At 68.7% G+C, this 42,798-nt stretch carries 66 protein-coding genes and 1 pseudogene (1 of these 67 running past the window's edge); 9 read left to right on the forward strand and 58 right to left on the reverse strand.

The window, feature by feature from the left end; genetic code table 11:
* The 46 genes and pseudogenes from OHA11_RS47725 to OHA11_RS47950 form a co-directional block, all read right to left on the reverse strand.
* Positions 1-181, reverse strand: the 5' portion of a protein-coding gene (locus tag OHA11_RS47725) for a hypothetical protein (protein ID WP_266508925.1). 314 nt of this gene lie to the left of the window's left edge; only the first 181 of its 495 coding nucleotides appear in the window; its start codon is at positions 179-181; the stop codon falls past the left edge of the window.
* The gene (locus OHA11_RS47730) at positions 181-633 is read right to left on the reverse strand and encodes a hypothetical protein (protein ID WP_266508926.1); all 453 of its coding nucleotides are present in this window, start codon (positions 631-633) and stop codon (positions 181-183) included. Before OHA11_RS47730 ends, OHA11_RS47725 begins: the two co-directional genes overlap by 1 nt.
* A gap of 250 nt (positions 634-883) precedes the next feature.
* A complete protein-coding gene (locus OHA11_RS47735; RefSeq protein WP_266508927.1) occupies positions 884-1,096 on the reverse strand; it encodes a hypothetical protein in 213 nt (70 codons plus the stop codon).
* Positions 1,097-1,184: 88 nt separating this feature from the next.
* Positions 1,185-1,697, reverse strand: coding sequence for a helix-turn-helix domain-containing protein (locus tag OHA11_RS47740; RefSeq protein ID WP_266508928.1), 513 nt, complete (start codon positions 1,695-1,697; stop codon positions 1,185-1,187).
* On the reverse strand, positions 1,694-2,035 hold the full coding sequence (locus OHA11_RS47745; protein ID WP_266508930.1) for a hypothetical protein: 342 nt from the start codon (positions 2,033-2,035) through the stop codon (positions 1,694-1,696). The genes OHA11_RS47740 and OHA11_RS47745 overlap by 4 nt, the downstream gene beginning before the upstream one ends.
* A complete protein-coding gene (locus OHA11_RS47750) occupies positions 2,032-2,388 on the reverse strand; it encodes a hypothetical protein (RefSeq protein WP_266508931.1) in 357 nt (118 codons plus the stop codon). Before OHA11_RS47750 ends, OHA11_RS47745 begins: the two co-directional genes overlap by 4 nt.
* 2 nt (positions 2,389-2,390) lie before the next feature.
* Positions 2,391-2,807 (reverse strand): hypothetical protein, encoded by a 417-nt coding sequence (locus OHA11_RS47755; protein WP_266508933.1) that lies wholly within the window; start codon positions 2,805-2,807, stop codon positions 2,391-2,393.
* Positions 2,808-2,818: 11 nt separating this feature from the next.
* Positions 2,819-3,370, reverse strand: a complete 552-nt coding sequence (locus tag OHA11_RS47760) for a hypothetical protein (protein ID WP_266508935.1) — start codon at positions 3,368-3,370, stop codon at positions 2,819-2,821.
* Between the two features lie 13 nt (positions 3,371-3,383).
* The gene (locus OHA11_RS47765; protein WP_266508937.1) at positions 3,384-3,704 is read right to left on the reverse strand and encodes a hypothetical protein; all 321 of its coding nucleotides are present in this window, start codon (positions 3,702-3,704) and stop codon (positions 3,384-3,386) included.
* Between the two features lie 62 nt (positions 3,705-3,766).
* A complete protein-coding gene (locus OHA11_RS47770; protein WP_266508939.1) occupies positions 3,767-4,258 on the reverse strand; it encodes a hypothetical protein in 492 nt (163 codons plus the stop codon).
* Positions 4,255-4,431, reverse strand: coding sequence for a hypothetical protein (locus OHA11_RS47775; RefSeq protein WP_266508941.1), 177 nt, complete (start codon positions 4,429-4,431; stop codon positions 4,255-4,257). The genes OHA11_RS47770 and OHA11_RS47775 overlap by 4 nt, the downstream gene beginning before the upstream one ends.
* An 8-nt stretch (positions 4,432-4,439) precedes the next feature.
* The gene (locus tag OHA11_RS47780) at positions 4,440-4,799 is read right to left on the reverse strand and encodes a hypothetical protein (protein ID WP_266508944.1); all 360 of its coding nucleotides are present in this window, start codon (positions 4,797-4,799) and stop codon (positions 4,440-4,442) included.
* A gap of 186 nt (positions 4,800-4,985) precedes the next feature.
* Positions 4,986-5,204 carry a hypothetical protein gene (locus tag OHA11_RS47785; RefSeq protein WP_266508947.1) on the reverse strand — a complete coding sequence of 73 codons (219 nt, stop codon included), beginning with the start codon at positions 5,202-5,204 and terminating at the stop codon, positions 4,986-4,988.
* Between the two features lie 78 nt (positions 5,205-5,282).
* Complete coding sequence (locus OHA11_RS47790; RefSeq protein WP_266508949.1) at positions 5,283-5,630, reverse strand: ParB/Srx family N-terminal domain-containing protein; 348 nt, start codon at positions 5,628-5,630, stop codon at positions 5,283-5,285.
* Between the two features lie 288 nt (positions 5,631-5,918).
* Positions 5,919-6,419, reverse strand: coding sequence for a single-stranded DNA-binding protein (locus OHA11_RS47795; RefSeq protein WP_266508951.1), 501 nt, complete (start codon positions 6,417-6,419; stop codon positions 5,919-5,921).
* Positions 6,416-7,342 carry a hypothetical protein gene (locus OHA11_RS47800; RefSeq protein WP_266508953.1) on the reverse strand — a complete coding sequence of 309 codons (927 nt, stop codon included), beginning with the start codon at positions 7,340-7,342 and terminating at the stop codon, positions 6,416-6,418. Before OHA11_RS47800 ends, OHA11_RS47795 begins: the two co-directional genes overlap by 4 nt.
* Before the next feature lie 209 nt (positions 7,343-7,551).
* Positions 7,552-7,809 (reverse strand): annotated as a pseudogene (locus OHA11_RS47805) (WhiB family transcriptional regulator); the annotation flags it as partial.
* A complete protein-coding gene (locus OHA11_RS47810) occupies positions 7,806-8,414 on the reverse strand; it encodes a hypothetical protein (protein ID WP_266508954.1) in 609 nt (202 codons plus the stop codon). The gene OHA11_RS47810 and the pseudogene OHA11_RS47805, both read right to left, overlap by 4 nt.
* A gap of 214 nt (positions 8,415-8,628) precedes the next feature.
* Positions 8,629-9,294, reverse strand: coding sequence for a hypothetical protein (locus OHA11_RS47815; RefSeq protein WP_266508955.1), 666 nt, complete (start codon positions 9,292-9,294; stop codon positions 8,629-8,631).
* A complete protein-coding gene (locus OHA11_RS47820; RefSeq protein ID WP_266508958.1) occupies positions 9,287-9,616 on the reverse strand; it encodes a hypothetical protein in 330 nt (109 codons plus the stop codon). Before OHA11_RS47820 ends, OHA11_RS47815 begins: the two co-directional genes overlap by 8 nt.
* Positions 9,609-10,355: a hypothetical protein gene (locus OHA11_RS47825; RefSeq protein ID WP_266508961.1), complete on the reverse strand. Its 747-nt coding sequence runs from the start codon at positions 10,353-10,355 to the stop codon at positions 9,609-9,611. The genes OHA11_RS47820 and OHA11_RS47825 overlap by 8 nt, the downstream gene beginning before the upstream one ends.
* Positions 10,356-10,469: 114 nt before the next feature.
* On the reverse strand, positions 10,470-11,159 hold the full coding sequence (locus OHA11_RS47830) for a hypothetical protein (RefSeq protein ID WP_266508964.1): 690 nt from the start codon (positions 11,157-11,159) through the stop codon (positions 10,470-10,472).
* Positions 11,156-11,455: a hypothetical protein gene (locus tag OHA11_RS47835; RefSeq protein WP_266508966.1), complete on the reverse strand. Its 300-nt coding sequence runs from the start codon at positions 11,453-11,455 to the stop codon at positions 11,156-11,158. Before OHA11_RS47835 ends, OHA11_RS47830 begins: the two co-directional genes overlap by 4 nt.
* Entirely contained in the window at positions 11,455-11,697 is a 243-nt protein-coding gene (locus OHA11_RS47840) for a hypothetical protein (protein ID WP_266508967.1), read from the reverse strand. The genes OHA11_RS47835 and OHA11_RS47840 overlap by 1 nt, the downstream gene beginning before the upstream one ends.
* 18 nt (positions 11,698-11,715) lie before the next feature.
* On the reverse strand, positions 11,716-12,147 hold the full coding sequence (locus OHA11_RS47845; RefSeq protein ID WP_266508970.1) for a hypothetical protein: 432 nt from the start codon (positions 12,145-12,147) through the stop codon (positions 11,716-11,718).
* A 75-nt stretch (positions 12,148-12,222) separates the two neighbouring features.
* Positions 12,223-12,423, reverse strand: coding sequence for a hypothetical protein (locus OHA11_RS47850; RefSeq protein ID WP_266508973.1), 201 nt, complete (start codon positions 12,421-12,423; stop codon positions 12,223-12,225).
* Between the two features lie 10 nt (positions 12,424-12,433).
* Entirely contained in the window at positions 12,434-12,766 is a 333-nt protein-coding gene (locus OHA11_RS47855; RefSeq protein ID WP_266508975.1) for a hypothetical protein, read from the reverse strand.
* Positions 12,767-12,943: 177 nt separating this feature from the next.
* Positions 12,944-13,180: a hypothetical protein gene (locus OHA11_RS47860; protein WP_266508977.1), complete on the reverse strand. Its 237-nt coding sequence runs from the start codon at positions 13,178-13,180 to the stop codon at positions 12,944-12,946.
* 123 nt (positions 13,181-13,303) lie between these two features.
* The gene (locus tag OHA11_RS47865; RefSeq protein ID WP_266508986.1) at positions 13,304-13,864 is read right to left on the reverse strand and encodes a hypothetical protein; all 561 of its coding nucleotides are present in this window, start codon (positions 13,862-13,864) and stop codon (positions 13,304-13,306) included.
* A 231-nt stretch (positions 13,865-14,095) separates the two neighbouring features.
* Positions 14,096-14,500 carry a hypothetical protein gene (locus OHA11_RS47870; protein WP_266508989.1) on the reverse strand — a complete coding sequence of 135 codons (405 nt, stop codon included), beginning with the start codon at positions 14,498-14,500 and terminating at the stop codon, positions 14,096-14,098.
* 749 nt (positions 14,501-15,249) lie between these two features.
* A complete protein-coding gene (locus tag OHA11_RS47875; RefSeq protein WP_266508992.1) occupies positions 15,250-16,428 on the reverse strand; it encodes a ParB/RepB/Spo0J family partition protein in 1,179 nt (392 codons plus the stop codon).
* Complete coding sequence (locus tag OHA11_RS47880; protein WP_266508995.1) at positions 16,425-17,162, reverse strand: ParA family protein; 738 nt, start codon at positions 17,160-17,162, stop codon at positions 16,425-16,427. The genes OHA11_RS47875 and OHA11_RS47880 overlap by 4 nt, the downstream gene beginning before the upstream one ends.
* A 168-nt stretch (positions 17,163-17,330) precedes the next feature.
* A complete protein-coding gene (locus OHA11_RS47885) occupies positions 17,331-17,459 on the reverse strand; it encodes a hypothetical protein (RefSeq protein ID WP_266508998.1) in 129 nt (42 codons plus the stop codon).
* Entirely contained in the window at positions 17,456-17,704 is a 249-nt protein-coding gene (locus tag OHA11_RS47890) for a hypothetical protein (protein ID WP_266509001.1), read from the reverse strand. The genes OHA11_RS47885 and OHA11_RS47890 overlap by 4 nt, the downstream gene beginning before the upstream one ends.
* Positions 17,705-17,785: 81 nt before the next feature.
* Positions 17,786-18,175 (reverse strand): hypothetical protein, encoded by a 390-nt coding sequence (locus OHA11_RS47895; RefSeq protein WP_266509003.1) that lies wholly within the window; start codon positions 18,173-18,175, stop codon positions 17,786-17,788.
* The gene (locus tag OHA11_RS47900) at positions 18,172-19,233 is read right to left on the reverse strand and encodes a hypothetical protein (RefSeq protein ID WP_266509006.1); all 1,062 of its coding nucleotides are present in this window, start codon (positions 19,231-19,233) and stop codon (positions 18,172-18,174) included. Before OHA11_RS47900 ends, OHA11_RS47895 begins: the two co-directional genes overlap by 4 nt.
* A gap of 74 nt (positions 19,234-19,307) precedes the next feature.
* Entirely contained in the window at positions 19,308-20,090 is a 783-nt protein-coding gene (locus OHA11_RS47905; protein ID WP_266509009.1) for a DciA family protein, read from the reverse strand.
* On the reverse strand, positions 20,087-21,169 hold the full coding sequence (locus OHA11_RS47910) for a hypothetical protein (RefSeq protein WP_266509012.1): 1,083 nt from the start codon (positions 21,167-21,169) through the stop codon (positions 20,087-20,089). Before OHA11_RS47910 ends, OHA11_RS47905 begins: the two co-directional genes overlap by 4 nt.
* Before the next feature lie 435 nt (positions 21,170-21,604).
* Complete coding sequence (locus OHA11_RS47915) at positions 21,605-22,813, reverse strand: DNA adenine methylase (RefSeq protein ID WP_266509015.1); 1,209 nt, start codon at positions 22,811-22,813, stop codon at positions 21,605-21,607.
* A 352-nt stretch (positions 22,814-23,165) separates the two neighbouring features.
* The gene (locus OHA11_RS47920; protein ID WP_266509017.1) at positions 23,166-23,600 is read right to left on the reverse strand and encodes a hypothetical protein; all 435 of its coding nucleotides are present in this window, start codon (positions 23,598-23,600) and stop codon (positions 23,166-23,168) included.
* The gene (locus OHA11_RS47925; protein ID WP_266509019.1) at positions 23,597-24,592 is read right to left on the reverse strand and encodes a WhiB family transcriptional regulator; all 996 of its coding nucleotides are present in this window, start codon (positions 24,590-24,592) and stop codon (positions 23,597-23,599) included. The genes OHA11_RS47920 and OHA11_RS47925 overlap by 4 nt, the downstream gene beginning before the upstream one ends.
* The gene (locus OHA11_RS47930; RefSeq protein ID WP_266509022.1) at positions 24,589-24,768 is read right to left on the reverse strand and encodes a hypothetical protein; all 180 of its coding nucleotides are present in this window, start codon (positions 24,766-24,768) and stop codon (positions 24,589-24,591) included. Before OHA11_RS47930 ends, OHA11_RS47925 begins: the two co-directional genes overlap by 4 nt.
* Before the next feature lie 204 nt (positions 24,769-24,972).
* Positions 24,973-25,311, reverse strand: a complete 339-nt coding sequence (locus OHA11_RS47935; protein ID WP_266509025.1) for a hypothetical protein — start codon at positions 25,309-25,311, stop codon at positions 24,973-24,975.
* 84 nt (positions 25,312-25,395) lie between these two features.
* Positions 25,396-27,135 carry a DNA cytosine methyltransferase gene (locus OHA11_RS47940; RefSeq protein ID WP_266509028.1) on the reverse strand — a complete coding sequence of 580 codons (1,740 nt, stop codon included), beginning with the start codon at positions 27,133-27,135 and terminating at the stop codon, positions 25,396-25,398.
* Positions 27,135-28,130: an AAA family ATPase gene (locus OHA11_RS47945; RefSeq protein ID WP_266509031.1), complete on the reverse strand. Its 996-nt coding sequence runs from the start codon at positions 28,128-28,130 to the stop codon at positions 27,135-27,137. The genes OHA11_RS47940 and OHA11_RS47945 overlap by 1 nt, the downstream gene beginning before the upstream one ends.
* 83 nt (positions 28,131-28,213) lie before the next feature.
* Positions 28,214-28,717, reverse strand: a complete 504-nt coding sequence (locus tag OHA11_RS47950; protein ID WP_266509034.1) for a hypothetical protein — start codon at positions 28,715-28,717, stop codon at positions 28,214-28,216.
* Between the two features lie 217 nt (positions 28,718-28,934).
* Between OHA11_RS47950 and OHA11_RS47955 the strand changes: the two genes are divergently transcribed.
* The 6 genes from OHA11_RS47955 (at position 28,935) to OHA11_RS47980 (ending at position 32,952) form a co-directional block, all read left to right on the forward strand.
* Positions 28,935-29,273, forward strand: a complete 339-nt coding sequence (locus OHA11_RS47955; protein ID WP_266509037.1) for a hypothetical protein — start codon at positions 28,935-28,937, stop codon at positions 29,271-29,273.
* A gap of 710 nt (positions 29,274-29,983) precedes the next feature.
* Positions 29,984-30,622 (forward strand): hypothetical protein, encoded by a 639-nt coding sequence (locus OHA11_RS47960; RefSeq protein ID WP_266509040.1) that lies wholly within the window; start codon positions 29,984-29,986, stop codon positions 30,620-30,622.
* A 71-nt stretch (positions 30,623-30,693) separates the two neighbouring features.
* Positions 30,694-30,915, forward strand: coding sequence for a DUF6011 domain-containing protein (locus OHA11_RS47965; RefSeq protein WP_266509042.1), 222 nt, complete (start codon positions 30,694-30,696; stop codon positions 30,913-30,915).
* Between the two features lie 10 nt (positions 30,916-30,925).
* On the forward strand, positions 30,926-31,417 hold the full coding sequence (locus tag OHA11_RS47970) for a hypothetical protein (RefSeq protein WP_266509045.1): 492 nt from the start codon (positions 30,926-30,928) through the stop codon (positions 31,415-31,417).
* Between the two features lie 269 nt (positions 31,418-31,686).
* Positions 31,687-32,547: a hypothetical protein gene (locus OHA11_RS47975; RefSeq protein ID WP_266509047.1), complete on the forward strand. Its 861-nt coding sequence runs from the start codon at positions 31,687-31,689 to the stop codon at positions 32,545-32,547.
* Positions 32,548-32,592: 45 nt separating this feature from the next.
* Positions 32,593-32,952: a hypothetical protein gene (locus OHA11_RS47980; protein WP_266509050.1), complete on the forward strand. Its 360-nt coding sequence runs from the start codon at positions 32,593-32,595 to the stop codon at positions 32,950-32,952.
* Between the two features lie 6 nt (positions 32,953-32,958).
* Here the strand turns inward: OHA11_RS47980 and OHA11_RS47985 are convergent, their stop codons facing one another.
* The 4 genes from OHA11_RS47985 to OHA11_RS48000 form a co-directional block, all read right to left on the reverse strand.
* On the reverse strand, positions 32,959-33,786 hold the full coding sequence (locus tag OHA11_RS47985; RefSeq protein WP_266509053.1) for a recombinase family protein: 828 nt from the start codon (positions 33,784-33,786) through the stop codon (positions 32,959-32,961).
* Entirely contained in the window at positions 33,783-34,022 is a 240-nt protein-coding gene (locus OHA11_RS47990) for a hypothetical protein (RefSeq protein ID WP_266509056.1), read from the reverse strand. The genes OHA11_RS47985 and OHA11_RS47990 overlap by 4 nt, the downstream gene beginning before the upstream one ends.
* 85 nt (positions 34,023-34,107) lie before the next feature.
* On the reverse strand, positions 34,108-34,704 hold the full coding sequence (locus OHA11_RS47995; protein ID WP_266509059.1) for a hypothetical protein: 597 nt from the start codon (positions 34,702-34,704) through the stop codon (positions 34,108-34,110).
* Positions 34,705-34,777: 73 nt separating this feature from the next.
* Positions 34,778-34,966 carry a hypothetical protein gene (locus OHA11_RS48000; RefSeq protein WP_266509062.1) on the reverse strand — a complete coding sequence of 63 codons (189 nt, stop codon included), beginning with the start codon at positions 34,964-34,966 and terminating at the stop codon, positions 34,778-34,780.
* 411 nt (positions 34,967-35,377) lie between these two features.
* On the opposite strand from OHA11_RS48000, the gene OHA11_RS48005 reads away from it, so the two are divergent.
* Genes OHA11_RS48005 through OHA11_RS48015 form a run of 3 tightly spaced genes read left to right on the forward strand, consistent with a single transcriptional unit; the run spans position 35,378 to position 36,217 of the window.
* On the forward strand, positions 35,378-35,557 hold the full coding sequence (locus OHA11_RS48005; protein ID WP_266509065.1) for a hypothetical protein: 180 nt from the start codon (positions 35,378-35,380) through the stop codon (positions 35,555-35,557).
* 2 nt (positions 35,558-35,559) lie between these two features.
* On the forward strand, positions 35,560-35,781 hold the full coding sequence (locus OHA11_RS48010) for a hypothetical protein (RefSeq protein WP_266509068.1): 222 nt from the start codon (positions 35,560-35,562) through the stop codon (positions 35,779-35,781).
* 28 nt (positions 35,782-35,809) lie between these two features.
* Positions 35,810-36,217, forward strand: coding sequence for a hypothetical protein (locus OHA11_RS48015; RefSeq protein ID WP_266509071.1), 408 nt, complete (start codon positions 35,810-35,812; stop codon positions 36,215-36,217).
* 247 nt (positions 36,218-36,464) lie between these two features.
* Here OHA11_RS48015 and OHA11_RS48455 read toward each other — a convergent pair whose 3' ends face one another.
* The 8 genes from OHA11_RS48455 to OHA11_RS48055 all read right to left on the reverse strand — a co-directional run.
* Positions 36,465-37,814 carry a hypothetical protein gene (locus OHA11_RS48455; protein WP_323186808.1) on the reverse strand — a complete coding sequence of 450 codons (1,350 nt, stop codon included), beginning with the start codon at positions 37,812-37,814 and terminating at the stop codon, positions 36,465-36,467.
* A gap of 11 nt (positions 37,815-37,825) precedes the next feature.
* Positions 37,826-38,563 carry a hypothetical protein gene (locus tag OHA11_RS48025; RefSeq protein WP_266509074.1) on the reverse strand — a complete coding sequence of 246 codons (738 nt, stop codon included), beginning with the start codon at positions 38,561-38,563 and terminating at the stop codon, positions 37,826-37,828.
* Entirely contained in the window at positions 38,560-38,874 is a 315-nt protein-coding gene (locus tag OHA11_RS48030) for a hypothetical protein (protein ID WP_266509077.1), read from the reverse strand. The genes OHA11_RS48025 and OHA11_RS48030 overlap by 4 nt, the downstream gene beginning before the upstream one ends.
* A gap of 37 nt (positions 38,875-38,911) precedes the next feature.
* On the reverse strand, positions 38,912-39,298 hold the full coding sequence (locus tag OHA11_RS48035; protein WP_266509079.1) for a hypothetical protein: 387 nt from the start codon (positions 39,296-39,298) through the stop codon (positions 38,912-38,914).
* Between the two features lie 40 nt (positions 39,299-39,338).
* Positions 39,339-40,175 carry a peptidoglycan-binding protein gene (locus OHA11_RS48040; protein ID WP_266509094.1) on the reverse strand — a complete coding sequence of 279 codons (837 nt, stop codon included), beginning with the start codon at positions 40,173-40,175 and terminating at the stop codon, positions 39,339-39,341.
* 458 nt (positions 40,176-40,633) lie between these two features.
* Complete coding sequence (locus OHA11_RS48045) at positions 40,634-41,455, reverse strand: hypothetical protein (protein ID WP_266509082.1); 822 nt, start codon at positions 41,453-41,455, stop codon at positions 40,634-40,636.
* Between the two features lie 156 nt (positions 41,456-41,611).
* Positions 41,612-41,854, reverse strand: coding sequence for a hypothetical protein (locus OHA11_RS48050; RefSeq protein WP_266509085.1), 243 nt, complete (start codon positions 41,852-41,854; stop codon positions 41,612-41,614).
* A 12-nt stretch (positions 41,855-41,866) separates the two neighbouring features.
* The coding region (locus OHA11_RS48055) for a hypothetical protein (RefSeq protein WP_266509088.1) at positions 41,867-42,798 on the reverse strand (932 nt) is incomplete at its 5' end.

A 42,798-nucleotide genomic window follows, 5' to 3' on the forward strand; every position in this document is an offset into this window, starting at 1 on the left:
GCTCCGGAGGGCTGTAGTCCTTCCAGTCGTAGCGCACCCACAGCAGCATCCAGCCGCGCATCGACAACACCCGCCGCACCGGCTCGTACGGCTTTGACCGGGCCAGCGTCACCTTGACCGCCTCCGGGTTCTGCCGCTCCCACACGCACAGCCGGACGCCCGGCCACACAGGGATACGCATCAGGCGCCTCCCGCTACGACGGCGGCTGCCACGGCGATCCAGCCCTTGTGCCACGCCTGATCCATCAGCGGTCCCGCGCCCGGATCCTTGGCCAGCCAGGGCTCGTGCCCGGCCCAGCGCGCGAACCGGACCAACCTGGTTGACGGCCCCTCCTCCTGCCACCGGCCACCAGACCGGTCCGCGACGTAGTGCGTGACCGCAGACACCGCCAGCCCAGCGGTCGCGCGCCGCCAGTCCAGCCCAAGCCTGAGGCGCCGGTTCACGGCCGCCACAGCGAGGGCCTGCGTCGCCGTGTAGGAGGCGACGTGCCTGGCGCACGCCACCCTGCCCTCGCGTCCGTGGCCGCCCTTCGCGACCGCATCCTTGTCCTGCTGGACCCAGTAGTCCGCGACCTCGTGCGAGGCCGTCAACGCCGCGTACACCGCGGCGAACTGCGCTGAACGGCTGGTCATGCTGCTCCTCATGGTTGGGTTGACGTGCTGGTTTGCAGATCGTGCAAACGGCCTTGACGCGGCCATCGGGACTGCTTCGGCTCCCAGGTGTCGGGGCCGGGGATGGTGCGTACGGGCCGGCCGTGATGGCGGGTGGGCCAGATACGGCCGACGGTCTTGCGGGGGCATACGGGTCGGCCGTGCTGGTACAGGCGTCCGCGCGGGGTGAGGGCGACACGACGACCGCAGGACGGGCAGGTCAGACGGATCGTCACGGTGCGACCCCCTTGCGATGCCGGGCCGGCGGCCGGGCGACGGGTCTGGCCCGTCTGAACTCCACGAGGCGTTCCAGCACGTCGGCTATCAGGCTGCACGCGACGCAGGAGGCGATGAACACCCAGTACGGCATCTGCCATTGGCCGGTGGTCAGGTACCAGCCGAGTCCGGAGGCTGCTCCGAGAACGCCGGCGATCAGGTAGTACACGGGGCCTCCCAGGGGGCGGGATGTGACAGCGGGTTACGTGGTGCGGGTGTCGACCCCGCGAATCAGGCATAGTTCGATCAACGTTCAGTCACTGTGGGTATAGAAGGCCGTGCTTCCGGGCCGCATCCACAGCCGCCATCCGCCGCTGGAAGCCCCGCGACACATGCGTCACACCCAGCCGCCGATAGATCTCAGACAGGCGAGACGCCAGACCATCCCGGGGCATCCCGAGCCGTTCAGCGACCATCGACAGCGGCTCCCCGCCCGCAACCGCCCGCAAGGCCTTCACCTGCGCATCAGTCAGGGACGGACGGCGCTCCGGGAGCTGCCACTCGTCGGACAGCAGCAGGCTCATCTCCACGCCCAACGCAGCGCAGGCCAGGACGAACACGCGGAGCGTCCCGGCGCCTGCCTCCTCGAGCCGCTTTGCGGTGTTCAGTGCGAACCCGGCGCGTCGGGCGAGTTCCGTCTGGGACCAGCCGCGGGCTTGCCGTTCGGCACGGACACGGTCGCCGATGTCGGCCAGCAGGTCGTCCCAGTCCGGGCAAGGGACGGGCCCGCCACCCTGAGGCGACGGGCCCACCTGCACCGGGGCGGTCATCGAGCAGGCTCCGGCACCAGAGCAACCAGCTCAGCGGCAGCGTCCTGGTCCCCCGCCACCGCACGCACGTCCAGCGGCAGCGTCGACCACACGTCACCGAGCCACTCCATCGCCCACTCGTCGGGCCGGGCAGCCTCCATGGAGGCGTACACGGTGCGCAGGGCGTCGATGAGGGGCAGGGTCTGTGCTCCGGCGTAGGCGGCCACGTTCACCGTCAACTGGGCGACCAGGTCGGCAGCACCCTCGGCACTGCCGACACGGACCGGGGTCTCCTGGACGGTTTCGGCGATCGTGCGGGCCAGCGGGGCCAGGGACTTCAACTCGAGTGCGACGGTCACAGGTGGCCACCGTGCGTTCCGGCGCCGTCCAGCAACTCATGCAGCCACTTGTACTCGTGGCTGGTGGCCCACTCCCGTACGCGCTCCACCTGCTCCCGCAGCACGGCGATCTCATCCGCGGGGCTGCCCTTCTCGCCCTCTCGGGCCCAGCCGATGGGCTGCTCGTCGGCCGGCTTGCGCTCCACAGCCTCCGCGAGCTCCCGGGCGGCCAGGGCCAGCTGCTCCCGCCCGTACTCCTGCTCCGCGTCCGCATGTGGATTCTCGTCGCGCGCGTAGTGGGTGCCGAGGATGACGCGCAGTGCGGCCTTGATGACGTTGTCGTGCTGCTCGAAAGGCGGAATGTAGACGCCCATAATCAGGACTCCTTCGTGGTGCTGTCGTGCCGGGCGAGGGCGTCCAGTGCCTTCTGGTCTGGTGTCCCGCCGTGCTCCTGCGCCAGCCGGACCAGCTTCAGTCGCGTCTCCAGCGGGAGTTTCGGCTTCTTCTGCCACCAGCACGCCAGCGGGCCGGCGGCGTTCGCGAACGCGGTGGCGTGCTCCTCGTCGTCGAACGCGACAGGGATACGCAGTCCGGTACCGACGTGAGTGACGGACCAGCGGGAGTCGTCGACCTCGTACGGGCCGATCAGGACCGGGAAGACGACCAGGCCTTCGGTCTGCGTACGGATGGCGCCGATTCCCTGCCGGACACGCAGGGTGCCACCGTCCTCGAGGGGCAGGTTCATCGGAACGTCGACGTGCACGGTGGGCGTGGTGTCGTGTGTGGCGGTCATGCTGCGCCTCCTCAGGCGGGCAGGTAGTAGATGTGCAGGGCGTGGTCGTCGGTCTCCGCGGCGTCCCAAGAGACGGTCCACGGGATATCGGCGTCCTCGGGCTCCCACTCGAAGACCGCCCACCGGGCCTGCATCTTCGGCAGGTAGTCGCGGTCGATGCCCATGTCCTTGCAGAACGCGTGCAGGGCGACCGCGGCGCTCCTCTGGTCGTCGGTGAGGATGACGATGTCCTCGGACTCGCATTGCAGGACGGGCACGCCCTCCCAGTCGCCGCCGAAGTCGTCCGCGGTCGGCGTGAAGCGGCCCATCGGCAGATCCGGGACGGGAACGACCTGGTCCAGGTAGCGCAGCCCCTCGTAGTCGGTGGGAGTGCGCAGCCCGGACCGCCGCTCGCCGTCCAGGCGGATGCAGGCCAGCATCACGTCGGTCAGGCCGGGTTCGATGGCGGTGATGATGCCGGGGTGCCAGACGGTCTTGGAGTCGCTTTGCAGGTTGCTGTAGTAGGCGAACTCGACACGACGGCCGACGACCGCCTTCTCCGTCAGGATGCTGGTTTCGCTCATGCGCGATGACCTTTCAGATGTGGCGGGGGTTTTGGCCAAGCAGTGCGGCAAGGACGGGGATGAAGGTGAGGGTGATTCGGCCCAAGGTGAGGGCGAAGACGCGTACGGCGTCCGCTGTTTCCTCAACGGCGTCCATGGCGTGCATGCGGAACCCGTACCGACCAACCACAGTGGTGACGGTGAGGAAGGCGGCGAGGCCGAGGCCGGCCTGCCACACGAACCCGGCACCCGCGGTATGGAGGGGCAGGGACAGGCCGTACGCGGCCGCCACACCCAGCAGGGCGAGGAGCGTGCCACGGGCCTGCAACCACACGGTGCGCGCGTACTGGGCCATGACGGGGTCCTTCGTGGGGCGAGTGGAAGGGCCCGCACCCGGGCAGGTGCGGGCCCCTAGGTTCAGGACTTGAGCGGGGACTCGGTCCACTCGCCACCCGGCGTGTCACGGTGCAGCAGTACGGCCGGCACACGGCGGTTCGGGTACGTGTCGGCCAGCAGCCGGGCCACGAACTCGTCACGGTCCTGCTCGGTCGGCTCGTGGACGATGTAGCCGTCGGTGCAGCGCACACCCCACAGGCAGGCGTCCTTCTGCCGCTGGCGGGATTCGTCGATGTGGTCGTTGTGCAAGTCCACGGCACGTTCGCCGCCCACGGCGTCCCACCAGGAATCCACCTTCGGCCGGTGCTCGCCGTAGATGGCGCGCAGCCTGGCCGGAACGCCGGCGATGGCCTGCATGTCCGCGGACTCGAACTCCGGCGGCCAGTTCTCCACCGCGTAGCTGTACGAGCCTTCGTTGCGGACCTTCCACACCAGGGCCACGAGCTCCAGCCAGTCGTAGTCGGACAGGTCGGTCGGGTTGTGGATGCTGGTGGTGTCGGTGCTGTTGCTCACGGGTTCTGGTTCTCCTGCTCGGTGTTGGTGATGGTGGTGGTGTCCTGGGGAAGGTTGCGGATCATGCGCAGTGCGGCACGGCGGCCGGACCGCTGGAAGGAGGCCCAGCCCATACGGCGTGCGTTGCAGTCGGCGACGAACCGGCGGATCTGGTCGTCGGTCGGCTCCGGCATGCCGCCGGTCACTCGTCGACCGGGATCGGCACGAGGAGCACGGTGCGTCCGTCCGGGTCGCGGTAGCGGAACGGCAGGGCCGCGGTGACCGCGTACCAGAAGTCCTTGTTCGGGTCGGTCACGTCCAGGACGTCCCCCAGGGCGTGCCGTACGGCCTCCCGGGTCTCGTCCGAGCCGGGCGGGTTCACGCCGATCTCGTGGGCGATGGCGTCCATCTGCTCATCGCTGATCTCGTGGTCGCAGCCCAGCTGTACGGCCTTGGTGACGATGCGGGCGACTTTGCAGGCCCGGTTGTGGGCGATGCAGATGTCGGCGGGGGTGCCGGGCGGGAAGTGGTGGCGGGCGGTGGGAAGTCCGGAGTCGGTCATCGGTTCCTCCGTTCGGGTTCGTGGTGTGGTCCGCCGCCCCGCCCCCACCGAGTGGGGTGTGGGGGTCGGGGCGGCGGTTCATCGGCCAGCAGGGGGGTGCTGGCCGGGTTTGCCGCAACCAGGGGGCTGGTGCGGCGTACGGTCCCCACAGGGGGTACGGGGACCGCGGTCAGGAGGCAGGGCGGGTCACGCGTGCCCGCCGGGCTTGGGCTTGGGCGGCGTCAGGTCGGCCAGACCGAAACGGCGAGCGACCCTGGCCTCAGCGTCAGCAACGGTCTTGGCGTTCAGCCGAGCCACACCACGCAGGCCCTTCCGGGCCTCCTTGTTGCGCTGGTCAATCGCGCGAGCCTTCTGCTCGGGTGTCAGTACCGGGGGCTTCGGCTTCGGCATCTTCGAGACGGTCATCGGTCTGCTCCTACTGGTCGTAGTGGTCGGACGGGTCGTCGGCCGGGCCTTCGGGCCTGGTGCAGGCGGAACCTGCGGTCAGGCAGCGACGGGCCGATACGGGCCCCAGTCGCCGCGCAGCATCTGGTTGAACGGCCGGTCCTCCAGCTCAATGGGGAGGTCCGACCACACGAGCGTCGTGATGCCGAGGTCGACAGCCGCGGCCACCCGGTGGTGCCCGTCGACCAGCCACGGCTCGCCACGCAAGGTGCGGATCATGACGGGGAGGGCGATGCCGTCCCGGCGGATCTCCTCCAGCAGGCCGGCGTAGTGCTCGGACTGCCGCTTGTGGTCGAGGATGTCGCGGACGGTGTAGCAGTCGTCCGTCTCGTCGTCGTCCGGGGTCAACATGTCGAGGACGTCAGCAACGGCGATGGTCCCGAGCATCAGGTGTCTCCGTTCGCTTCGCTGGTCAGAGTCCGTAGTGGTCGGACGGGTCGTCGGGCTGCCCGTCTCCGTTGGAGCACCCCTCGTAGTGGATGCCGGCGGCGATGTCTTCGGGTCGTGCTCCGCAGTCGCAGGTCGGCATGGGTCTCCCAAGTGCGGGTTGCGGGTGGGTTGTTGTCGGTTCCACCAGACTACCCGTTCCGGCATGGCATTGCAATGCCTGTCACGGTTCCGGGAACGCCAAAGGGGCCCGACCCGAAAGCCAGACCCCTCACCGCGCGCACCACGCTAGAAGGGAGGTTCGTCACCACCCCACGCGCCACCCTGCGCCTGCTGCCCGCCCGGCGGCGCACCCCACGGATCCTCCCGTCCTTCGCGCGACGATTCGGCCCGCGCCTGCTGATACGCCTGCTTCCCCGCGCCCGAGCCGGCCTTCGACACCTTCGCCGTCGCACTCCGAAGACTCGGACCCACTTCCTCAACATCCAGCTCATACACGGTCCGCTTCACCTGCTCACGGTCCTCGTACGACCGCTGCTTCAACCGGCCCTGGATGATGACCCGCATCCCCTTCGCCAGGGACTCCGCAACATGCTCCGCCTGCTGCCGCCACACCGAGCACGTCAGGAACAGGCTCTCCCCGTCCTTCCACTCGCTGGTCGTCTTGTCGAACGTCCGCGGCGTCGACGCCACCCGGAACTTCGCCACCGCCGCACCCGCCGGGGTGAAGCGAAGCTCCGGGTCATCCACCAAATTGCCCACGATCGTGATGACGGTCTCGCCGCTCATGCCGCTTCTCCCATCTCGTTCTGCCTCAGGTCTCGCTCACGCGGCACGTACACGCGACGCCACACACGCTGGCCCTCCAGGGCGGCCTTCTCCTTGATGCGCTCCCACTGCCGCTCCGCAGCCGACGGCGTCATCTCCAGCCGGTCCGCGATCTCCACAGTGGTGTCGTTGGTCCACTCGAAAAGATGCTGAAGAACCTTCCGCCGATCAGCACGCCCAAGGGAAACGGACTCCCCCAACAGCCACCGGTCCGCCACGTTCCCGCCCTCCGTCACGACCGGACCCACCACATCGGCCACCGGACCAGCCTTCGGGTCGTCGATCGTGTCGTCGTCCCACGCCAACGGACCGTGGAACTCCTGCTTGACAGCGTTCCGCCGAACCCTGTCCGCCACATACTCCGGCACCCCGCGATCCTCAGGCATCTGCGTCCACAACCGGTCATAGAGGCCGGCCACCCGGCGGGCGAACCGCACCGAAACGACCGGACGGCGCAGACACGCCTTGAAGTTCTGCCGCAACAAGCCCACCTCTGCCGCCTGCTCAGGCTTCGACCAGCCCAGGGTCTCCAGCGCCTGCACACGACGCAGGGTCCCAGTCACGTCGATCAGCGCCGTATCCGGCAGATCATCCATCACCGGCCAGTACGCCAGGACAGCCTGAGCGGTCTCCCGGAGAACCTTCTGCCCGGGCGGCCTGCCGTTGGCCCCGTACATGAGGTTCTTCAACGCGCTGGGCGGCAGGTTCAGACGGCGCACCAGAGCGGGCTGCGACATGCCCGCTTCGCCCAGCGCACGGACGTGTGCGCGGACCGGGGCAGCGTCCACCAGCGGTGACTCCCACTGCCCTATCGCCATCAGGCGGCGGCGACGGTACTGCATGTGGGCCCGGGCGGATCGGTGCGGAACGGCTACGGAGCTCATGCCGACACCCCCTGCTCCTGCATGGCGAGGATGTTCCGCACGTTGTGGATGGTCTGCGCGTTGGTCCGCATCCGCCGGCCGATCTGCCACGCCGACAAGCCCTGCTCCTCCAGCGCCTGATACTCCGACAGGCGGCTCTCCAGGATCACCTCAACCGACGTACGGCCGTCCTCCGACGTCCGCTTCAGGCGGCGCCCGTGAATCCGCTCACGCTCCTGCTCCGTCAGTCCGCCCCACACGCCGGTGTCCTGCTGCGTCGCCAGCGCCCACGACAGGCACTCCTGAACGACCGGGCATCCGTCGCACACGCGCTTCGCCGCCTCGGCCTGCTGGCGGGCGTCCAGCCCGGAACCGACCGGGAAGAAGGACTCTGGGTCGGTCTCGCTGCAGGAGGCGTACGCCCGCCAATTGCTGCGGGGCGCGGCCCACGTTATGGGGCGGCAGATTTCGGTCGCGGTGGCGGTCATGAGGTGGCTCCGGGAAGGGTCGGCCAGGTCGCCTTGTCGAGGGCGGCCCGGTGGGTCTTGGGCATGTCGGTGATCGGTGCTCCGAGCCAGTCGCGGCCGGCGGCCATGAGGATGACGGCGTCGGCGGCGTTGTCGTCTCCGGCGGTGGGCCAGTCCGGGAAGCGGCGGGCGACGGAGTCGACGATGAGGTTCTTGGTGGCCTGTCCTTTGCCGGTGGCGTACTGCATGCGGTGGTTGACGGACATGAGGCCGATGGGGATTTCTCGGTAGTCGAGGTGGTTGTAGATCTGCCACCAGAGCCAGCCGCGTTCGTGGGCTCCTCCTCCGCTGCGGGAGGGGGCGGGGAGTTCGATGACGGCGAGGTCGGGGTTTCCGATGGCGTTGCAGATGTCCTTGACGAGGGTGCGCATGGCGGTGAGGCGTTCGGGGTGGGGCAGTTGGGTGATGCCGGGGTCTTTGGTGCGGGCTTTCTTGTAGCCGATGACTTCGCACCATCCGTTGCTGCTGGCGATGCCGGTTCCGGTGAGGCTGGTGTCGAGGCCGATGACGACGGGCGGTCCGAGACCGGATCGGTTCGGTGCGGTGTCGGGGGCGGTCATGGTCACTGGGTGAGCTCCTGGACGGGGATGGGGCCGTGTGGGCCGGGGCGTAGGTAGGTGGCTTGGCCGGGCGGGTGTCCGACATGGAGGAGGCGGCAGTATCGGCAGCGGTAGACCTGGAAGCGGGGGCCGCCTTGGCCGCGTATTTGGCGTGCGCGTCGTCGTGCTTTGCGGCGGCTGAGGAAGCGGGTTTTGCCGTGGCAGGCCCGCAGGTAGCCGTTCATGTCTTGCTGGTGACGGCGTCGTAGACGTCGCGGGCCCAGCGGGCGTCTCCGAGGGCGGTGTGCGCGGCTTCCTTGGCCGGGGGTTCCACGCCGACTGCGCGGGACAGGGTGTATGACGACCATGGGAGCGGGCCGGCGGCTTCGATGCCGACCTTCGCGGCGGCGAGTTGGACGATGTCGTAGGGCCGGTAGTGCCACTGGGCTGAGCCAGGTCCGAGGAGCTTGCGGAGGAACCGGTCGTCGAACCCTGGGTTGGAGCCGACCAGGACGGCGCCGCAGAGCACTGTTAGGACTGCCTCGATGACCTCCTTGCGGGTCATCGGCAGGATTAGTCCGTTCTCGTAGCCGGTCCATGCGGCTTCGGCGGGTACGGGTACGGCGAATCGCTCGAGGTAGCGGCCGATTTCCAGTGCTCGGGGGTCTGCGGTGGCGAGGTTGGGGCGGATTTGCCACGCGTATTCGGTGTCGGTGGGCTGGTTGTCGTCGAACTCGCGGAGGATGATGCCGATTTCCCATGCGTCGCCGATCTGCGCATCGAGGTGTGTGGTCTCGGTGTCGACGAAGGCGAGGGGCAACTGCATGGTGTTCCTTTGGTGGCGTACGTCGGCGTGGTGTTCGGCTGCGGCGAGGGCGGCGCTGTAGCCGGGCGTGTGGTCAGGCATCGGTGGCCTCAGTAGGGGCGGCGTCGAGCGTCTGCTGGGACGTCTTGGCCTTCACGTGCGGGCAGCGGGCCGCGAGGTCGATGTCGGAGCGGTAGCGGTCCCATCCCATGAGCTGGAGGCGGTAGCCCTGGCGCTGGTACTTGTCGCGTTCGCGCTTGAGCGGGAACTTCTCGTGCCACGCCTGCTCTTCGGTGGCGAACGCTTCGTCGCCGAATGCGGCGGTGAGTGCTCCGCAGGGGCAGCCGCACGGCGCCCACGTGATCCACGTGCAGTTCTTCAACGCGTGAAGTTCTCCGTCGATCTCGACCTTCAGTTCAGGCATGGTCGGGGTGCTCCTTCGCGGTGTCGGTGGCGCGCTGGGCGAGGCCTTCGGCGATGTCGTCGCGGGACAGGGGCTGGGTGTCGGTGGTGCTGTTGTCGGAGTGGGTGAGTTCGTCTCCGAGGGCGCGGGGGCGCTGGTTGGGCAGGGGGACGGGAATGGTTTGGGTGATGTCTTCGCCGAGGAGGTCGGGGCGGGCCCAGGTGGGGGTGTGGAGGATGCCCAGGCCGGCGAGTTCTTTCTTGGTGAGGGGCTCGATGGTGGTGAGGTCGGCGTGGAGTTGTTCGCAGCGGGCGGCTTCGACGCGTGCCGCGGTTGCGGTGGAGGGGCTGGTGAGTTTGAAGGCGTGGGTGGCGCCCATGGCGCAGGTGCCCTGCCAGGTGAGGGTTCGGGTGGTGTGGTCGTAGTGGAGGAGGGTGCCGTCGGTGAGGGGGCGGGTGGCGGTGTTGTTGCGGTGGTCGCGCCAGTCGCGGATGCGGTGGATGGGGATTCCGGCGAGGCGTGCGTGGTGGGTGGCGTAGATCTGGGCGTCGGTGACGAAGTCGCGGGTGCGGCGGTCGGTTTGGGGCTGGGTGGGGAGGGCTTTGACCAGGGACAGGCTGGGCGGCGTGGTCTTCTTCGCGGCGGGCTTACGGGGTGTGCGGGTGGCGGGTTTTTTGGCGGGCGGCTTCTTCGCGGCCGTCTTGGCCGGGGCCTTCGCCGGGGTGGTGGTGGCCGCTGCTTTGCGTGTTGTGGTGGTCATGGCCGTTCTCCGTCCTGCGGGTGTGCTGTGGCTGGGTGGTGCTCCGGTGTTGGTGTCGGGTGATGAGGTATGCGAAGGCGGTGAGGACGGCGGCGGCTATGCCGTCCGGCCAGGTCACCGCTCCCCCACCGCCAAGGCGTTGGCCACGGTGAGCTTGGTGGCGTTGGCGCGGAGGTTCTTCAGCCCGTTGGCGTCCTGCGGGGTGTACTGCGCCGCGTAGGTGAGGCTGGTGTAGCCGCCCCAGACTTCGCCGCGCATGAGCGGCGGGGGGCTGTTGGTCCAGGTGGTGGGGTGGGTGAGGCCGACGGAGTGCCCGAGTTCGTGGCTGATGACCTTGCGCCGGTAGATCTCGTTGGAGCCGGACAGCGTGTTGGTCTTCCAGCTGGTGGCGGCGAAGGTGGCGCGGGAGCCGTCGGCGGCACCGGTGGCGGTATGGCACTGGCTTGCGCCGGATCGGGTGACCGTGGAGGTGAGGCGCATGATGATGACGCGTCTGGTCGGGCAGGTGGTGGCGCCTTTGGTGATGGTGGTGGTGACGTAGAAGTTGACGCCGGTGTGCCGCTTCAGGTCGTAGGCGGTGCGCTTGGCGTGCTCGGTGAGCGCGGTACGGGACGCGCTGTCGTAGAAGACGATGGTCCAGGAGCTGCTGCTCAGGTACTTCATGCCGTTGCCGGTGGCGATCTTCCATCCGGTGCCGGAGTAGACGGGCCCGGTCGCGCCGTGCGCGTCGGACGGGGCCGCGACGACTGCGCCGACGGCGAGGGTGGCGGTGAACGCCAGGCTGGAGATGGTGCGGGTTCTCATCCGGGCTCCCCGGTGGTGGTGGACAGGTCGTTCAGCTGCTTCTTCAGGGCCTCGTTCTCGGCGCGGAGCTGGTCGTTGTCGGCGAGGAGCGTGGGGAAGGCGTCGCGGGCCACGCACATCCACAGGGCGATCGCTCCGGCCCAGTGCGGGAGGGTGGCGAGGAGCTGCCCGGACGCCTTGTGGGTGACGGTGTAGTGGTCGCCGTCGGGGGATTCGATGGGCTGCTGGACCCACGGTCCGGTGAGCCATTCGCCGAGGTCGTAGGTGCGTGCCTCGTAGTCGAGGTTCTTGTCCATCAGGCCACCCCCAGGCGGCCGGAGATGAGCTCCTGCTCGCGCTGCACGCCCTTCACGTAGGCGCTGTAGCCCTGCGCGTAGGGCAGGTTCGGGTGCAGGTCGGTGATGTATTCGGCCCGGACGTTCAGTTCTTGCAGGGTGAGCAGACCGTGGTCGTCGTAGGCGTCGGCGCGTCCGGCGAACCGGTCCAGGTCTTCGGCGGAGAAGCCACCGGTGGCCGGGGCGATGGTCATGGTCGTCATGGGAGGGGTCCGTTCTGGTCAGGCAGCGGGGCGCTGGTGGGGGAAGCCGTTGATGGCGGCCTGGTCGGCGGCGCGGATGAGGCGGCCGACGATCTCGTTCAGGGACGGCGGGGTCTTCTGGCCGATGCCGGGGGCGGCGGTCCAGTTGAAGACGTGCTCGATGACGTCGGGCCGGCCGTCGGTGTCGGGGACCTCGTAGTCGGTGATGGACGCCGACAGGGCGCGGAGTGCGCGCATGGTGGGCTCGCTGGCCTCGATGAGGTCCATGGAGGTCTTCTGGTCGGTGAAGAACACCGCGGGGGCGGGCCGGTCTTCGGCGACGACGTACGCGAGGGCGCAGATGTCGAAGCGGTCGGTCACGCCGTGCTCGGCGAACTGCTCGCCGGTGTGTAGGCCGTTGCATGTGATGAAGGTGGCCATCTTGCGGAGGATGCGGTGAGTGCTGAGCATCGGGTCTCCCCTGGTGGTTGTTCCGCCCGGCCGCGCAGTGTGGGCGTCATGCGCGGCCGGGCAGGTCTGTGGCGGTCAGCTGACGTAGCAGCCGCAGGGGCCGCCCGGCTGGCAGCAGTGGAAGAGTTCGCGCTTCGCCTGCCAGTCCATGGGCTGCTCGCCCTCCTTCTGGCGCTGACCGCACCGGCAGTAACTCCGGTTCAGCCACGGGTTGAAGGTGACGAACGGATGCTGTTGGCCGTCGCACCACTGTTGCGTCGAGGGCAGCGCGGACATCTGGTTCTCCTCAGGCGGTTTCGCGGTGGCGGTCGGCGCAGGTGGGGCACTGGTGGCGTCCGAGGTTGTAGCCGTCGGCTTCGATGCAGTGCGCGTCCGGGTCGTTGGGGTCGAAGACGACCGGGCAGCAGCAGGAGCAGGCGCACTTGCGGATGTGGCCGCCGTAGGGGATGCGTAGGCCGACCAGTGCGGCGGCGGCCAGCATGAGGGCCAGGTATTCGCCGTCGTGCGGGTTGTCGTCGGCACGCTCCATGACCTCGTCGAAGAGGTCCTGGTCGGCGAGGGTCAAGTGGTTGTAGTCGACCGTGGTGGGGCGTGTTTGGGCAGCAGTCATCACGGCCATGGGTGCTCCTGGGGTTCAACTCACGTTGGCAGGCCCGGTTTTTGGGGTCCTGTCGTTGTCGGCATGACCAACGTACCCGTTACAGCATGGCATTGCAATGCCTGTGACGTGTGGGCATGAAAGAAGCCCTGCCCGGGATCTGGGGGCAGGGCTTATCTGGTGGGGGCGTACGGCGGGTTACGGTCCCGCCTTCTCATCCACCATGGCGGCGTGGACCTCGAGCAGGTCACTCCAGGACGCGTAGTCCGCGCGGCCGACTCGCTTCACCGGCTTGCCGGCGCGTACGGCCCTGCGCCTGAGGACTTTCACGGAGGCCTCGTGTCCGGTGTCCCGGAACAGTTCGGATGCCTCCTGGAGGGAGACCATGTCCGATGCGGGACCGTAGGGGGCGGTGCTGAGGGTGGTGATGGCCACGACGGCCTCCCATGATCGACGGACGAGTTCGCAGCTCCTCGCCGATGACGGGTGGACTGAAGTTGATGCGGTTGTGGTGAAGGGTGTTCGGCTGGGTCGAAGGCTAGACCCGTGTACCCCGGATCAGGTTGCGCTCACACGGCCATGATTTTCGCGGGCCGCGATGTGTTCGTAGGCGAGGCGCGCCAGCGTCCAGGTGTTCGACATGCCGTCGTCGGCCACGCATTTCATGTTGGTGCACAGGGCGCGGCGGCGGGCGGGCGCCCAGCGCAGGCCGAACGTGCGGCAGGCGGGGCAGCGGTGCGGGGGGATCACCTTGAAGTCGCGCATGGCGATGGCGTGTTCGAGGGTCTGCCGGTAGATGATCGTGTCGCGGCGCTGGCGCTGGGCGGGGGCTGCGGTGCGGGTGTTGTCCAGGTACCAGGTGTAGACGGCTTCGACGCGGCCGGGCAGCGGGGTGGGGGCCGGGTTGACGGCGAGGACGTCGGCGGTGACTTCGGTGACGCAGGCCCGGATGTGGTCGGCGACGTCGGCGTTGTAGGGGAGGCCGGGCGCGGTGGGGGTGGGGCGGGGTTCGGAGCTGATGTAGGAGTGCCCCTGGGGGCCGGTGACGGGCGGGGTGTGCCGGAAGTGGTTGTTCAGGAGGCGCAGGCTGTTTGCTGCGGTGTCGTCTCCGATGCCCATCAGGTCCCCGTCCCGTAGGCGGCCCGTGCGGGGCGCGTTCGGGGCAGTGGGGGAGTGCCGGGGCGCGCGCCGGGGGCCGGAAGTCTTACTCCGGGTGATTCCGGACGGCTTATTCTGGCACGCATGGGGCGTGGGGTGAACGGACTATCGCGGATGATCAACGTTGTGTTGGCAAATTAGGGCACCCTGACTAATGTTCAAACACAGAGAATCCCTGGCATATGCACCCAATCATTCGGCTGCCTGGACCAGGCCCGGCACAGCCATCGCCCCTTCCACGATCGCCGCCAGCTCCCCGTACTGCCCGCCGTCCACCACGCCTTGCGCGTGCGCACCCGCAAGAAGGACCTTCACCATCTCCAGCGTCAGACCGAACGCGTCAGCAACCTTCGCGTCGGTCAGCGACAGGCGGTGCTCGTTGAACGTCTCCTCCACACGCTCGGCCAGGGCGGCCAGCGTCTCCTGGGAAGGCGAGTGCGGCTCGGGCGCGTCGTCGACGCCCGCGGGGTCGCACATCCGCCTCCACCGCCCCTGAGAGTTGGCGCGCTTCCCGCGCGCGCTGATATCGATTACGGCCGCATCCCCCTGGCTGTTCACTGCTGTGGGCGGGGTGCGGGCCGGCTCTGCTGCGGACATGGGTCGCCGCCCCTCCGGCAGAAGATCTGGGAAGGTCTCGTACGCCCGGAACCTGGCCCGGGCCCCTTGCCCGTGACGCGGCTGCCAGTCCACGCCCCGGGAAGGCCACTGTGACACCACCACAGGGGGCGGGGTAACAGGCCGCGCATATTTGACCCATCCCTGACGCGTTGGCGTATACGCAGATGGCTGGTTCCGTTACTGGCGGCGATGAAACCGCCGGTCCGGGTGACCTGTGCCCAGATACCGGACACACCACGCGCGGGGTGTGAAAAGCCCCCGCCGGGTGTGGGGGAACGTGTTTTGCCGACAACGCACCCAGCCCTGCGGGGGCCTCGAGACCTCACGGGCGGACCCGTCAGATGACGGGATTGTAGCCGCGGACTTTGCCACGCGGGGAGTAGGTTGCCCTCCTGGCCCGGCCCGCGGACGTGTGCGGGCCGGGTGCGGGTTGGCCGCCATGGCCGAGGGGAGGCCTGTGGGCTGCGAACCGTACAGGGTGCCTTGATCCTGTGCGGGCCAGCAGGTCCTCGGCCCCGGCCGGGCGGCCGGCCCGCCATGTGGGGGGTCAGCCCGGACCACCCAACCTGCCGATTTCCGTTCTGACGAGTGGTTTCACAGCACACTCACACGAACGGCTGACGATAAACCCCGACAACGTGGCGCAAAGCTGACCGGTTTTGACCAGTACAGACCACGACCCCGCTCCCCTGACCTGCACGCCGGGGAGCGGGGCCGCGTGCGGATGGTCAGTTGACGTCGGCCATGATCTGTTCCAGGACCTGGGCCATGGCGGCCGGGTCCTTCTCCTGAGCCTTCTCCAGCAGGACGCGGAGCATCAGGAAATACGGCTCGTCGCCCATCTTCACGGCCAGGTGCTGCGCGATGAACGTGCCATCGTGGTACGGCAGCCGTGGCGGCGACACCACCGCTTCCGTGGCCGCTCCGGGCCGCGGTTCCGGCACGGGGGAGGGCGTCCGGTCCGGTTCCCGTTCGACGGGCGCCTCCTGGACCGGCGGGGCAGCCGCGCCAGGAAGGCGCTCCTCCCGCTCGGGCTGGGAAGTCTGCTGGAGTTTTACGGCCGTAAAACTGGGCTCCCCCATCAGCGACCCGGGCCGCGTCTCCGCGGCGGCCGGCGGGGTCGCTCGAGCCGGTTCCAGAGCAGGCGCAGAAGCAGGCTCGGGCGGGGCCTGGCGGGCTACCTTGCGCGCCGCGGACCGGGCGGCGGACGCGGCAGCCCTCCGCTCCTGCTCTTCCCCCCACCACACAAGTTGATCCCGGGCCGCCCAGTGCTTGTCCTTCGTCAGCTTGCCGAGCTGGCGTGCCGCCTCGAGCGGCATCGTCTTCGCCCGCACCAGATCCTGAACGTCGCGGGCCAAGTGCGTAAGGAGGACCCGCTGGGTCACCCATCCGTCGACCCGCTCGAAGTGCTGGGCGACGGCCCGGTTGGAACCGAACTCGCGGACCAGCGCCTGGACGGCGTACGCCTCTTCGACGGGGTCGAAGTTCTGCCGGTCGACGTTCTCGGAGACCACCGCCTCCATGAACGTCTTGCGGTCGGCGGCGAAGTCGTCGTTGACGACACAGTCCAGGACGGGCAGGCCGACGGCGTTCGCGGCCCGGTAGCGGCGCTCACCGCTGACGAGGATGTAGTCGACGTCCTTGACCTGGTCGCGGTGGTCGGGCCACAGCTTCAGGTAGGCGTTCCGGCTGACGACCGGGCACGCCTGGTTCTGCCGGCGCTGCAGGCTCTTGCCGAAGTCGATGAGCGCGTCTTCGGTGCCGAAGTCGGTACGCGGGTTCACCAGGTTGGGGGAGAGCCGGGTGAGCGGTACCCGGTAGAGGCGGCCATCGGCCCGGGTGTCGGTGACCGGGACGTCCTCGTCGTCGCCGAAGAAGTCGTCGAAGTCGTTGCGGGCGGCCATCATCGGTCTCCCGTCAGCTTCTGGCGGCGGAGCTGGTGTTCGAGGGCCAGGGACACGAAGTCCTGCTTGGCCTTGGTCGCGGTGTGGTTGGGCTCGTACTGCGTGCAGAACCGTCCGCTGGTGAGTCCGCGGGTGTGCGGCTTGTAGTGGCGGATGGTGGTGTTGTACATGTTCCAGCCGCGCCGTTTGACCATGCTCTGTGTCTTGTCGCGGTCGGCTTCGGTGTCGCGGGGGTCCCAGCCGACGAGGACGCCGTAGGGGATCTGGCGGGGCATGAGGACGCGTTCGACGGTGGTTCTTGTGGGCCTGAAGACGGAGCCTTCGGCGGGGAGGGGGACGATGACGTCGTCGGCTACGTCGAGGACGGCCCGCAGGGAGTCGCCGACGGTGCCGTCACCGAGGGGGTCGATGGATTCGTCGTCCTCTTCCTCGTCGTTGAGGGGCATGAAGCCGGGGGTGTCGACGATGATGATGTCGGCTTTGGCCCGGCGCAGCTTGCGGAGTTGGTCGACGTTGTTCTTGGCGTTGACGACGCGGAAGGGAACGGGGCGTCCGGCTTTGCGGACTTCCTCGGCGTGTTCGACGCTGGTGGCCTGGGGGTCTATCGAGACGACGGCGACGTTTCCGTTGGTCTCGGTGCCGCCGAGGATCTCGGCGTAGACCGCGGCGAGGTTGACGGTGATCAGGGACTTCCCGACTCCGCCTTTTCTGTTCAGGACAACGGTGATGAAGGGCATGCTGGTTCTCCGACTACTTCCCGAGGTTCCGGTACTTCGGATTGACGGGAGCATCCTGCCAGATGTGGCGGCGGGGTTCGGGGATGCGAGCCGGGTGGCGGCCCGTGTTTTACGGCCGTAAAACACGGGAGGCGGTCGGCGGCTCGGCCGGACCGGGCGGGTGGAGTTTTACGGCCGTAAAACTCCGTCGTCCCCGTCGTCGCCGTCCTGGTCTTCGTCGGCCGGCCAGTCGGGCTCCTGGAACAGGCCCTGATACGGCGGCTTCGGCGGCCGGGTGTCGGGCATCTGCATGGTCACCGGTCGCCTCCGCACGCGAGGGCCGCCTGATGCTCGCGGATGTGCTGGTCGAGCATCGCCTGCTCCACCTCGGCCTGGTACAGCTCACGGGCTGCGGTCTCGGGAAGGTGCTGGTGAGCGAAGAACCAGTCGAAGGTGACGCTCCAGCAGCCGCCGGCCATGACGTGGAAGTCGGCGTGCAGCAGGCACATGGTGGGGACGGTCTTCGGGCCGGCGGGCGTTGGTGGTTCGGTGGTGGCGGGCATGGCCAAGGGGGTGCTCCGTTCGCGCGGGGTGATCGCGTACACCGTGCCGCAGATCCGGCCGGTCGTTCCCCTCGCTGTCGATCAGGCCGGGTCTTGCTTCTCGCCGGTGAAGGCGTCGGTGTCGAGGAGGTGCTGCAGCCGGGCGGTGAACCGTTGCCCGAAGGCGGGTCCCATGCGGTGGGCGAGGGCGATGAGTTCGGTGACGAGTGCGGCCGCGCCGTCCTCTTCCATGAGGTACAGGTTGCGGGCGCGTTCGGTGGTCTTGGCGATGCGTCCCTCGAGGAGCATCGCCAGGGCGGGGGTTCCGGTGAGAGTTTCCACCTGGGTGACGGTGCTGGCGTCCAGGATGACGGCGTTGGTGGTGTCGACGATGACGCTGTTGCGGTCGTGGGGTCCGCCGGGGCCGGCGATGTCGCCGCCGGACTTGCGGGGGTCGCCGCTGATCCGGCGGCCGTTCTTCTTGCGGCTCACGAACTCTCCTGCGAGGTCTCGGGGGCTCGGTAGTTGTAACGGGCGCGGTCGCGGGTGCACTGTTCGGCGGCGGCCGCGGCGATGATGTGCGGCCAGCGCGGGTTGTCGGGGGTGACGCCCTTGATGCCCCAGGAGCAGGAGAACGTCTCGTCGCCTTTCCAGTCGTGGTTGCGGATGGGGATGCCAGCCTTGCAGTCCCACTGGGCCATCCAGTACGGGGTGGCGCGGCCATGGGTGCGGCGGGACTCCCACTGCTCGAGGTGGACGGTGATGTCGTGGGTGTCGCCTTCCGGCATCCGTACGGTCGCGGGGACCCGCTCCGTCTCGGAGATCTTCCGATTGCGGCGCGGGCCGAGGAGGTGGTGCCGGGGGTCGATGCGGATGCTGCCGCGCATCCACTTCGGGTCGGACGCGGAGTGTTCGTCGCGCTTGGCCCACACCTTCCAGGAGAGGCGTCCGTGGTAGAGGTCGAATCCGATCTCGCGGGACTGGTAGCCGTCCGGGTTGAGGCGGCGTTGGACCCACTGCCCGTAGCGCTCGCTGTGGACGTACAGGGCTCCGAGCGGTCCGAGGGCGATGTGGGCGGCGAGGACGTTCTCACTGCCGGGGTTGCCGACCTTGATGTCGGCGCCGATGGAGTGGGAGCGGCCGATGACGAGTTCGGCTCCGAGGGATCCTTCGGGTGTGGCGGGCCAGGGGCCGGGGTCGTTGCTGACGGTGGGGGTGATGCCCTTGCGGGCGAGCTGCTTGACCACGGTCGGCGAGAGGCGGCGTGCGGTGGAGGTGGGGCCGGTGTAGGGCTGCCCGAGGTGCCACTGGTCGGGGTCCAGGTTGCCCTGGGGTTCGGGGCGTACACCGCAGCGGTCGCAGCACACCCAGCGTCGGCGCCGTTGGTCCTCGGGCCCGTACTGGGAGTTGTAGCCGTCCACGACGGGCTTGTGGCCGGACAGGCGGCAGAGGGGCATGAGGCGGGGCATGTTGTTGGCGTAGTAGCTGCGGTGGAGGAGTACTCGCGGGTCGGTGCGGTCCTTGGCGCGGTCGATGCTGAAGGCGTGCATGAGCGGTCTCCCGGGGGCGGTGATTGTTTACCGCGGTAAACGCTCCCGTAGATTCCGCCAACCCTTCCCCCGGCTCAGGCCACACCGAAGAGACGGGCCGGTGTCTGGCCTCCGTCCTCCTTACGCTTGCGGGCGATGGCGGCCCGGCGGACGGATTCGTCACGCCGGCGCTGTTCCTGCTCGAGTCGGTCTTCTTCCCATACCGCGTCGCGGTGTTCGTCCTCGGGCGCCCGGTTGGCGCGCAAGGCAGCCTCTTGGCGGGCCATGGCCTGGACGATGTACGGGTCTGCGGGCGCTCGGTCGGGGCGGTGGGCCAGGACGGACTCCAGGGCGGTGCGGTAGCCGGGGGATGCGGTCTGCCGGGTCCGCACGGGCGCCTCCACCGGCGCGGCGGACGCATCCTCAGGATCCGTGGTGGCGGAGTGGGGTGAGGTCCCGGCCGGGAGGATCCTCAGGGAGCGGACGGTGCCCCCGGAGGGGGACTGCTGGACCTTGGTGAGGATGTGGGCTTGGTACAGGCGCAGCTGGGTGGCGTAGGTGTGGGTGGCGGGCCGCAGGTGCAGGGTCCCGGTGTCGTGCTCGAAGCGCACCGCGGCGACCTTGTCCGCCAACTCCGGGGCGATCGTGGGCCACTGGTCGAGGATGCTGCCTCCGACCTCGGGGGGCTGCCAGCCGCGGTCGGTCATCATCCGCGTGATCGCGGATCCGAGTCCCATGGGGTCTCCGGCTCGGCGGTTACCGGCTTGGGTGCTGCGGGTCTTCTTCCGCTGCGGCTGCGCGGGGCGGGTCTTGGCCGCGGCGCGGGCGGAGGCGAGGGCGGCGCGGGCGAGGTCGATCCCGGAGGGCTGCTGGCTCATGCGGGGCTCCCGTTCAGGAAGGCGAGGATGTCGGCTTGGGCGTCCCAGGTGGTGTCGTTGCTGTCGGAGAGGTCGTCCAGGCCGCGGTCGCGGCAGTTCTTCCGGTAGCGGGCGAGGCCTTCCTGTACTCCGGCCATGACGTTGAGGCGGGTGCTCAAGGCGCCCTGGAAGGCGCCGACGGGGCAGTTCTCCATCTCGTACTTCGCGGCGGCGGCCTGCTGGGTGGCGGTGCGCTGATCCTGGTCGGCGAGGACGGTGGAGATGTACGCGGCCGGGGCCTTGGGCTGCCAGCGCATTCCGGAGCACATGCCGTGGAGGCGGTCGGCGATGGCGTACGAGTCCAAGCCCAGGTCGATCAGCGGGCGCAGGGCGAACGCTAGACGCCGCAATCCTTCCCGCTGCGTCCAGTTGACGAGGGGACGGACTTGGCGGGCGATGAGGATGTCCTTGGCGACCTGGAGGGCGTGCCTGCCGCTGCTGTTTGTCGACTTCTGGTGGGGGATGGATCCGCGGTCTCGGCTCGCGCGCTCGCGCGAGGTGTAGTTAAAACCACCCTCTACCTTCAGCTTTCCCTCTTCTTCTACCGAGTTAAGGGAAGGGGGCTCAAGGCCCTGTGATCCAGAGTTGTCCACAGGCGGGTTATCCACAGGGCTGGGCTGGCCGCGCTGGTCGATGATGATGCGCGCCGTGTAGCCGGACCCGACGATCGTGTGCCCCATGGCGTGGTCGTAGGCGGGCGGGATGACCGCGGCGTACACGGTGGCGGTGGCCGCGTAGCCCTTGAGCCCCATCAGGCGGCGGACGTTGGACCGTGTGCCGTGCTGGACCCAGGCGAGCGCCCCCAGCTCGCGGAGGTAGCCCACGTGGCGCTTCACGGAAGCCTTGGAGATGCCGGTGCGGGCGACGGTGTCGTCGAGGAGGTAGCGGGCGTGGCCGGTGTCGTAGTCCATGCGGGCGGCGAGGTCTTCGGCGATGGTCCGGGTCGTGGCGTTCGCGCGGGGGTGCAGGCCGGCTGCGATCAGCCATGCGACCGCGCGAAGCCACTTCCGGGGTCCGCTTCGGCGCGACGCGGTGTGCATGACCTCTTGGTCGGCGCCACGTACGAGTACGGTCCGGCCTGCACTATATTCGATCAGGTGTTCGGTTTGGGGGTGGGGTGTGTGCGTGTTGCGGGGAGGGGTGGGGCGCTGGGTGTCGCCCGCCTGGGGGGAGATACGCCGCGAATCGGGCGTGCGTGGGGCGGGAAGCTGACAAGGGGGGGTGCGCTGAGGCACTATGTACCTGCCGTCCTGCGGGCATGAAAAAACCCGCCTGGTGGTGAGTGGTTCGGAGAGAACCTGTAGGTCGCTCGACTTCTCGGGCCCGGTCGCCAAACCGGATCAGAGAGTTCGGGCCTTAGCTCGGATCGCAGTCCGAGCCGTTGTACGAGGCCGCGCACGGTGCGCCAACACCAGCGGCCAGCGGTAGAGGAAGCGCCCCCGCCAAGGGGCTCAAGACCTCCCGCTAGGAAGTCGCTAAGTCACCTGATCTCCCTTACTGGGTGAGGTCTGTCCGTCGGTCTCGCGGACCTGGGTCTCTACCGGTCCCGGCAGACGGAAGTCATTGCGGCCATCGCTCGGCACGTCCAGGTACAGGCAGTGCAGGACATACGCCAACTGCTTCTGCCAGTAACCGACATCGCCGATCGGGGTATGGGCCGCGTAGCTGAATCGGACGGTTCGGGTGGTCAGGGTCAGCGTGGCCCTCGCCCCGAGGAACATCGCGACCGTGTTGGCGATGCGCTCAGGCCGGACGTGGAAGTCGTCGACAGCTCGATTGCGTGGCCGCGGGCACTTGATGGTCAGCTCCCAGCGGGCGCCTGTTCCGGCGGCGCTCATGACGCTTCTCCCGCCTGGAACAGGGACGCCTGCTGCGTCAGTGGCCGGTTGGACCAGATGACCTCGACACCGCGGGCAACGTCGGTACGTCCGCGGCCGGACCGTCGCCGGACGACTGACCGCGATCTCAAGGCGGTCCCATCCCTCGTACAACTCGGTGTAGAGCGGGGACGGGTAGCCGGAGAGCAGCACCTGACCCTGCACCTGGTGCAGCGTGGCAGCCAGGGAACTGTGGAAGGCCTCGCTGTCGGCCTCGTGGGCGTAGTCGCGGCCGCAGGTACGCGTGTCGGACAGGTACGGCGGGTCCAGGTAGAAGACCGCGTCCGGAGCGTCGTGCGCGGCGATGACCTCGGAGGCGTCGCGGTTGTCGACCACCACCGTGCGCAGCCGCTCCGCAAGCAGGTAGAGGCGGTCGACCAGTTTCGCGGTCGCCGTGGCGTCGGTGTGCTTGGTCCTTATCCCGTTGGACCAGCCGGCCCGGCCGCCGGACCCGGCCGCGTTGTGGCCCTGGGTCGTACGGACGAAGAACCGGCGGGCCCGCTCCAAGTCGGACAGGCCCTCCTCCGCCAGGTCCGCGGCCGCGAACTCTTCCCGGGCGTACGGCGTAAGCCGCAGCGCGCGCACGAGTGCGTCCTCCTGGTCCCGCAGGGCGCGGAAGAAGGTGGTGACGTTGCTGTCCAGGTCGTTGACGACTTCCACGGGAGCCGGGGCCTTCGCGAAGAGCACCGCGGCGGACCCGGCGAACGGCTCCACGTACACGCGGTGCCGTGGCATCAAGTCGACAATCTGACCGGCCAGCCGCCCCTTCGCCCCGTAGTAGGGGAAGGGCGGCCGCAGGGCGGTCATCCGACTGTGCGGGTAGTGGGGACAGTGGCCGAAATCCTCGACACCGGTGTGATCTTCACGGTGGAGTATCGGGTCTCACTGTCTGAACGGGGATACCCCCGGGTACTCTGAGCCATGTCGGCACCTTCACTCGCGTAGCAGCGGTTTGGTGTCGTCAGCCCTCGCGTTCCGGCTTCGCAAACCGGGACCGCCACCAAGGTGGCAGCGGGGGCTTCCGACTTTGTCGGACCGCGCTCTCCGTCCAGCCTCGCAACTGACTGCACCTCAAGCGCAAGGCTCAGCCTACCGTTTGCCCGGTCCATCTGTCCCGGCTCCTTCCCCACGTGTCTCTCGTACTACTTGTCACACCGGATCAGCGCTCCCGGCCGATCTCCTCATCCTCCGGATGCCACTCCGGAGCCCGCTCCGCCACCGACAACACCCGGCCCAACATCGGCCCCATCGCGTGATGCCCCGCCTCCAACAACTCCCCCCGCAACCGCGCCAGCTTGTCCCGGTTGAACCTGGGCGACCCCATCAACTGCCCCGCCCGCACCCCCACCACCAACGCCCGATCCCAAATCCGCTGCACCACCACCGGATCCACCCCCGGAAACAGATCCCGCGCCAGCTTCCGAGGCGTCCCCACCGTGTCCAACTGCGCGGCCAGGATCAGACCGGCCAGGTACTCCCCGGAACAGATCGCCCGCCCCGCCAGCACGGCGTCCGTGACCGCGCGCGGGACCGGACCGTCCGACCCTCCCGCAGTAGGTTCGGTGGCTTCGGGGGCGGGGATGTGGGTGGTCACGCTGCGGCCTCCAGGCACTCGTTCGGGAACAGATCATGCACATCGGCGACATCCGGCACGGACGAACCGTCCAGACCGTCGTCGTCCAGCTGGGACAGCAGGAGTTCTAGCTGCCCGGGAATGTCGGCGAACCACACCCGCAGTCCGGGCCTGCGCGGACGTCGGGCCAGCTGCCGCCCGGGCGCCCCGGGCCGGGCTCCGTGGGTGTCGCCCTGGTCGGGTCCGTCGGCCGCCGCGCCGGTCCCGGCGCCCATAGCTGTGGCGGGGAGGCGGGCCAGGAGACGCTCGAACTCCGCCGCCCACAACAACAACTGACCATCCGCATCCATCGTGTGGGTTTTCGTCGTCGGCGGGATCGCAGGCACCAACCCGTCATCCGCCACCACCAGAGACCCGTCCAACAGACCCCGGGACACCGCCGCATCAAGCAGCTCCATCCGCGACGCCGAACGCGCCAACCCCAGCCCCGTCGTCAACGACGACCGCTGCCAGTTCGCCGTCCGCACATCCAGGCCCGCCGCATGCGCCACCTCATGCGCATCCCCGAACCCCGCCAACGCCCGCAGCACCGCCTGCTTCTGCGGCGTCCGCAACCGGTCATCCGGAACCGGCACACCCGCCGTCACCTCATGACGACGCGCAATGAAAACCCGATGCCGCTCCAACGCCGTACGCCCACCCCACACACCCTCCGGCTCCGCCAGACGCACCACCGCCCCCTCCGCAACCACAGAGTTCGCGTACGCGTCACACGCCACCATCACCGGACAGCCCAGACACACCTCAACGGCTGCCTGCTCCCGCGCCCGGCGCGCCTTCTGCGACTCCCCGCCCTCCGGCGCAAAGTGCGCATCCACCGGCAAGTCCAGATCCCCCGCCATCCGCGACGGCAACACCGGATCAGGCGCACACCCGCGATACGCGTAACGGCGATGCTCCGTGAACGCCCGACGCGCAGCATGCACATCCAGGGCAATGTCAGGTCCGGTCATAGTGGCCCCCCTCCGGGGTTCTGAGGATCGATATGCGAGGACGAATCGGCGGCCAGATACGCGGCGAGAGCGGCGTCCAGCACCATGTCCGCCTCCGCCAGCACCTCACGCCGCGCCTCCTGCACGGCGGCCGCCGTACGGACCCGGGCCTGGAACGCCGCCAGATCCCGGTGCATGCACGCGTCCGTGAGACGGTGCGCGGCGCGCTCCCGAGTGAGAGCGCGCCGCAAGTGGTGATTCCGGCACAACACGCCGGCCAGGACAGCCGCGGCAAAGACCGCGGCAACAGCTATCGGACGGACATCATCAGGCACGACCTTCACCTCCGGAGGGGGACAGCGGACAGACGGACTGCGGCGGGGCGTACGGCGGGGCAGGGGTCAGAACCGGTTCAGGACGTTGATCTCCGTGGCACGCTCCACAGCCACCCGCCCAGCGCCTTCCGCCGCAGCCCGGGCGGCCTCCTCCGCAGCCGCAGCAATCTCGATCGCATCCTCGTCATGCCGGGCCTGAACCCCAGGAGGCTGGGCCGCCCACCACGCCATCTGCTTCTCCCACCGCTCCGCCGACGCCTCCCTCAGCGCCGCACGGTGCGCCCGACTACCCCGATACGACGTGGGCTTACAGCGCTCCCACCACAACTGCACGACAACGCCGATGGCGGCGACGATCAGGATGCCGGGGATGACCCAGCGCTCAGGTTCGGTGATTTCAGGCATGACGGAACTCCGTTCGGCGACAGCCGGGATGGTGGTGGGTGGTGTGGAGCGGCGGCGGGCACCCAGACGGCCCCGCCGGTCGCACTACGCGGCGGTCGTCAGGCCGCTGTCCTGTGGGGTGTGGATGACGGCTCGCAGCCGGGCCCCGATCCAGGCGCCGACCTGCGGGCTGACGGCGTTCCCAAATCCGTCGACTTGGTTGCGGGCGGATCCCCAGACGGTGAAGGTGCCGGTGTAGTCGCCGAAATCGACGTCGAAGCCGCAGCCGCGGCCGATCTCGTACTCGCGCATCATGCGGAAGTAGCAGTCCTCAAGCGGCAGTTCCGCGAGTGCGGCCCGCCACTCAGCTGCGAGCATCGACTCAATCGCGCTGTGGTTGATCGTTCCGGCGGCGGTGAGGAGCCCGGGGATCTGATCAGCCGTGAACGCTGGCATCGCCTCGGCGTGCATCGTGGGCACGGTGTTCTTCCGGAACGGGACGACCCCGGAGGACACCACGGCGAGGGTCTCCGAGCCGACCTGAGTGGGCAGCGGTTCACCGACACCCCGCGGGCTGCCCTGGTAGTTATCGACCGCGAGCGCGAACGGCGGCGTGATCAGGCCCGTGGTGTTCGTCGCCGGCTGAACCCACAGCGGCTCGTCGAATCCACGCGAGCGGCAGTTGGATCCTGGCCGCTCGAAGGTGTTACCGGCTGCGGCCATGATCGCGCCGGTCGACAGGATCGACGTCTCCTGCTGGCTGGTCTGAGTCGCCATCGGCTGCCACGGATGCTTCTCCGAACCGTGCACGGCCTTCGCCGGCATGAGCACCGCGGGGAAGTCGGCGAACCGCTGGCGGCAACGCTCGGCGCGGGCCATCGTCGCGGCCGCGAGCGGACCAGTCGAGCCGTCCTTGTGCTTCCGGACCGGCTTGTCGCCGATCCGGATGCCGAGGTCGGTCAGGTCCAGTGCGGCCAGCGACGGCGTCATCGGGGGGACGACCTCGCGTCGGCAGCTGGGACACCGATAGTTGTACTGCTTGCCATAGCGCACCGAACCGCTGTCCGGGACGCCGGTCTTCCACGTCCAGACGGCTTCGACGTCCTTGTCGCAGTGGCGGCAGCGAGATACCGGGCGATGTTCCAGGTTGGGGGCGGGCAGGGACTTGTCCCAGAAGGCGATGAACAGCCGGTCGCGGGACTGCGGCACGCCGAAGAACTGGCTGTTGAGGTACAGGATCTTGTGGTCGTAGTTGAGCAGGTCGAACTGCTTGAGCCACCACTGGTACGTGGTCCCGTCACCGATCTTCGGGCGGTTGGGAAGCGCGGGCCCCCAAGAGGTGAGTTCGGTGGTGCACTCGATGAGGATCAGCCGCGGGTGGTGCTGTGCGGCGTAGTGCAGCACGCAGTTCGCGGTGGCCCGGTCCCGCTCCGACTTGGTGACCCGTGCTTCGTAGTCGGGGTCGTCGAGGTCGAACAGCGTCCCGCCCTGCTCGTAGGCCTTGATCGTGTTCGCTTGGCTGTGGTTTACGCAGCTGACCCCTGCGAGCAGCAGGTCAGCGGCGGGAAGGTCGCGGGCGGAGTGGTAGTCGGAGGCCTCGCGGTCGACGAGGTCGGCGATCCAGTGCTCCACGTGTGGGTGGTTCGCCTCGTGGACCTCCACCTTGTAGGGGTTGTGGTTCGCGGCCGAGATCGCGGTGAACCCGGCGATCTCGGCCGCGAGGGTGAAGCCACCGAACCCGGTAAACAGGTCGACCGCGGTCAGCGTGTCGTGGCGGAAGCGGCGGCGCTTGGTGGCCGGCCGGTGCGTGGCCGTGCGGGCCTGCTGCATGGTTCGGCGAGACATCAGCCAGCACTCCCGTCCGTCTGGCCGGACTCAGCGGCGGCCCTGCGCTCGGCGCCGACACGAGCGACCAGGCCGCCCAGGGTGGTCTGCTCCTGCGTGTCCGGGGCGAACAGCGCCGCACCCAGAAGCCCGCGCTGGGACAGCTCCCCGCGGAACAGGGCGAGGCACTGCTCGTACGTGGTCTCCGGCTTCATCACCCGGGTCACGTAGTGCTGCACCGTGGGCATCGGCGTGCCCTCGTTCAACCACTGCGCGATCTTCGCGCCGGTCTCCGTGTCCGGAAGTTCGATCCGCTCACCGGACTCGAACAAGCCCGGGTAGGAGCACTTCGACACCGTCATGGTGTGGCTCATGTCCAGGTCACCGACGAAGTCGAACTCGTACTCCGCGTCGGCCCGCTGGTCCGGCTTCAGCCCGACCTTCTTCGGCTCCACGCCGCCACTGTCGTTACGGACCAGCTCGTACGCCGTCTTCACCCGCAACGTCATGATCACATGCCCGGGGAACGCCATGATCGCATCCCACATCTGGTGCTCGATCGGCTTCACCGACTTCCAGCCCGACGTGAACGCGTTCTTCGACCTGGAAGCGTCGGTCGTCCGGTCGACCTGCTCCAGCACGCCGCCCCGCCCGGACCAATAGTGCGTCCCCGAGTCGATAATCATCACGTCGATCTCGCGCTGCGCACCGATCGCCAGCGCCTGCACCAGCGTCTGAGGCCGGAAGTCCGGCATCCGCAGGTGCTTGAAGGGGAACAGGCCCGCGTAGTGGCTGGCACGGCCCCGCTCGGTGTCACAGACCCCGATGTTCGTACCCATGCCGGTGGCCATCGCCAGCGACGTGTACGTCTTACCGGCGTTCGCCGGCCCGGTCAGTGCGATGAAGGCGTTCGTTGCAGGTCGGGTCACGTCCTCGAAGTCCAGCCTGTAGCCCTGGTTTTGGGTGTGACGATTCGGGCCGCCCGCGGATGCGGCGGCCTGCGTGGCCGTAGCCATGAGGTCTCCTAGTGGTGAAGCGATGTACGTGGTGCGCAGGGCCGGACCGGTGTCGGCGTCCAGCCGGCCCCCGCACGATGGCGTTACTGGAGGTAGTCCTCCACGTTCAGGCCGAACTCCTCAAGCAGCCAGGCCAGAGCAACCCACGCATCCGGCACCTGGAAACCCAGCTCCTCCGACCGCTCCGGCTTCAACTCCCGCATAAGGGCCCGCTGCTCAGCATCCGTGCGGATGTTCAGGTTGACCTTCTGGACCCCGGCGCCACGGGCAGCCTTCACCGGCTCCGGCGGAACCCAGTCCCCAGCGATATACCGGGCGAAGCCCTCCCGGACCACCTTCTCCAGCTTGGAGTCCTTCTCCGACGCCAACGCCTTCAGATCGGCCCGCAGCTGAGGCGTGACACTGATCGCCAGGTTCGGCTTGTCGCTGGCCACCGCCCCCCACCGCATCCGGTTCAGGAACTTCGCGCCCTCCTCCGTGAACACGAAGTCGATGCCCTCGGCCAGGTCCGGCCTCCCAGTCTCCCGGCAGTGCGCGGACGCCTGGTGTAGCAGTTCGATGCGCTTGTCGTCCCTGGGTGCGGGCACGGGGCGAGGTCCTCTCGGCGGGCGCTGCCCGTACCGGGACCGGTTGGGCGGGCGCGTGGGGGGCGTTGACCGCACCAGTGTCCTCCTTTTCGCATTGCTACGCCATGTAGTGGCAGCGAGGCGGTGCCCCGATGACCACAACAGTACCCGCCATGTCATTGCATTGCAATGGCACTTCCTCTACTGTGGGAACCACACCACAACGAGGGGGAACCCGATGAACGCCAGCGCCCGCCAGGCACGCCGGACCATCCGCAACCGGACTCGCAGCCAGCGCGCCGCCTCCCGCATCGCACGACGCGGCAACGGCTCCCTCACAACCCACTGCATCGCCGCCGGACTTGCCCCCAAGGAAGCGCGCACCGTCGCCAGCAGCCTCCGCAAGGCAGCCGTCAAGCTCGACATCCATGGAACGGCAGCCCGCACCCACGCCGCCGGACGCATGCGCGACTGCCTCCGCTACACCGCCACCGAGGTTGCCCGCGCCGCCGTCGTGTACCGGCCCCGGAAGGCCGCCTACAAGGACGCCGCAGCCCGCCTCGCGCTCGCCGCCTGAACCGCTTCCCGGAGACTCATGTGACACAACCTCGCCACCCCAGCTGGGAAGCGCGGTCGGCCCGCGCTGAAGCTAATTTCCGGGCGGCCCTGGCCGAGCTGGGGGTTACGCTCCTGGCGCCGGAGTACCTCGGATACAGCGCACCGCATCCAGCCATTTGCGCGGCCGGGCACGAATGCACGCCTCGCCCCAACAATCTGCGACGCGGACGCGGAGCATGCCGAACGTGCTCGCGCCGCGACCCGGAGGCATCAGAAGCCGCGTTCCGCCTACGGGTCGCTGAACTCGGTGGCACCGTCCTGGAATCGGAGTGGTTGGGCAACCGCGGTTACCACCAAGTTCGCTGCGCAGCTGGCCACCTGACCAGGGTTCTACCCAACCGCGTTCAGCAGGGTGGCGGCATTTGCGCAGTCTGTGCGGGGCGCAGCGTTGACGGAGCAGAGGCCAAGTTCAAGGCCGGGCTCGCCCAGCTGGGGGCAACCCTGCTGGAGACCAAGTGGCTCGGAAGCGGAGCGCCTCACCGAATTCGCTGCGCCCAAGGACACGAGGTCACCACCACTCCGAGCCAGGTTCGGGACAAGAACAGTTGTTGCCGAACCTGCTCACGTCGCGACTCGGACGCTGCCGCGCACGAGTTCCGCGAACGTTTGGCCGATATGGGATCCGTTCTCCTAGAGCCCACGTGGTTGGGAAACCGGTATCCGCATCGCGTGATGTGCGCATCCGGCCACGAGTGCTCGCCGCGTCCGACCAGCGTGCAGCGAGGTCAGGGCATCTGTGAGACGTGTGCGGGCCGTGACACCAAGGTCGCCGAGGAGTGGTTCCGCGCTCTCCTTGCCGAGGCCGGCGCTGTGCTGCTGGAACCAGAGTGGCTTGGCGCGCGAGTCCGTCATCGTGTTCGTTGTGCCGCCGGGCACATCAGCACGCCCCTTCCCAACGGCGTGCAACAGGGCAACGGGCTGTGTCGTCACTGCACTGGTAAGACGTGGGACGCCTTCTACGTTGTCGTCAACAACGACGCAGAACTGTTGAAGTTCGGCATCACCCACGGCAGCGGACGGATCCGACTGAACGATCACCGCCGCGATGGGTTCGTCACCGTGCGTAGATTCCTTCCGGCATTGCCTGGAGATATCGCGCAGAACCTGGAACGCGACGTCCGCAGCACCCTTTGCCTGGCAGGTGAAGTGCCGGTACGCGGACGGGAATACTACCCAGACCGCGTCACCGCCCTCGTGCTCGACATCGTCGAGCACTACCCGATCCCCGGAAACGCCAAAGGCCACCCCTCCGAGCTGGAGTTGGTGGCCGATCCTCACAGGCGGACCCGTCAGATGACGGGATTGTAGCCGCGAAACTTGCCACCGATCAATACCCGCAATCGCCCGGCCAGCCGATCCTGTTGGGCAACGTTGGACGAATGACAGAGAACACTGACTTCATGGGACGCAACCAGCAGGAAGCCCTCACCGGGCCCGTACCGGGAGCGCGCCGGCGGGTGTGGTGCCGAGGGGCCGGCTGCCATCACCAACTCACCGACCCGGAATCTCGCCGCCGCGGATACGGCCCGGTCTGCGACCCCGACTACCGCAACCCCACCCCCGACCACGAGGTCGACCAGGACCCGCTCCCCGGAATGTAGGAGAACCACCGTGCCCGTGTACGAGACCCAGTCCGAGTTGGACGCCGCCGAAGCCGCCTACCGCCGCGCCGATGCCATCGAACGGGCGTGCAAGGCGTCCGGGCAGCCGTGCGAGCACATCGGTAACCACCATGTCGAGGAGAAGCACCGCCGGGGCCTGCACCTGCGGGCCGCCAACGGCATGTTCCACAGCGGCATCCGCTCCTGGCTTCCCGTGCACGGCTGCCGCTGGTGCGGCCGGGAGGAGAACGCGCACTGCGGGGGCTACAGCGTCGGCTCCAGGAAGCGGCAGTTGCACACCTGGGAGCAGCCGACGCCGGCGCAGATCCGCGCCCGCTGTATCGCGCACGGCCTGGACCCGGACAACCCGCCGCCGTTGCCCGCTCCGTACGCGCCGCCGACCTCGGAGTGCCGGTGCGACCGCGGGGACGAGGACGCCGAACCCTGCGACGCGGAGGACTGCTGCATCACCGAGCTCCTGGAGATCGGCGTCCCGCACTGACGTGCCGGAGGGGAGCTGGGGGAAGGTTCCGTGCATTCGCGCATAGCGTGTGCTGCAGAGGCTGAAGAACCCAGCGCGGGTTCCCCGCGCACCGTCCCACCTGCAAGTTCAGTAAAACCTCGGGAACCCCCCGCCCCCACTGCCCGTGGTGGTGCAGGACCCCGGAAAAGTGCGGCCCCTCCCGCGCGACCGCCCCTAGTGGGTGGTGGGCTCCGAGGTTTTATCCAAAGATCTTGATGTTGTGTGCGGGGCAGGCACAATGAGATGCCATGGACCCGCTCACGCTCCTGGACGACTGGCTGGACAGCGCGCTGCTGCGCTCCTCCAGCCGCATCGAGTACCAGCGTGAAGTCACCCGCTGGCTCACCTGGTGCACCGCCCAGCACCCCCCGGTCGACCCCTACCGGTGCGGGATCGAGGACATCGCCGCCTGGTCCTCCACCTTCCTCACCGCACAGCTGGACGGCCGCATCTTCGACGGCCCCGACGCGCTGGCGCATGTCGCGGAGCACCACCGGGCTGCCGCGCTGTCCCACGACCGGCGCATCACCGCCCTCACCCAGTACTACCAGGCCTGCCAGACCCGCGGCGCCATCCGGCTGGCCCCTGATCTGACGATGCTCCGCAGCGGTCTGGACCGCGACGCGACCCCGCCCAAGCGCCTCACCCCCGCCGAACGGTCCGTGCTCTTCTACTGCATCGGCACCTGGGGGCCCGACAACGCCCGCCACTACACCCGCGACCGGCTCGTCGCGTTCCTCCTCCTCGAAGGCCTGCGCCCGGCCGAGGTGACCCGGGTCGACTTCCGGCACCTGTACGAACTGCCCGACATGACCTACGAAGTGCGGGCCCCCGACTACGAGTACGAGGCCGTCGGCCAGAAACACGTCCTGCAGCCCCTGACCGCCGCCGCACTGCGGGAGCACCTGCCGTTGCGGATCCCGCCGGCCGACGGTGTTCACGCGCTGATCCTCGGCCAGGGCGGGAAGCCGATCACTACCGCCTACCCGAACATGCTGGTTCAGCAGATCTGCTCCACCCACCCCCTGCTCGCCAACCGCACGCCGCCCGTCACCGCCGACGCCATCGCCCACACCGGGTTCTGGGACACCCCCACGGGTGGCAACTGAGCGGATTGCGTCGCAGACGGCCGGGCCGTACGGAAGGATCGGCGCATGGACGACGACTGGGTTGAGACAGGCGAGAAGGTCAGTAGCGGTGCCGAGTTGCGGGAGTACGTCTCCGACCTCCGTGCTGCGGTGCACCACATGCAGACGGGACTGGGCCGCGCAGCGTCGGGTGCCCTGAGTGGACGTTCCTGGATCGACACCCCCGGCGAAGAGCGGCCGAACCACGACGGCCTGCTGCGGGAGCAGCTGGACATGACGGCCACTCCGTCCGGGATGTCCGCCAAGGATGCCGTGTACCGGCAGTCGCTGGCCGCGTTGCTGATTGCCCTGGACGCTGCCGACCGCGCGACCCTGACCGTCTGGCTGGCCGACATCAACGCCCAGGACCCCGACCGCCTGGCCTGACGTACCTCAGCGCTGTGCGAGCAGCCGTGCAGCGCGTTCCCTGCGCTGCTGTTCCTTGCGGTCCGCGCGCGCCTTGGCAGCCTGCTGGCGCGCCTGCTCCCGGGCCTGCGAGGACAGGACGCGGGCGACGGTGGTGGGGTGCCACTTTCCGCCGCGCTTGCTGGGGAGGCCTTCGGCGTTGGCGCGAGCGGCGATGGCGCGTACGCCGAGGCCGTCTTCGTCGCGCCAGCGTTCCATCTGTTCGGCAATGGCGTTCTCGTCCTCGGCGTCGGTGAGTGCCTTGTCAACGGAGCGTTGTCCGAAGCGGGGGGAGCCGTAGGCGTAGCCGCCCTTGGCTCCTTTGGCGGCACGGCCTTCGGTGAGGCGTTTGATGATGAGTCCGCGGTCGAGCTGGTGGAAGACGCCACGCATCTGGCGCATGGCGGTGCGCATGGGGTCGGAGACATCGTCCTCGAGGTGTTCGCCGTGGTCGGCGGTGAAGACGCGGCCGCCAATGGCCCATACGTAGGAGAGGACGGCTTCCTGGACCGTCAACTCGCGGGCGAGGCGGTCCAGGTTGGGGGCGATGATGCCGTCCGCTTTGCCGTCGGCGATCCATTGGACGGCGTTCATGAGGCCGGGGCGTTCGTCGAGGAGGGTGGTGCCGGACTTGCCGCCTTTGCTGTCTCCGTCGGTGACCATGTGGACGATGCGCACGGTGGGGGTGGTCTGGATGGTGCCCCACCTGCGGCAGTCGGTTTCTTGGGCGTCGAGGCCGTAACCGTCGACGGCTTGGCCGGCGGTGGAGACGCGGCGGACCAGGACGAGGCGGAGAGCAGGAGTCTGGGGGGTCACGGCCGGACCGTCTTGGCTGCCTCGATCCGGCGGACCTGGTCCCGCAGGATTCTGATCGAAGTGTCAGGGATCGCACCCTCGATGGTCAGCAGCGCGTTCAGCACGCTGTACGCCTGTACGGCGCGGTCTCGGACGATGGCGTGGTCTTCCCCGCCCGGGGTGTCAAGCAGGTCCCGAAGGGCGGTGAGCAGTTCGCGCGTCTTGCCGCGCACCTTGGAGTTCTGAGCCGTCGCCATGGCCCGACTGTACACATCTATGCCCATAGATGTAACACCGCCCGGTCCGGCGGCCGGAGCATGATTATGCGGGTCGTAACACACGTTATGCGTATGCCCCGGAGCGGTCCTGCGCAGAACCGCTTGTCTCTCCCTGCCGTAGCCGCCACATCTGAACATGCGACCAGCCCGTGATCCGCTCCACCCTGACCGGGGCGATCTGAGCGTCCAGCGCGCGCAACGCCGCCGCCCGCATCACCTCCTTGGCAGCCATACGGGCTTGCGACGCCTCTACGCGATGCGGGCTTCGCCGCGCCAACGACTTGGCCTCCTGCCACTGCTGGTCGCTGCGCCGGTACTCATCGGCTGCCCGCTGGAGTTCACGGATCAGCGCTGTCATCGCTTCTGTCCGGCTCACATAGTGCAGCGGCAGCCGGTGCTTCTCGCCACGCAGTGTGGAGTAGACCCGGGTGTCCGGCCAGTCCGCGATGCGGGCCACCTGCGCCACGAGCACGCCTTCCCGTACGGCGTCCCGGACGGACTGCTCCAGATCCGCATACCGTGCGTCCCGTGTCTGCTGGGCGACCGTGTACTGGCTGCTGCGGACACCGTGCTGGCGGGCATCAGCCAGATCGGTCAGCGAGATAACGTACTTCAGCGCGGCTTCCTCGAGGGCTTGGACTGCTCGTTCGATGCTGTGCATGCCCTGAGTGTCAGGCAGTTCCGCCAGATTGTTCCCCCGGATGGTCGGCCCGGAGGAGGAACATTATCCGGAGCTATGTGGCGCGTTGCCCCTGCTCTCGTGCCGCCTCCGGCTCGTCGGCCAGAAGTCCGGCCCCGCGGAGCATCTCGACCTGATGTCCGGGGTGTGACCTTCCCAACTCGGCCCAGCCGCACAGGCAGCTGCTGATGTCGCGACGCTGGTGGGCGACGAGGATCAACTCGGCATCCTGCAAAGAGTTCATACCGACAGTCTGGCCTCGCAGCCGCCAGCCGTTCCCCCTCGCCCCCTCGCCCCGTTGCCCTGGAAACGGGCGCGGGCCCCTCCGTCCAAAAGGGGCCCGCTGCGCAGTCCGATCGTCCACGCCCCACCCAGCGCCGAACCATCAGTCACAAGTGAGCTTATCGCTCCTCAGCCAGCGGGCTCCGGGGAGCCGAACTACTAGTCCGGGACGAAGTGGTAGATCCAGTAGTAGTTCTGGTAGATCACGGACTGTTCGACTGCCGTGCGATTCTTCGCCCAGATCGATTCTCCGCTCAGCGGGGAATTCCGTGATTTCAGGGCGTGAGGGACTTGCGAACCTTGCAGCACGTGATGCACAGTGGAGATGTGAGGCCGAGGGAACAGCCCAACGCCCAGCCCGAGGGGGAACACCATGACCTTCACCAGCGGCAACCTCCGCGACCAGATCGTCACCGCCACCGGCGCCAGCGACGGCGAATACGACGTCGACGGCATCGTCGAGGAGATCGTCGAGAAGCACGGGGCCGTCGACATCGAGACCCTCGACACTGACGAGTTCTGGGCCATCGTCGGCAAGCACGCCACCGCCTGACCATGGCCGACGAACTCTGGACCATCGAGGACGTCGCCGCGCACCTCGGCGTGAAGTCGAGCAGCGCGCGCGGCGCCCTCTCCCGGATGGGGGTGCGGGCCCACAGCTTCCGCCCTCACCCCGACAGCAACCGGGCCCAAGCCCTTTACGACGCCCAGCAGGTACGCACCGCCCACGCAGACCGCCCTGGACAGGGCGCCCGAACCGACCGAACGACCGACTGACCGATGCTCCGAGAAACGAGGACACCGAATGCCCGAAGGTCAGGAAGTCGAGCAGTGGGCGCAGTCACCACACTGGGAGGTTGGCCCGTGGTACATACGCCCCAATGGCCAAGGTGACTATGTCGCCTATCAAGGTGCGCAGCGCGACAACCCGCTGTGGTGGGCGTTGACGGAGGTTGCAAACCTCAGCAGGTGGGACGGCATCTCGGACCTGCTGCCGGGCGTCAGCACTGACGACGTCGGCGCTTACGTCGGGAAGGTTCGGAGCCTCGTCGGCCAGGAGGTCGTAATCTCACGCCGCCAGGCTGAGGAGTTCGCCGAAATCCTGCGCTCCTCGACCGAGCGGCATGGAGGGACTGGGAGGATGACCGACCTCGCCAAGTGGGCGATCGAAGCGTCGCTGCGACGCCTGCCGCAAAACGTCTCTGACGAATGAGGGCGCACCGGCCCGAGCCCCGCCATCGTGCGGGGCTTCAGCGCGTCAGGATGCCGACAGATTCTTCGTCTGTCGGGCGAGGACTGGCGGAAGGCACACCGCGCACAGCGGGCTGGCGTCCGAGCCGTAACGCTGGGTCGGATGGCCGCATCCGGCACACGGCCCGACCTGCGCAGGCGGGCACACGGGAGATGGCGGTTTGACTGTGGCAGGCGTGCTCATGACCGCATCGTACGTACGATGCAGGTCAGAACTCGAAGCCGCCCCGGGCCACGAACACCACGGAGCGCACGATGTGGTCGTCGTTGGCGCCGCCGTTCGAGCCCGTCCACCCCACCCGCGCCGACGCCACCGCGCCCACGGCCACCTCGTCGAAGATGAGCGTGCTGTCCAGCCACACCGACAGTCCACCGTCCGCGTACCGGACCCGCACCGTGAACGGTGCCGCCCGCAGGTCCAGGGCACCGCCGTACGTGGCCACCGTGGTCATCGCCGACGCGTTGGTCGTGACGATCCTCGCCCGCGACCCCGCGCCCGTATCCAGGGCCAGAGCGACCGATGTGCAGCCCACCAGGCCCAGGTCGCCGCCGCCTCCGCCCTGGAACGTGGCCGCCGTGTCCGCGGGATCGGCCAGCGCGAAGCAGATGCCATCCGCACCGGAGCCGCCGGACATCTCGCACTCGAACGTGACGTCCAGGCCGTCGGACGGCTCCAAGCCGGTACGCCAGCAGGTGCCCGAACCGAAGCCGTCCGCAGCGTGCGTCAGGTAGAGGTCGTCTGCGTCGAGGGTGGCGAACCCGTTGCGCTGCCACCCCGTGCCGGTCGGCGGCAGGATCCGCGACCACGGCTCCCACACGCCGTCCGCCTTGGGTCCGTAGAAGCGGCGGGCTCCCGGATCGAGGGCCCAGTCTCCGTCGATACCGGTCGCGTCGGAGGGTTGCCCGGTCGTGGTGAGCAGGCCCGGGCGGGCGGGCCCCTGCTCGCCCTGCGGACCGGTGGCCCCGTCGGCTCCGTCTTCCCCCGCAGGGCCCTGCGGTCCTTCGGGCCCGGTAGCGCCGGCCGCGCCAGGAGTTCCGTCCTGGCCGTCGGCTCCCGCAGATCCGGCTGGTCCGGTCTCGCCCTGTGGCCCCGTGCCCCCTGCTGGTCCGGTGGCTCCGGCCGGACCTGTCGCGCCTTGGGCGCCGGTTGCTCCCGTCGGCCCGGCGGGTCCTTCTGGTCCTTCCGGGCCGGGCAGGTAGACAACGGTCCCGCCGCCGGTGATGGTGTCGGACAGGTCCGCTCGGATGCTCCCCACCCAGTAGCTGCCACTTGCGGGCACCACCACGTACGACACGATCGGCGTGCCGTCCTTCGCCCGGCCTTCCTGGATCGCCCACAGGGTGTCCCCCGCATCCGACTCGATCAGCGCGTTCGCGGTGAGCGGCACCGACCAGTCGCCGTCTTCCTCTGGGGTGATGGGGACCGGCCGCACGAGCTCGCCCGACAACGACGCCACGTAGCCGACCGCGGGCTTGCCCGTCACGTCCACCAGCGTGGCCAGCATCTCCACCCGCGCAGGGCTGGCCGACCCGATCAGTTTCCCGGTCACCGTGGTCATCGCTTCGTCTCCTAGTCGCGGCGGTTCAGCAAGCCGAGCGGCAGCAGTGCCGGCGACGTGTCGTTCGGTTCGTCGGGGGACTGCGAGGGGCTGGGTGAGGGATCGGGGTCCGGTGGGGTGGTCGGCCCGGAGGTCTGCGTGCACCGGTAGCGCGGGTTGTCGGGGTCGAAGTCGTCGACCGGCACGCACCGGTAGGTGGCGCCGTCCTGGCCGGTGTACGTCCACTCCGACGGCGGGGCCCCGTTCTGCCCGTCGGATCCGTCCTGGCCATCCTGACCGTCCTGCCCCGGGGCGCCGGTGGCGTCCTGCCCGGGAGGTCCGGTGGGTCCGGGCACGGTGGAGTCCGCGCCAGCGGGTCCGATCGGTCCTGCGGGTCCTTGTGGGCCTGGGCTGGGGGTGATGGTCGGGGCGTCCTTCCCGTCGGCACCTGACGGTCCCCGCGGTCCGGGAGGGCCGCTCTCCCCCACACCAGCCTGGCCAGGGTCTCCCCGAGACCCGGGAGGCCCCGCCACCGGGGTCTCCCCCAACGACTCCACCTGCTGCGCCAGCGCATCGCGTGCGTCGTTGGCCTCCGACAGGTCCCGCGACAGGATCAGGAAGCCCGTCAGTACCGCCGCCAGCGCGGCCGACGCGAACACCGCGGCGAACACCGACAGATAGTTACCGCGCCGACGCCGCTTCCTGGCCTCCGCGCGCATCTCGGAGCGGGATGTCGGCGCCGGCACCGTGGGTCCGGTGGTGGTCTTCATGCCTTACCTCCGGCCACGAAGAGCACCACCGGAAGGATCAGGCCCAGCAGCGGCACGATGACCGACGCGACTAGCCACCGACGGGTCTGCGTGACCCGGTCGGCGTCGGCCTGCCGCTGCCGCTGCACTTCCTGAACTCCTTTCGCCAGATCCTCGATCGCTTTGACCATCGCGGCCTTCTCCACGGCGTAGACATCCGCGCTGACCAGCCGGTCAAGGCGGGAGTTGATCTGCGCCATGTCGTCTCGTACGTCGCCCCGCAGGGCCTGGATGAGCCGTCCAAGCTCTCCCAACGACGGCTCATCCGCCATGTCCTGCTCCGGTGGGGGGTGTAGGGAAGGGGACCGGTCAGGCGGTGTGCTGGCCGGCGTTCTTCGTCAGCGGGCTGGACTGCTCGAGCGACAGCGCAGGTACAGGCGCCGTTACTTCGCGGCGCAGGGCCAGGGCCACGGCGCTCTCCACGACGAGCATCCACAGGGCCTGCTGCTCTGCGGTGAAGTCCAGTCCGAAGCCGAGGAACAGGGCGAGAACGGCTTGGGCGAGGTTCACGATGGCTGCGGCTGCAGCGCCGGTTCGCAGCACGATCGCTTCTGTGAGGGCTACCGCGCCGGACAGGACGGCCATGATGACGGCCTGCTGCTCCGCGGTGACGTCCATCCCGTACGCGGAGCTGAGCTTCAGCACGACGGCAACGAAGGCGAGCAGGTAGACCGGCTCGCGCCCGAGTATCTTCACGGGTTTCTCCTGGTGGGGTGGTGGGTGTGGTGAGGGGTGGTCAGACGTTCGGGACCTTGAGGGCGTCCCACGAGGTCTTGCCAGGGAATCCGTCGGCGTCGGAGCCCGTGTAGCCGAGCTTCTTCTGCCAGCGCCGGTAGGACTCCCGATCGGTGTTGGTCCAGTTCGGACCCGGTCCGGATCGATAGGCGCCGCAGCCTTCGGCGACCAGGCGGCGTCCCATCGCGGTGATTACGGCCGAGTGGCGGCCGCCGTGGAAGAACGCCTTGCCGGGGAACGGCTCGTACGCAGGCTTCGTGGGGGTGGTGGGCTTGGTCGGCGCTGCGGGCTTGGTCGGGGTGCCGGGCTTCGTCTCCACGACGGGCTTGCCCGGCACGATCGTCGTGTCGATCGCCCCCGGATCCCAATGTGAGTTGCCGGGCACGTGCCCGTGCCCGTAATGGCCGCCCTTCCCCTCCCACGTGGCGCGCGAGCGGGAGCCCTTCGCCACCTCGGCAGCAGTGCCCTTCGGCTTGCCCGCCGGCCACACGTCCGGTACTCCGTGGGCGCGCGCGGCCGCCAGAAGCTTCCGGAAGTTCGGCTTCTTCGCCGGATCGAAGTTCCGCGTCCACGGCGAGGCGGCACGACCGAGGACCTCCACCTGGATGCAGACCTTGCCCTCACGGTTCGTCCGCCGGGTCCCGTCGTTCTTCAGGGCGCGCCCGGACTGGGTGAGCGGACCGAACTGTCCGAGCTTGTCGGTGACCGGGCAGTAGATGACCTGCGGTTCCGCGCCAACCCGGATCAGGTAGGCGGCCACGCTGGCGAAGTAGCCGCCGCCGGCCGGGCTCTCGGTGGTGTGCCAGACGACCCGCGGCGGGTGCCCGGGGGTGTCCATGGCGCCACCGATGGACAGGTCGCCGAACCGCGTCACGCCGGAGACGTATGCCGGGCCGGAGGCGCCGCGGGGAAGAATCTCCTGGATCCCCATGCCGTCCCTGATCCCGGGCAGCGAGACGCCCATGTCGTCGTTCGCCTCGGGGGCAGTGACGACTCCTCCCTTGGCGAAGCCGCCCTTCGGCGCCGGATCCGGCTCGTACACGCGGTACTCGGTGGCGTCGACCGGTACGTACACGTCGGTGTACCCGTCGTCACGGATCACCATGAAGGCGCCCTCGATGTGCGGGTGCTCCTTCACGAACCGGCCGGAGTCCTCCAGGTCCGCGATCGCGCGGACCTGGTCGACGTGCGCCTGGTCGACGGTTCCCAAGTACGTGGTCTCGAGCTTCTGCTGCGGGGTGTTGGGGTCGGGCGACTCGAGATGGTCGATCGCGACGTGGTACTCGGTGTTCTTGGTCATCGGGCGGCGTCCAATCGAGGCTGCGTGACGTCGATCTGGTCACGGAGGGCGAGATACGTACTCAGGCGCAGGCGTCCCTCGCCGTGGTCGCCCCACGAGGGACCCCACGAGTTCCGGAAACGCAGCACGGTGTGGTCGGGCAGAAGCGTTCCGTCTTCGGATGCGACGGCCTCGAGGGCGGTGATGCAGACCTCGTGGCCGCCTTCCAGCGTGGAGCCGAGCCAGCCGGGGACGGCGTCGATGAATCCGTCGCGGTCTCTGGTCTGGGTGAAGGCCTCGTACCAGGGCATGCCCATCAGGACCGGGCCGGTCTGCAGGAGCATGCAGAGCTCTTCAGCCGTGGTGGCGTGCCCGTACTGGTCGACGACGCCGCGGGCGCGGAGGGCTTTGGCGATGCCGAGGCCAGAGGATCCGCAGTCCTGGGAGGGCCAGGTGTAGTCGTGCCACTGGTCGAGGGTGGTGGCCTGGGCGTAGAGGTCGATGGCGAAGCGTTCCGCCGCGGTCGCGTCGTTGGTGTCCAGTCCTGCGGCGGCGGCCCGGTCCTTGTCGAGGATCACCGACAGCAGTGCCGTGGCGGCGTTCCCCGTGCAGGATCCGAGGGCGTCGACGTCGTCCTCGATGCCGTGGGTCTGTGAGGTGAAGATGCCCTGTGAGGTGAGGTTCTGCTGGTTCAGGACGGGGATGCGGGGTTCCCACGCGGTCGCGCGCAGCGGCTGCCCGTCATACCTGCGTCGGTAGGCCAGGCTGCGCGGGTCCAGCACGAGGTGCCGGCCGAGCTTGCCGGTGACGTCGTACTGCGTGATTTCGAGATTGGGCACCCGCCCGTGCTCCTGCACTTCCCCGCGCCCAGAGCTGATGTTCGTGGCGGACCGCTGTGGTGCGGTCGTCCCTCGGGGGCAGGTCTGAGGGCGGAGGGTCGCCCGTGATCTCAGGCTAGGGCCTGGTGGGGCAGGTGTTCCCCCGGCTTGCTGGGGTCAGGAGACCTCGGGCTGGGGGTCCATCTTGGTGGCGGCGAGGATCTCTACCTTCTTTCCGCAGGGTCCGCACTGGATGTTGGGCTGTCCGGCGTTGGAGTAGACCTCGGGGACTTCCCAGTCGCGCTGGTAGTTGGGGCAGGGCTGCGGGTTGTCGGGGTCGCCGGGCGTGGGCATGGACTGGGTGTTGCAGCGGACGGTGACGTCGTAGTACGTGGCGGGTTCGAAGACGATGTCGGGCATGGCGGGGTCTCCTTAGGAGGCGATGACGAGGTACCAGATGCTGGTGTTGGTGGTGTTGGTGCGGTTGACCCAGATGGTCAGGCCGGTTGCGGTGACGCTGGTGGCGGAGCATTCCACGACGGTTCCTGGTGCGGCCGACTGTGCGGTGACGAACGCGCGGTGGACGGTGCCGGACAGGTTCAGGCCGGTGACGTTGATGGAGGTCGGCGTGTTTGCGACGGGGGTGATGGTGACGCTTCCGGTGACGATGTTGCTGGCCGTCATCAGGCCGTCTTTGTCGACTTTGAAGCGGTCGGTGCTGTCGCGGGTGAGGCGCAGCAGGTTTCCGGTGTATCCGACAGCGGCATCGACGTAGACGGCACTGGAGGATGAGTCGGGCGGGACGACCTGCAGGCGGCCCCCGGACACCTGGGCCAGTCCGGAGATGACGTTCAGGAGGGTGTCGGGGGTGACGTTGGTGGTGTCGAGGAATCCGATCTGGGCGGTGGTGCCGTCCAGGTGGACGCGTCCGCCGATGACGGTGGCGTTGTTGGAGTCCCGGAGGCGTTCGGCGACCCAGAAGTCGGAGCCGAAGAAGGTCCGCCACTTCATGTCCGAGTAGCCGCTGCCGGTGAACTGGCCGGAGTTCAGTCCGAGGTCGGCGGCGCCCGCGGTGGTTTCGACGACGTTGATGACCGCTTCGTTGCTTTGGTCATCGTTGGTGAAGCGGAGGTTCGGGTAGGTGCTGTCGGGATCCAGGTACAGGAGGGCGCCGTTGTTGCCCTCGAGGAGGAGTCCGCGGTCGGATAGTTCTCCGATGGCGGTTCCCGACGAGTTGTAGATGATGACCTTGTTGGCGCCTGCCTCGTTGATCGTGATGCGTTCGCCCGAGGTGGCTGTTTGCAGGACGGCTCCGGTGATGGTCCCGCCGGTGATGGTCTTGCCGGTGATGGCGTCCGCCGCCA

Source organism: Streptomyces sp. NBC_00878, assembly GCF_026341515.1.
In the GTDB taxonomy this organism is placed as follows: Bacteria; Actinomycetota; Actinomycetes; order Streptomycetales; family Streptomycetaceae; genus Streptomyces.

What these genes read in the sequence shown, in the direction of transcription:
- OHA11_RS47940 (WP_266509028.1), bottom strand. Translation starts at nt 27,135, where the DNA reads ATGTCTCGCCGAACCATGCAGCAGGCCCGCACGGCCACGCACCGGCCG.
- OHA11_RS47740 (WP_266508928.1), bottom strand. Translation starts at nt 1,697, where the DNA reads ATGACCGCCCCGGTGCAGGTGGGCCCGTCGCCTCAGGGTGGCGGGCCC.
- OHA11_RS48000 (WP_266509062.1), bottom strand. Translation starts at nt 34,966, where the DNA reads ATGAACTCTTTGCAGGATGCCGAGTTGATCCTCGTCGCCCACCAGCGT.
- OHA11_RS48010 (WP_266509068.1), top strand. Translation starts at nt 35,560, where the DNA reads ATGGCCGACGAACTCTGGACCATCGAGGACGTCGCCGCGCACCTCGGC.
- OHA11_RS47975 (WP_266509047.1), top strand. Translation starts at nt 31,687, where the DNA reads ATGGACCCGCTCACGCTCCTGGACGACTGGCTGGACAGCGCGCTGCTG.
- OHA11_RS47900 (WP_266509006.1), bottom strand. Translation starts at nt 19,233, where the DNA reads ATGCACGCCTTCAGCATCGACCGCGCCAAGGACCGCACCGACCCGCGA.
- OHA11_RS47925 (WP_266509019.1), bottom strand. Translation starts at nt 24,592, where the DNA reads ATGACCGGACCTGACATTGCCCTGGATGTGCATGCTGCGCGTCGGGCG.
- OHA11_RS47730 (WP_266508926.1), bottom strand. Translation starts at nt 633, where the DNA reads ATGACCAGCCGTTCAGCGCAGTTCGCCGCGGTGTACGCGGCGTTGACG.
- OHA11_RS47795 (WP_266508951.1), bottom strand. Translation starts at nt 6,419, where the DNA reads ATGAGCGGCGAGACCGTCATCACGATCGTGGGCAATTTGGTGGATGAC.
- OHA11_RS48025 (WP_266509074.1), bottom strand. Translation starts at nt 38,563, where the DNA reads ATGAAGACCACCACCGGACCCACGGTGCCGGCGCCGACATCCCGCTCC.
- OHA11_RS47910 (WP_266509012.1), bottom strand. Translation starts at nt 21,169, where the DNA reads ATGCACACCGCGTCGCGCCGAAGCGGACCCCGGAAGTGGCTTCGCGCG.
- OHA11_RS47825 (WP_266508961.1), bottom strand. Translation starts at nt 10,355, where the DNA reads ATGACCACCACAACACGCAAAGCAGCGGCCACCACCACCCCGGCGAAG.
- OHA11_RS48005 (WP_266509065.1), top strand. Translation starts at nt 35,378, where the DNA reads ATGACCTTCACCAGCGGCAACCTCCGCGACCAGATCGTCACCGCCACC.
- OHA11_RS47835 (WP_266508966.1), bottom strand. Translation starts at nt 11,455, where the DNA reads ATGGACAAGAACCTCGACTACGAGGCACGCACCTACGACCTCGGCGAA.
- OHA11_RS48015 (WP_266509071.1), top strand. Translation starts at nt 35,810, where the DNA reads ATGCCCGAAGGTCAGGAAGTCGAGCAGTGGGCGCAGTCACCACACTGG.
- OHA11_RS47870 (WP_266508989.1), bottom strand. Translation starts at nt 14,500, where the DNA reads ATGTCCGCAGCAGAGCCGGCCCGCACCCCGCCCACAGCAGTGAACAGC.
- OHA11_RS47935 (WP_266509025.1), bottom strand. Translation starts at nt 25,311, where the DNA reads ATGCCTGAAATCACCGAACCTGAGCGCTGGGTCATCCCCGGCATCCTG.
- OHA11_RS47945 (WP_266509031.1), bottom strand. Translation starts at nt 28,130, where the DNA reads ATGGCTACGGCCACGCAGGCCGCCGCATCCGCGGGCGGCCCGAATCGT.
- OHA11_RS47890 (WP_266509001.1), bottom strand. Translation starts at nt 17,704, where the DNA reads ATGCCCGCCACCACCGAACCACCAACGCCCGCCGGCCCGAAGACCGTC.
- OHA11_RS47880 (WP_266508995.1), bottom strand. Translation starts at nt 17,162, where the DNA reads ATGCCCTTCATCACCGTTGTCCTGAACAGAAAAGGCGGAGTCGGGAAG.
- OHA11_RS47915 (WP_266509015.1), bottom strand. Translation starts at nt 22,813, where the DNA reads ATGACCGCCCTGCGGCCGCCCTTCCCCTACTACGGGGCGAAGGGGCGG.
- OHA11_RS47905 (WP_266509009.1), bottom strand. Translation starts at nt 20,090, where the DNA reads ATGAGCCAGCAGCCCTCCGGGATCGACCTCGCCCGCGCCGCCCTCGCC.
- OHA11_RS47965 (WP_266509042.1), top strand. Translation starts at nt 30,694, where the DNA reads ATGACAGAGAACACTGACTTCATGGGACGCAACCAGCAGGAAGCCCTC.
- OHA11_RS47930 (WP_266509022.1), bottom strand. Translation starts at nt 24,768, where the DNA reads ATGCACCGGGATCTGGCGGCGTTCCAGGCCCGGGTCCGTACGGCGGCC.
- OHA11_RS48050 (WP_266509085.1), bottom strand. Translation starts at nt 41,854, where the DNA reads ATGCCCGACATCGTCTTCGAACCCGCCACGTACTACGACGTCACCGTC.
- OHA11_RS47875 (WP_266508992.1), bottom strand. Translation starts at nt 16,428, where the DNA reads ATGATGGCCGCCCGCAACGACTTCGACGACTTCTTCGGCGACGACGAG.
- OHA11_RS47750 (WP_266508931.1), bottom strand. Translation starts at nt 2,388, where the DNA reads ATGGGCGTCTACATTCCGCCTTTCGAGCAGCACGACAACGTCATCAAG.
- OHA11_RS47855 (WP_266508975.1), bottom strand. Translation starts at nt 12,766, where the DNA reads ATGGCCGTGATGACTGCTGCCCAAACACGCCCCACCACGGTCGACTAC.
- OHA11_RS47800 (WP_266508953.1), bottom strand. Translation starts at nt 7,342, where the DNA reads ATGAGCTCCGTAGCCGTTCCGCACCGATCCGCCCGGGCCCACATGCAG.
- OHA11_RS47775 (WP_266508941.1), bottom strand. Translation starts at nt 4,431, where the DNA reads ATGCCGGAGCCGACCGACGACCAGATCCGCCGGTTCGTCGCCGACTGC.
- OHA11_RS47755 (WP_266508933.1), bottom strand. Translation starts at nt 2,807, where the DNA reads ATGACCGCCACACACGACACCACGCCCACCGTGCACGTCGACGTTCCG.
- OHA11_RS47790 (WP_266508949.1), bottom strand. Translation starts at nt 5,630, where the DNA reads ATGCTCGGGACCATCGCCGTTGCTGACGTCCTCGACATGTTGACCCCG.
- OHA11_RS47815 (WP_266508955.1), bottom strand. Translation starts at nt 9,294, where the DNA reads ATGCCTGACCACACGCCCGGCTACAGCGCCGCCCTCGCCGCAGCCGAA.
- OHA11_RS47955 (WP_266509037.1), top strand. Translation starts at nt 28,935, where the DNA reads ATGAACGCCAGCGCCCGCCAGGCACGCCGGACCATCCGCAACCGGACT.
- OHA11_RS47830 (WP_266508964.1), bottom strand. Translation starts at nt 11,159, where the DNA reads ATGAGAACCCGCACCATCTCCAGCCTGGCGTTCACCGCCACCCTCGCC.
- OHA11_RS48030 (WP_266509077.1), bottom strand. Translation starts at nt 38,874, where the DNA reads ATGGCGGATGAGCCGTCGTTGGGAGAGCTTGGACGGCTCATCCAGGCC.
- OHA11_RS47760 (WP_266508935.1), bottom strand. Translation starts at nt 3,370, where the DNA reads ATGAGCGAAACCAGCATCCTGACGGAGAAGGCGGTCGTCGGCCGTCGT.
- OHA11_RS47845 (WP_266508970.1), bottom strand. Translation starts at nt 12,147, where the DNA reads ATGCTCAGCACTCACCGCATCCTCCGCAAGATGGCCACCTTCATCACA.
- OHA11_RS48455 (WP_323186808.1), bottom strand. Translation starts at nt 37,814, where the DNA reads ATGACCACGGTGACCGGGAAACTGATCGGGTCGGCCAGCCCTGCGCGG.
- OHA11_RS47995 (WP_266509059.1), bottom strand. Translation starts at nt 34,704, where the DNA reads ATGCACAGCATCGAACGAGCAGTCCAAGCCCTCGAGGAAGCCGCGCTG.
- OHA11_RS48040 (WP_266509094.1), bottom strand. Translation starts at nt 40,175, where the DNA reads ATGGACACCCCCGGGCACCCGCCGCGGGTCGTCTGGCACACCACCGAG.
- OHA11_RS47865 (WP_266508986.1), bottom strand. Translation starts at nt 13,864, where the DNA reads ATGGGCATCGGAGACGACACCGCAGCAAACAGCCTGCGCCTCCTGAAC.
- OHA11_RS47785 (WP_266508947.1), bottom strand. Translation starts at nt 5,204, where the DNA reads ATGACCGTCTCGAAGATGCCGAAGCCGAAGCCCCCGGTACTGACACCC.
- OHA11_RS47980 (WP_266509050.1), top strand. Translation starts at nt 32,593, where the DNA reads ATGGACGACGACTGGGTTGAGACAGGCGAGAAGGTCAGTAGCGGTGCC.
- OHA11_RS47840 (WP_266508967.1), bottom strand. Translation starts at nt 11,697, where the DNA reads ATGACGACCATGACCATCGCCCCGGCCACCGGTGGCTTCTCCGCCGAA.
- OHA11_RS47765 (WP_266508937.1), bottom strand. Translation starts at nt 3,704, where the DNA reads ATGGCCCAGTACGCGCGCACCGTGTGGTTGCAGGCCCGTGGCACGCTC.
- OHA11_RS47820 (WP_266508958.1), bottom strand. Translation starts at nt 9,616, where the DNA reads ATGCCTGAACTGAAGGTCGAGATCGACGGAGAACTTCACGCGTTGAAG.
- OHA11_RS47850 (WP_266508973.1), bottom strand. Translation starts at nt 12,423, where the DNA reads ATGTCCGCGCTGCCCTCGACGCAACAGTGGTGCGACGGCCAACAGCAT.
- OHA11_RS47780 (WP_266508944.1), bottom strand. Translation starts at nt 4,799, where the DNA reads ATGACCGACTCCGGACTTCCCACCGCCCGCCACCACTTCCCGCCCGGC.
- OHA11_RS47990 (WP_266509056.1), bottom strand. Translation starts at nt 34,022, where the DNA reads ATGGCGACGGCTCAGAACTCCAAGGTGCGCGGCAAGACGCGCGAACTG.